Here is a 57,671-nt window from a genome sequence, read left to right as displayed (position 1 = left end):
GCACTGGTACATGTGTATCAGGATGGCTCGATCCAAATGAACCACGGCGGCACCGAAATGGGGCAAGGGTTGTTCCAGAAAGTCGCTCAGGTTGCAGCCCGCAGTTTTGGCGTGCCGCTGGATTTCGTGAAAATCACGGCGACGGATACGGGTAAGGTGCCCAATACCTCGGCCACTGCGGCCTCGTCGGGGTCCGACCTGAACGGGATGGCCGTGCAATCGGCCTGCCTTGCCATACGGGATCGTATGGCCAAACATCTGGCGCAGATCTGGCAATGTACTGCCGCCGAAATCACCTTCGCAGACGGCGAAGTCCACGGCCCAGCGCAAAGCATTCCATTTCAGGAAGCCGCAAAGCTTTCCTACGAAGCACGAGTTAGTCTGTCAGCGACTGGTTTTTACAAAACACCCGAAATCACGTGGGACCGGGTCAAAGGGCAAGGGCGGCCGTTTTTCTATTTCGCCCATGGCGTCGCCCTATCCGAAGTGGTGATCGACACGTTGACGGGCGAGAACCGCGTGTTGCGTGCCGATATCTTGCATGACACAGGCACCAGTCTGAACCCGGCGCTGGATATCGGTCAGGTCGAAGGCGGCTATGTGCAAGGCGTGGGGTGGCTGACGACAGAGGAACTTGTCTGGGATGACAAAGGCGTGCTGCGCACCCATGCACCGTCGACGTATAAGATTCCGGCCTGTTCAGACCGCCCGCGTGTTTTCAACGTGGATCTGTGGGACCAACCCAACCACGAAGAAACGATCTTTCGTTCAAAAGCAGTGGGGGAGCCACCCTTCATGCTTGGCATCTCGGCCTGGTTGGCTTTGGCGGATGCCGTGTCCGCATGCGGCGATGGATTTCACGACATGAACGCGCCAGCAACGGCGGAAGAGGTTCTGGCAGCCGTCGAGAGAGTGCGCGATGGCGATTGATCTGACCTCCCTTCGCTCCGCACTTGCGGATCACCTCGCCGTGGTGCGCGTGGTGGTGGCTGATACTGCCGGATCAACCCCGCGCGAGGTTGGCGCAGCGATGCTGGTTTGGAAGGACGGACAAACTGGCACAATCGGTGGCGGAGAGTTGGAGTTCCGTGCAGCGAAAGCAGCCCGCCAACAATTGGCTGATGGAACGCAGCAGACAATCGAACGTTTGCCCCTTGGCCCAGCTTTGGGTCAGTGCTGCGGCGGTGCGGTCACTATTTTGTCCGAGATCTACAGGGCGGATGACCTAACCAATCTTAAGGACGTGCCCTTGCACGCACGCGCCGTCGGAGGCCAATCCGACATGCCCCTTGCTGTAAAACGTTTGATCGCGGCCGCACGCAATCAAGGCGTAACGCCCACCGCCGAGTTACTGCAAGGCTGGATGGTGGAGCCGATCGCACATCCGACCGAACCCGTTTGGATCTACGGCGCTGGCCATGTGGGACGGGCGCTTGTCGCCACTCTATCCCCATTGCCGGACCTTGCCATCACATGGGTCGATGTGGCGGCAGACCGCTTTCCAGAAACACCGCCCGAAGATGTCACCTGTCTTCCTGCGCCGGACCCCGCCAAAGCGGTTCGCCTTGCGCCTGACAGCGCACATCACCTTGTGCTGACCTATAGCCACGTCATGGATCTTGAGATCTGCCATGCGATTCTATCACGCGACTTTGCCACCGCAGGCTTGATCGGATCGGCAACAAAATGGGCCCGTTTCCGTCGTCGCCTCACCGCGTTGGGACACGGCATAGGTGAAATCGACCGGATTGCCTGCCCAATTGGCGATCCAAGCCTTGGAAAACACCCGCAGGCCATTGCCGTAGGGGTTGCGTCCGCGCTACTTAAGAGCGTGGCATATAACAATAAATCGAACACCACACACCACGACAGGGGGATGTCATTTGACAGGGGATTTGCGCCAAGCTGATGCGCTGATGACGCTGGAGGGTCTGACAAAGGCCTATCCCGGCGTTGTCGCCAACGATCAGGTCTCGTTTTCGCTGCTACCCGGCGAAGTTCACGCCCTTTTGGGTGAAAACGGGGCGGGTAAATCCACCCTCGTTAAAATGATCTACGGTTTGGTGAAACCTGACGCGGGCCAAATGACCCTGAAGGGCGAGACTTTTACCCCTGTGAATCCCGCTGCTGCACGCGCGGCAGGTGTGGCAATGGTGTTCCAGCATTTCAGCCTGTTTGACGCATTGTCTGTCGCCGAAAACATCGCGCTTGGCATGGACAACCCGCCGACGCCGCGCGAACTGTCTGCCCGCATCCGCGAAGTAAGCCAAGCGTATGGGTTGCCATTGGACCCCGAGCGGACCGTGGGCGATCTGTCGGCAGGCGAACGTCAACGGGTCGAGATCATTCGCTGCCTTTTGCAAAACCCCAAGCTTCTGATCATGGACGAACCGACCAGCGTTCTGACCCCGCAAGAGGTTGAAATTCTATTCGAAACCCTGCGCAAGCTGACGGATGAAGGCACCGCGATCCTTTATATCTCGCACAAGTTGGAAGAAATCCGCAGCCTGTGTGAACACGCGACGATCCTGCGCCATGGCGTGGTGGTGGACACCTGCGATCCCCGCGAGAAATCGGCCCGCGAATTGGCCGAGATGATGGTGGGCGATACGCTGCACGTGCCATCACGCGAACACTGGGAACCGGGCGACGAGGCGCTGTCGCTCGAGGGCGTTTCCATGACCTCGCCCAACGAATTTGGCGTGAACCTAAGAAACGTCAGCCTGAGCGTGCGCAAGGGCGAAGTGCTGGGCATTGGCGGTGTGGCAGGCAATGGGCAGGACGAGCTTCTGGCGGTTTTATCTGGCGAAGCCCGGGCCAGCGCAGGGGCAATCAAGCTGTCCGGGGACGAGATTAACACCCTGCCACCCAATGCACGACGCACACGCGGATTGCTAACGGCACCCGAAGAACGGCTGGGCCATTCAGCAGCCCCCGAAATGAGCTTGACTGAAAACGCTCTGCTTACCGGCGCTGTACGCGAGAACCTTGTGGAACGCGGGTTCTTGCGCTGGGGCAAAGCTGAAAGCTTCGCCCGCCGCATCATCGAAGCGTTTGATGTGCGCACGCCAGGCACGGAAAACGCAGCGGGATCGCTGTCTGGTGGCAACCTGCAGAAATTCGTCATTGGCCGTGAAGTGTTGCAAGACCCAGACGTCTTGGTGGTAAACCAGCCCACTTGGGGCGTGGATGCGGCGGCTGCGGCCTCGATCCGGCAATCATTGCTGGATCTCGCCCACAAGGGCGCCGCCGTGATCGTGATCAGCCAGGATCTGGACGAACTGATGGAAATTGCCGACCGCTTCACGGCATTAAACGAAGGGCGCGTGGCCAACCCCGTGCCAACCCAAAACCTGAGCGTCGAGGAGATCGGCCTGATGATGGGTGGTGGAGAAGGTGAGGTGGCCGCATGATCCGTCTTGAGAAACGACCGCAGCCCTCAAAGTTATGGGCAACGATGACTCCGGTTCTGGCGGTGATCGCAACTATGATTGCAGGCGGCATCATGTTCTGGATGCTGGGCAAGGACCCGTTCGAGGCCATTCGCACGATCTTCTGGGACCCATTGTTTCATGAAACTTTTGGACCCTACTCGCGGCCTCAGCTTCTGGTAAAAGCCGCTCCCTTGATCCTGATTGCCATCGGTCTGTCTCTGGGCTTTCGTGCAGGTATCTGGAACATCGGGGCCGAAGGTCAGTACATCATGGGGGCCATCTGTGGCGCCGCTGTTGGGCTGGCCTTCTATCCATCTGAGAGCATTCTTCTATTCCCGGCCATGGTGCTTGCGGGTGCGATTGGTGGCTGGGCTTGGGCAATGATCCCCGGGTTTTTGAAAGTGAAGTTCGGCACCAACGAAATCCTTGTCAGCCTGATGTTGGTTTATGTGGCCGAGAACCTTTTGGCATCGGTCAGTCAGGGGCTCTTGAAAAACCCAGATGGGATGGGCTTTCCCGGATCGCGCAACTTCCGCGACTTCCCGGCCGCTTATAACACCGATATAATCGAGGGCACAGGCATGCACTGGGGTGTGGCGGCAGCGTTCATCGCGGTGATCCTTGCCTATATCCTTCTGACCCGCCACATGCTGGGCTTTCAGGTGCGACTGGCAGGCGAAGCCCCACGCGCAGCACGGTTTGCAGGCGTGAACCCGACGCGGCTGGTGCTGTTTTGTCTGGGCACTTCCGGGGCACTTGCAGGTCTTGCTGGTTTGTTCGAAGTATCGGGTCCGTCCGGTCAGGTCACGATCGACTTCAACTCTGGCTATGGGTTCACCGCGATCATCGTGGCTTTCCTTGGTCGCTTGCATCCGGTCGGCATCTTGCTGGCGGGCCTACTGATGGCGCTGACCTATATTGGCGGTGAGCTGGCGCAACTGATGCTGGGTCTTCCTGGTGCGGCGATCCAGATGTTCCAAGGCATGTTGATGTTCTTCCTTCTGGCGATGGACATGCTGACCCACTACCGGCTGCGGCTTAAACGCCCAGTAGCGGCACAATAGGAGCGACAATCATGGACCTAGGACAAATCAATCCGATCCTGCTTTTGGCCTCTCTCATGGTGGCGGCCACTCCGATCCTATTGGCAGCCATAGGCGAAGCCGTCGTCGAGAAATCCGGCGTCCTGAACCTTGGCGTCGAAGGCATGATGATCACCGGTGCGGTGGTGGGTTTTGCCATTGGAGTAAACACCCAAACCCCGGCCCTTGGCTTTGTTGCAGCAGCGGTGGCAGGCGCGGCCCTGTCGATGCTTTTTGGCCTTCTGGTGCTTTACCTTAAGTCCAACCAAGTGGCGACGGGACTTGGGCTCACACTTTTCGGCCTTGGTCTGTCGGCCCTGATCGGCAAACCCTACGAAGGCATCAAAGCGCCCACCATGGCGAAGTGGGACATCCCGCTTCTTTCCGATATCCCAGTGCTTGGCCCGATCCTCTTCAAACACGATCCTATGGTCTATGTCAGCCTGATCATCGTCGCAGCCACGTGGTATGTGCTGACCAAAACCCGTGCTGGCCTCATCCTGCGCGGCGTCGGTGAAAACCACGACGCGGCCCATGCGCTTGGCTACAAAGTGAACCGTGTGCGCCTGATTGCGATTGCGTTCGGGGGTGCTTGTGCGGGCCTTGGTGGGGCTTACATCAGCCTTGTGCGCGTCCCGCAATGGGTCGAAGGCATGACCGCTGGCGCTGGTTGGATCGCCTTGGCAATCGTTGTCTTTGCAAGCTGGCGGCCATGGCGTGTTTTGCTGGGTGCCTACCTCTTTGGCGGCATCACGGTTTTGCAGCTGAACTTGCAGGCAGCCGGGGTCGCACTTCCCGTCGAGGTCTTGGCAATGAGCCCCTATGTGGTGACAATCCTTGTGCTTGTCGGTATCTCGTTCAAAGGGAACCACGGCGCGCCCGGATCACTGGGTCGCAGTTTCCACGCAACGCATTAAGGGATGTCTATGACAAAAGCCGAGATCCACGACATTCTAGACGGGCACACCCCATTGGGCGGTGTGAATGTCGGGCGTGTGATGGATGTTCTGATCCTTTTGTCGGCGGTCGCAATCGCACTGGAAACCATGCCGGAGCTTCCCGGGCAGGTTCGCAATCTTCTGTTCAAGTTCGAAATTCTGCTTCTCGTCGTTTTTGCGGCCGAGTATGTGCTGCGCCTTGCGACCGCCCCGCGCCCAGCGCGGTATGCGTTCAGCTTTTGGGGCATAGTCGATTTTCTCGCCTTTGCTCCGGCCATCGCCTTCCTGACCCCACAATGGCAGGTGCTACGCGCTTTCCGACTGCTCCGCCTTGTGCGCCTGCTGAAACTGTTTCGGGGCAGCCATGCGATGGAACGGATGGTCGTGGCGTTCCGGCAAGTGCGCGGAGAACTTGCCATTTTCGGCGTGATCTCAGGGCTGATGCTTTATGTGTCCGCCGTTGGCATCTACATTTTCGAACATGACGCCCAGCCCGAGGTCTTCTCCTCGATCCCCAACAGCCTGTGGTGGGCGGTGGCAAGCTTTACCACCGTGGGCTATGGCGACATGTTTCCGATCACGCCCGGCGGGCGGATCTTCACCACCTTTGTCCTGTTCATTGGGCTTGGCGTGATCGCCGTGCCCTCGGCCATCGTGACGACGGCGCTATTGGAAAGCGAAACCAATATTCAACGCCGCATTCGCGAGGCCCGCGAGAACGGGGAAGAGAACAACAACGAAACTGCTCAAGACACCAAGGGAGACTAATATGCGTGTATTGAAAACACTTCTGGCGACTGCTGCTCTGGCCACCGGCCTGGGCACCGCAGCGATCGCAGAAGACAAAACCAAAGTCGGCTTCATCTATGTTGGCCCAGTTGGCGATGGCGGCTGGACCTACGAACACGACCAAGGCCGCAAAGCGGTTGTGGCCGAGTTTGGCGACAAGGTCGAAACCATCTATCAGGAAAGCGTGCCGGAAGGTGCTGACGCAGAACGCGCGATCACGCAGATGGCGCTGGCGGGTGCTGACCTGATCTTCACCACATCGTTTGGCTATATGGACCCAACGATTGCCGTGGCTGAAAAATTCCCGGACGTGAAATTCGAACACGCAACAGGCTACAAGCAAGCCGACAACGTGTCTGTTTACTCGGCCCGTTTCTATGAAGGCCGCGCCGTGCAAGGTCACATTGCAGGCAAAATGACCAAGTCGAACATAGTAGGCTACATCGCGTCTTTCCCGATCCCGGAAGTTATCCGTGGCATCAACTCGGCTTACATCCACGCCAAAAAGGTGAACCCGGACGTTCAGTTCAAAATCATCTGGGCCTATACATGGTTTGATCCGGCCAAGGAAGCTGACGCGGCCAAAGCTTTGATCGAGCAAGGCGCGGACGTTGTGCTGCAGCACACGGACTCGACCGCGCCGCAGGCCGCTGCGAAAGAAGCTGGCAATGTCGTGACCTTTGGTCAGGCGTCGGACATGGGTGACTATGCCCCGTTCCCGCGCGTGTCTTCGATCATCGACGATTGGGGCCCCTACTACGTTGCGCGCACCAAAGCGGTTATGGATGGCACATGGGAAAGCGTCTCGACCTGGGACGGCATCGGCGCTGGCATGGTTGGCATCGGCGAGATTTCGGACGCCGTACCGGCTGACGTGAAAGCCGAAGCTGAAGCCCTGCGTGATGCACTGGCCGACGGAAGCTACCACGCATTCACCGGCCCGCTGAACAAGCAAGACGGCAGCGCATGGCTGGCTGAAGGCGAAACCGCCGATGACGGCACGCTGGCTGGCATGGGCTTCTATGTCGAAGGCATCGAAGGTGAAATTCCGTCGAACTAATCGACTGAAAACCTGATCATGAAAGAGCCCTGCCATTGGTGGGGCTCTTTTTTTGCGCACTTCGCGACGGAAACCCATTCGCATTCCGTTTAATGCATATATTGACAACAAACGGAGCGTTACCATGCGCAAATCTACCCCTATCCTGATCGTCGCAGCACTGGTCGTCGCCCTTCCCGCACTGGCTGGAAATCAGCCCGGCGCGCATTTCCTCGAGATGTGGGACCTGGATGAAAACGGGTCGGTCTCGATCGAAGAAGTACGCGAACGGCGCGGCGATATTTTCACGACCTTTGATGCCGATGATGACGGCATCCTGACCGCCGAAGAATACGTGTTGTTTGACGAAGCCCGCGAGGCTGACATGAAGGAACATGGCATCAGCCAAGGTCAGGGTGGCGGCAAAGGAATGGGCCAAGGCAAGGGCAAAGGTCAGGGTCAGGGTCACGGCAAAGGCCAAGGAAAAGGCATGGGACAAGGCATGGGCGAACACAGCGCAGCCATGGCCATGACCCGCGAAAACGCGGATCAAGATGGAGATGGTCAGGTGACGCGAGAGGAATTCCTTGCAGGTGTCGACATCTGGTTCCCCAAGCAAGATCGCAATGGCGACGGAAAACTGACCTCAGACGATTTCGGACGGATGTAACTGCGTTCCTTCGTTTGCCTTTCGGGTAAACCGTCCGAAGTTCAGGCCCTGCGAAAGCGGGGCCTTTTCCTTTCCGGGTCTGCGTGGCAGGGTCGCGTCATGACCGATTTGATTTCACTTGATGGCACCCTCGCCCCCCGGTTCGCCTTCGGTACCATGCAGTTTGGCGACCAAGCCGACGAAGCCGCCTCCCGTGCGATGTTCGACGCCTGTCTTGACGCGGGCATCACGCATTTCGACACGGCGTATCTTTATACTGGCGGTGTGGCGGAAGAGTTTTTGGGGCGGTTCATAAATGCCCAGCGCGACCGCCTAATAATCGCCACGAAAATCGGTTACGACGCACCAGACAACATCGATACATTGCACAGGCAATTCGGCACGTCGCGCGGCCGGCTAGGGCTGGATTGCGTCGATATCCTTTATCTGCACCGCTTTAATCCCAATTTGGCCTTTGAAGCACAGATCGAGTTCTTGGCGGATTTGCAAGCCAAAGGGCTGACCCGCCATCTGGCCCTGTCCAATTTCGCGGCGTGGCAGGTGATGAAAGCGCAAGCCATTGCCCAATCGATGGGCACCCGGATCGACGTGGTTCAACCGATGTACAGCCTTGTGAAACGACAGGCAGAGGTCGAACTTTTGCCCATGTGCGGCTCGGAATGTATTTTGGCCGCAACCTACTCTCCGCTGGGTGGCGGGTTGTTGACCGGCAAATATGCAAGCGGCGGCAAAGGGCGACTGACGGAAGACCAGCGTTATGGAGCACGCTATGGGTTGGATTGGATGCATAAGGCTGCGGCGGAGCTTCCCAAGATTGCAGCAGATCTGGAGATGCATCCCGCCACGCTTGCCGTGGCTTGGGCCGCTTCTCACCCCGCGCGCCCAGCACCCATTTTGTCAGCGCGATCGCTTAAGCAACTCCAACCCTCGCTGGATGCATTGAGTTACAAGATATCGCCGGAGCTTCGGGATCGCCTAACCGCGTTGACTCCGACACCTGCGCCAGCCACAGACAGGATTGAAGAACATGGATGATTTTCTGATCATTGGGGGCGGCATTGCGGGCACCTCGGCAGGTGCTCGGTTGGCCCAGCTTGGCACAGTGCGGCTGTTGGAAGCCGAAGACGCGCTTGCGTATCACGCATCAGGACGGTCGGCTGCCTTGTTTGAAGAAAGCTATGGAACCCCTGCGGTGGTCGCTCTGAACCATGCCTCGCGCAGCTATCACGAGGTCAACAAGGTTCTGTCCCCGCGTGGTTTCATGGTGGTTGGTGCAACAGGTCAGGACGACGTATTGGCGCAGGATCTGGCGAAAATGAAACTTGAGGCCATCAGCATTCAGGAAGCCTGCATATTAATGCCGATCCTGAAGCCTGATGAGCTATGCGGTGCAGGGTATCACGCCGATGCGTGGGACATCGACACAGACCGATTGGTGCAAGGCTTCGCACGGGATACGCGCCAGAATGGCGAGGTTGTAACGGGGGCTAAGGTCACCGGCATTACACGCCTGAAGGATGGTTGGCAGGTTAAAACCACAAAAGGTGAATTCACAGGTCACAAGCTGGTGAACGCAGCAGGGGCTTGGGTGGATGAGGTCGCCAACATCGCAGGTGTTCGTCCTATCGGCATTCGCCCCTTACGCCGTTCCATGGCGCGCATTCCGGCGCCGGGTGGACTGGATGTGTCCAGTTGGCCAATGGTGCTCAATGCAGGCGAGACTTGGTATGCAAAGCCTGACGCGGGCGCTTTGATCGTGTCGCCCGCTGATGCAGATCCGACAACGCCGCATGACGCATGGGCCGATGACATGGTGCTGGCCGAAGGGCTTGCGCGGTATGAGGAAATGGTGACCGAGCCGGTGACCCGCGTGATTTCGAACTGGGCTGGGTTACGCAGTTTCACGCCTGACGGAAACCTTGCGATCGGTCCCGCATCGGACGATCCCGACTTCATCTGGTTTGCTGGACAGGGCGGATACGGCATGCAGTCCAGCCCCGCCGCGTCGCAGTTGCTGGCGGACATTGTGGGCGGAAGGCCGTCTGAGCTGGACGCCGAGACTGTCAGAAGCCTCAGCGCCGCGCGGTTTGGTTAACCCAGCAAAACATCCAAATGCTTGACCACGGAACGGGCCAGAACGTCTGGCTCGTACCCACCTTCCAACATCGAAACGATCCGACCCTCGGCGAACTCATCTGCCACGGATTTTAGCTCGCGCGTGACCCATTCATAATCAGCATCGGTCAGCTGAACGCTGGACATGTCGTCAGCCACATGGGCGTCAAACCCTGCCGAGATGAAAACGAATTCTGGTTTGAAATCGCGCAGGTGAGGGATCCAGTGACCAGACACAGCCTCGCGAAACTCGGCACTTCCAGCGCCGGCGGACAGCGGAATATCGACCAGATTGTCAGTCTCTTTCTCATGCCCGGTAAAGGGATAGAACGGGTGCTGGAAGCTGGAGCAAAACAGCACACGCGGTTCTGCCTTGAAGATCTCCTCAGTGCCATTGCCGTGATGCACGTCGAAATCGATGATCGCCACGCGGGAAAGCCTGTGGGCTTCTAACGCATGGGCCGCGGCTACGGCGATATTGTTGAACAGACAAAACCCCATCGCCTTGTCGCTTTCCGCGTGGTGGCCGGGTGGGCGAACCATGCAAAAAATCGGGTTGGCCTCTTTCGACATGACAAGATCGACACCCATGCAGCCAGACCCGGCAGACCGCTCGGCAGCTTTCAACGTGCCCGGGCTCATTACTGTATCGCCATCCACTTCGACGCTTTCCATACCCTGCCCCGGCGCCAGTGCATAAACGCGATCAAGGTAGTCGCTGTCATGTACACGCTCCAACTGTTCACGCGTGACCAGCGGCGCATCGTGATGGCGCACCACGTAATCCATGCCCGACATAATAAGCTGGTTGTTGATCGCATCCAGCCGCGCCTTGCTTTCCGGGTGCAATGGCCCCGCGTCATGGTCGCGACATTCATTATGCGAAATGATGGACAGCATATGGTCTCCTCCCCCAATCCCTCGTTTGATATCTTTTCAAAGCCAACGTTCGACGATCACCACGTCGCGGTCATCTGGATCAGGCCGTTGTGTGAAGCCCAGCTCTTTCATCAAGCGCAACATCGGTTCGTTCTTTTTCAGAACGGTGCCTTCGATCACGTCCAGATCATGGTCCTGCGCAGCCCCAAAGAGGCCCTTCATCAGGCGCGTACCAAGCCCTTGGTGCTGAATGCGGTCGGACACCACGATGGCAAACTCGCAGCTCTTTTGATCAGGGTTGATCACGTAGCGCGCCACCCCGACCAGAACGTCTTTCCCGTCAATCTCGGCCATGGCGACCAAGGCCATTTCCCGGCGATAATCGATGGCTGAGAACTGCGCGAGCAATTCGGGGCTGAGTTCATTCACAGACCCCATAAAGCGCATCTGTTTTGCCTCGGGTGATAAGTCCCGCATGAAGGTTTGAAGATACTCTGCATCCTCGGGCCGGATGGGACGGATCACAAGGGGCGTGCCGTCCGACAAATACGTCTCGCGTGCCAGATGGCGCGGATAGGGGTGAATGGCCATGTGGTCATAAGGGCCATCCTTGGCAGGCGCCCGCTTGACGGAAATCCGCGCATCAACCGCCAGCACACCGTCGGGGCTGACAAACAGCGGGTTGATATCCAGTTCGGTGATCTCGGGCAATTCACTCACGATGATCGACACGCGTTTTAGGACGTCAATCAAGGCTTCGCGATCCACCGGAGCGGCATCCCTAAATTCCTCCAACGCGTTGGAGACCCGCGTTTTGTTGATCAGTCGCTCTGACAAAACGGCGTTCAAGGGTGGCAAAGCAACAGCACTGTCTTTCATAACCTCAACCATTGTGCCACCTGCGCCAAACAGAACCGTCGGCCCAAAGACAGGATCGCGGCTGGCGCCAATGACAAGCTCTCGCGGATCTTTCAGGTTCGCCATCGGCTCGACCGTTATGCCGTTGATCTGCGCATCAGGCCGGGCAGATTTGGCCGAGTTCACAAGTTCATGAAACACGCGCGTGACCGATGTTGCATGCGCGACGTTGACCCGCACACCCCCCACATTTGTTTTGTGGGTTATGTCGGGTGATGAGATCTTCATCGCCACCGGGTATCCAACGGTTTCTGCGGCAACCAATGCTTGTGATGGGGTTTGTGCCTCGATCGTCATGTTAACGGGGATGTTGAAAGCCCTTAAAAGCGCCTTGCTTTCAGTGTCCGACAACATGCTACGCCCGTCCGACAAAGCCGAAGCGATGATCAACCGTGCGCCGTCCAGATCAAGACCTTTCTCGAATGCCCGTGCGCGTGGCACTTCTAATGCCAGTTTCCGGTTGCGTCGGTGCTGCACCAAATAGCTGAACCCTTCGACCGCGCGTTCGGGTGTTTCGAAATCAGGCACACCAGCCTTTGAAAGGATTGCGCGACCAGCTTCAACCGATGGTTCCCCCATCCAGCACGCCAAAACAGGTTTGCGACGCCGCTTGGGCAACGCGTCCACTACGGCTTGAGCCGTAGCCACCGCATCGGTCATGGCTTGCGGGGTCAACATCACCAAAACCCCGTCATTGTTATCGTCTGCAAGCGCAGCTTTAACTGCCGCAGCATAGGCTTTTGGATCTGCATCCCCTAGAATATCGACGGGGTTGGCATGGCTCCAATACGCAGGAAGGGCTTTGTCCAACACGGCTTTTATCGCGTCAGAAAGTGGTGGCAACGGTAAGCCAAGATCACCGGCCCGATCCGCCGCAAGCACCCCGGCGCCGCCACCATTTGTGATGATGCACAGACGTTCGCCATATACTTTGCGCGTGTTTGCCAGAACCTCGGCCGCTGCGAAAAGTTGACCAAGCGTGCCAACCCGTACTGCACCTGCACGTTCCAGTGCTGCATCAAAAACCTCGTCCGATCCGATAAGCGCGCCTGTGTGGGTATGCGCCGCTTTCGAGCTGCTGGCATGGCGTCCAGACTTCAGCACGATCACCGGCTTCAGCCGCGATGCACGGCGCAGTGCTGACATGAAGTTCTGCGCATCCTTGATACCTTCGATATACAAAAGGATCGCATCAGTGCGCTGGTCCATTGCCAGAAAATCCAGCACATCCCCGAAATCGATATTGGTCGAATTGCCCAGGCTGACCATGGCCGAGAAGCCTGAGTGATGCGGCCCGGCCCAATCTGCAATCGCAGACACCAAAGCGCCGGATTGTGATACAAATGCCAAGCGCCCTTTGGGTGGGTCCGAACGCAGAAAAGTAGCATCAAGGCCCAGCCACGGGCGCACCAGACCTACGCAGTTCGGCCCCATGAAGCGAATACTGCCTTTGCGCGCCGCGGCTTTGACTTGCTCTTCCAAATCCTTGCCGCGCCCATCGCCCTCGCCGAACCCGGCGGAAAGGATGATCGCGGATTTCACCCCTGCATCCGAGCAATCGCGCATGATGCGCGGCACGGTACGGGCGGGGGTGGCGATGACCGCTAAGTCTACTTCCTCAGGCAGGTCCGATATCCGGGAAAAACACTCGTCTTCTTCGATCGCTTTATGCTTGGGATTGATCGGGAAAAGCGTTCCCTTAAAGCCACCTGCTTTCAAATTGCGCCATGCCATCGCCCCAACAGATGTGCCAGTCGGGCTGGCACCAAACACGGCAACAGATGTCGGGTCAAAAAGCGGTGTTAAAGGACTTTTGTCCATCGGAAGCTTCCTTAGAAAATTGCTTTCAAGGCAGTATAGTAGCGTACCTTTGGGTAAACGCGACAATGCCCTGTCAGTCTTTGATGTGCCTCAACCTTCTGACAGAGAAGTTGTTTCTATTCCCTTCAGGATCGGACAATCCGGGCGATCATCCCCCGCGCATTCACGCACAAGATGGGAAAGCGTATCGCGCATGGCGTTTAGGTCGGTGATTTTCGCCTCGATCTCATCCAGATGGGCGCGCGCGATGAGTTTCACGTCAGAACTGGCACGGGACTGATCCTCGTAAAGGGCCAGAAGGGCACGGCAATCTTCGATGGAAAACCCCAACGCGCGGGAACGCGCAAGGAAGGTCAATTTATGCAGGTCAGTCTCGCCAAACACACGGTAGCCATTTGTGTCGCGCAGGGGGGTTACCAACCCGATATCTTCGTAGTAACGGATGGTTTTGGCGGGCAGGCCCGTTTGTTTGGCGGCGTCAGAAATGTTCATGTGGCCTCCTTAAGGGCGGGTTTTATGAAGCGCAGCCTTAGCGCATTGCTTAGAACCAACACCGAGGACGCGGCCATGGCCCCTGCCCCCAGCATTGGTGACAAAAGCAGCCCCCATACAGGGTAAAGGACACCTGCTGCCACCGGCACCAAAGCGACGTTGTAGCCAAATGCCCAAAAGAGGTTTTGCCGGATGTTGGTCATGGTGCGGCGGCTGATTTCAAACGCGTTCACCACCCCGGACAAAGCGCCCGAGGAAAGGACAACATCCGCCGCCTCGATCGCTACATCCGTGCCGGTGCCGATGGCAATGCCCACATCCGCTTGCGCAAGTGCGGGGGCGTCGTTGATACCGTCGCCAACGAAGGCGACTTTCTGACCCCCGGCTTGTAATTGGGCAACCATCTTAGCCTTGCCTTCTGGAAGGGCTTCAACACAAGTCGTCGCAATCCCAAGTTGTGATGCCACTGCCCCAGCCGTGGTGGCGTCATCACCTGTGACAATCGCGACCTCGAGCCCATCATTTTCAAGTCGCTGCACAATCTGCTTCGCCTCTTTCTTAATGGGATCCATTACCCCAATGTTCGCGACCAACCGCTTTCCAAGCGCAGCAAAGAAAACTGTATGTCCGCTCTTTCGAAGCGCATATGTCCTTTCGCCAATCTTTGACATCGAGATGCCTTGATCATGCATGAAATGATAACTGCCGACTGCAAGCTGCCCGTACTCTGTCTCGGCCACCACGCCTTTACCGACAAACACTTTGGGGTTTTCGAGCTTCGCTGGTGTCGCTCCACGTTTCTCTGCACCACGCAAAACCGCTTGAGCCAAGGGGTGTTCGCTAAGCAGTTCGGCACCTGCGACTAGCCCCAGAAGCTCGTCTTCGGGCATGTTGTTGAGCACATCGAAAGCGACCAACTCGGGCCTTCCCTCAGTCAAAGTCCCGGTTTTATCAAACGCCACCACATCCACCGCTTGCAGTGTTTGCAGGGCGTCGCCGCGCCGGAAGAGCACCCCCAACTGCGCCGCACGCCCAGTCCCCACCATAATCGAGGTTGGCGTGGCCAGACCCATCGCACAGGGGCAGGCGATGATGAGGACTGATACACCTGCGACCAGCGCCAAGCCCAACGCAGGATCCGGACCGAACAGTATCCAGACAGCAACGGTCAACAGGGCCACGGCAATGACCACAGGCACGAAAACCGAGGTGATCCGGTCAACCAGCGCCTGAATTGGCAGGCGCGCACCTTGGGCGTCTTCGACCATGCGTACGATCTGGGCCAGCATCGTATCAGGGCCAATGGCGGTCACGCGGGCTTTCAGCGCGCCCGTTCCATTGACGGTGCCCGCAGTGATCGTGTCGCCCTGTGCTTTGGCTACCGGCACGGGTTCGCCAGTGATCATGCTTTCATCCACAAGACTATTGCCGTGCAGCACCTCGGCGTCCAATGGCACACGTTCGCCGGGGCGGATCACGATGACCTCGTCGGTGATGACCTGTGCGACGGGACGCGTGATCATGCGCCCTTCGACCTCAACCGTGGCTTCATCTGGGGCAAGCTCAACCAACGCACGGATGGCTTCCCCCGTGCGACCTTTGGCGCGGGTTTCCATCCAACGGCCAACAAGGATCAAGGTCACGATGACCGCCGCGGCTTCGAAATAGACATTGGCCGTACCCGGAGGCAGCACGTCCGGGGCGAAAACTGAGATGAGCGAATAGAGATACGCCGCCGACGCCCCCAGCGCGACAAGCGCGTTCATCTCGGGCGCGCCACGCAACAGCGCGGGAATGCCTTTGGCGAAGAACAGTCGCCCCGGACCAAACAGAACAATCGTTGTCAGGATCATCTGGAACCAATGCGAATTGGTCTGCCCGATATTGCGCGCAACCCAATGATGGAACGGGGGATAGAGATGTCCGCCCATCTCGATCAAAAAGACGGGAAGGGTCAGGGCGGCGGCCAGTAGGGCCTTGTGCTTAAGGGCGCGCGCCTCGCCCTCTTTGTCGCGTGGCCCGGTCGTTGCGCTGTCTTCGCGCAGCGTTGATGGGAACCCTGCTTTGGTTATCTTTGCAGCCAACGCATCCGCTGTGGTCGATCCAGACAGATAGGTCACAAATGCCCGTTCCGAGGCAAGGTTCACACGCGCCTCCAACACTCCGTAGGTGGCTTTCAGCAGGCGTTCCACGCGCCCGACACAGGCCGCGCATGACATCGACTGAACATCCAAAACCACTGTGTCACGCTGGGCCGGATAGCCTGCCCGGTCCAATGCGTTCGCCAAGTCCCCCGTCGTTGCAGGAGCGGACAGGGAAACCCGCGCCGTTTCGGTCGCAAGGTTCACGGGCGCCTCCGCCACGCCATCAACACTTTCAAGCGCGCGTTGCGCCCGCCCGACGCAAGACGCGCAGGACAGATTTTGCAGCTCAAGTGTCAGAGTGTTCGGGGTAGCCATGGTGATCTCCGCTGTATCACCCCTTACATAGGGCTTCCAGTCACTGGAAGGTCAAGAGGAGTCCAGAAGATTTGACGCATTGACCCGACAAATCTGCACTGTATTCAGAAAACACCCTATGAAAGGACAGCAGATGACCACATTCCTAGTTCCCGACATGAGCTGCGGCCATTGCAAAGCCGCCATCACGGAAGCGTTGGAAGGGTTGGGCAGCGTTCACCTGAGTTTCGATATGGAGGCGCGCGAGGTTCAGGTGCAGGGGCTAGCACCAGCCAAGGTCATCGCGACATTGGAAGATATCGGCTTTCCGAGCACTAAAAAGTAAAACCCCGGCGCAAGGGCCGGGGATTTCGTTAGCGTTTGTGGCAGGCGACCAGCTGTTGGTTGCCAAGATCCTTAAGCGGCGGCTTGCTTTGCGCGCATTCTGGCCCGGCAATTAGGCAACGTGTGCGGAACACACAGCCTGATGGCGGGTTCAAAGGCGACGGCAAATCCGCATCCAAAATCATTACCTCTTTCGAGGCCTCCGCTTCAGGATCCGGGATCGGCACTGCCGAAATCAAAGCTTCCGTATATGGATGGCCTGGCGCGCGATAAAGTTGCTCGGCCTCGCTGATTTCAACCACATTACCCAGATAAAGCACCATCACGCGGGTCGAGATGTGTTTCACCACAGATAGGTCATGCGCAATAAAGATCAGGCTCAGCCCCATCTCTTCCTGAATGTCCATCAAGAGGTTGATCACCTGCGCCTGAATGGACACGTCCAGCGCGGACACAGGCTCGTCACAAATGATCAGCTGCGGCTTCACGATCAACGCACGGGCAATCCCGATCCGCTGACATTGCCCGCCCGAAAACTCGTGCGGGTAGCGGTTGATCATGTTGGGCAGGATGCCCACACGCTGTAACACTTCGCGTACTCGCTCCTTAACCTCGGACGCAGGGATGTCCGGGAAATGGGTTTTCAAAGGCTCAGCCACGATCTGGCCGATGGTCATGCGCGGGTTCAGAGATGCCAGTGGATCCTGAAAGATCATCTGCATCTCTTTGCGGTGCTCGCGCATGTCCTGCTTGTTCAGCTCAAGCAGGCTATCACCCAGCCACATGACCGTTCCGGCCTCGGCGGGGACCATACGCATGATGGCGCGGGCGAGTGTAGACTTGCCACAGCCACTTTCACCCACGATCCCAAGCGTTTCGCCCGGCATTAGATCAAAATCGACCCCATCCACAGCTTTCAGCTTTTGTGACGGCGTCCATGGCAGCGCGCCTTTCGCACGAATGTCAAACCAGACCTTCAGATCGCGCACGGACAAAAGTGGGGATTGCACGTTCATGACAGCTCCTCCAAGGATTTCAGGCACGCCCGACGACGCACCGCACGACCAACAACACCGTCCAATGTCGGACGCTCCACAGCACAGCGATCATCCGCAAACGCGCAACGCGGCGAGAAGGGGCAGCCCTTGGGCATGTTCATCATGTTGGGCGGGCTGCCCGGAATGGTTTCCAAGCGCTCGCTTTCAATGTCCAGACGTGGAACGGCTTGCAACAAACCCATCGTGTAGGGGTGTGTCGGCATTTCGAACAGGCCCTTTGTGGTGCCGTATTCCATCTGCTGCCCGCCATACATAACCAGCGTTTCCTTACATGATCCCGCCACAACACCAAGGTCGTGCGTGATAAGGATAATGGCCATGTTGAACTCTTTCTGGAGATCCTCCAGAAGCTTCATGATCTGCGCCTGAACAGTCACGTCCAGCGCTGTTGTCGGCTCGTCTGCCACCAGTATATCTGGCTTACACAGAAGCGACATTGCGATCATCACGCGCTGGCGCATCCCTCCCGAGAACTCATGTGGGTACATGTTCACGCGCTTCTTGGCTTCGGGAATGCGTACCGCGTCCAAAAGCTCAACGGACTGTTTCACCGCTTCGCCCTTTGAAATGCCCTTATGGTGGGTCAACACTTCGGCCATCTGATCAGAGACCCGCAAGAACGGGTTCAGACAGGTCATCGGATCCTGAAAGATCATCGCAATGCGTTCAGCGCGGATCTTGTTCAGCTGTGCCAGCGGCATGTTGAGGATTTCATTCCCCTCAAGCTTCACCGACCCGGTCGCTTGGCCGTTCGCGGCCAACAGACCCATAATGGCGAACACAGTCTGGCTCTTGCCCGACCCGCTTTCCCCAACCACACCAAGGGTTTCCCCGGCATCAAGATCAAAGCTGATCTTGTCAACGGCGGTCACGGTGCCATCCGGCGTATCGAACTTGACGCTCAGGTCACGGACTTCAAGTAGTGCCATAACTCACGCCTCCCTTAGCGGTCTTTGGGGTCAAGCGCATCACGCAGACCATCACCCAGAAAGAAAAATGCAAACAGCGAAATAAGGAAGAAGAAGAGCGGGAATCCCAGCATCCACAGTGTTCCATATCGCATCTGTCCTGCGCCCTCGTTGATCAATGCACCCCAGCTTGTCAGCGGCTCCTGAACCCCAAGGCCAAGGAACGAGATGAAGCTTTCGAACATGATCATTTGCGGCACCAGAAGTGTCGCATAGACGATAACCACACCCAAAAGGTTCGGCACGATGTGGCGCAAAATGATCGCAGGAGTCGAGACACCTGTGGCCACTGCGGCCTCAACGAACTCTTTGTTCTTGATCGACAGGGTCTGACCACGCGCGATCCGCGCCATATCCAACCAGGAAATCATCCCGATCCCGACAAAAAGCATGAAGATCGAACGCCCGAAAACCACCAGAAGCAAAATCAGGACGAACATGTAAGGGATAGCCATCAAGATATCGACGATCCGCATCATGATGTTGTCAATGCGTCCACCGACAAATCCTGCTGTGGCCCCATAGAGTGTTCCCACGATCACCGAGATCAGCGCTCCGACAACCCCAATCATCAGCGAAATCTGCGTCCCCTGCACGACACGGGCAAAGAGATCACGTCCAAGCGGATCAAGGCCAAAATAGTGGCCCGTTTCGATAGACGGACCGCCCAAAGTCTGCACGTCCCCCATCAGGTTCCAATCGATCTCTTCGTTGGACCAAGGAGTTACATAGCTTCCAAAGATTGCGAACAGTGAGATCAGGATCAAGATGATCAGAGATGCGACTGCCGCCTTGTTTCGGAAGAACCTTGCGCGTGCATCACCCCAGAGCGATCGCCCTTTCAGGAACTCTGCACTTTCCATATTTGTATCTAAATTCATTGTTCCCCCCTTAGTACCGAATACGTGGATCGATCCACGCGTAAAGTACGTCTACGATCAGGTTGAACAGGATTGTCAGCATCCCAACCAGAATGGTGATGCCCATGATAACCGAATAGTCGCGGTTCAGCGCTGCTTGGACGAAGTCTTTGCCAATGCCACCGGTGGACAAGAACATATCCACAACAACTGATCCGGTGATCATTCCAACAAATGCCGGCCCAAGATAAGAGATCACTGGGATCAACGCAGGCTTCAGCGTATGGCGGAAAATGATGACCCGGTTAGGTAGGCCTTTCGCCCTTGCGGTGCGAATGAAGTTGGAGTGCAACACCTCGAGCATCGATGATCGCGTCAGACGCGCAATCGACGCGAGGTAAGAGGTCGACAGCGCAATCACTGGCATGACCAAGTAAGCTGAGTATGTGTTTGGGTCTCCTGGGCCGGTGTACCACCCCCCTCCGGGCAGCCAGCCAAGGCCGAGCGTGAAAATCAAAACAAGGATCGGAGCCATGATGAAGTTCGGCATCGCCTGCGCGCCGATCGAAAACCCGACGGCAAGGTAGTCTAGCCATGTATTTTGCTTGAGAGCCGCAAGGATACCAAGGCCTCCTCCGATCACCACCGCCAGAACAAAGGACCAAAATCCGTAGGTCAGCGTTACCGGGAACCCTTCCGCGATGATCTGGTTTACTGTCCGATCTTGATAAACAAAGCTTGGACCGAAATCGAAATGAAACACGATGTTTTTCAGGTAGGTGCCAATTTGTACAAGGAACGGGTCATCCAGCCCGTATTTGGCGTTGATGTTTTCAAGCACGACCGGTGGAAGTGCACGTTCTTTTGTGAAGGGGCCGCCAGGGGCGGCGCGCATCAGCACAAAGGAAAACACGATCAAGATTAGGATAACAGGTATTGCCATCGCTATGCGACGAAGTACAAACCCAAGCATTTTGGAAACCCCGCAGATATGCGGGCGCGTGCGGTTTCCCGCACGCGCCCTAGTTGATTAAAACAACACGATTTTATTCGGCAACGCGGTACATCCGGCGCGAATAGATGTTGTTCATCAGGTCATTGAAAGGATAGCCCTTCATGTCCGGTTTCACCATGATCACCTGAGTATACTGGTAAACAGGAGCGATAGGCATATCGTCGGCCAGAAGCTGTTCCATCTGCTTGTAGTCTTCGGCAGGGTTGTCCGAAGTTTTCGCAGCTTTCGCCAGCTCGTCAAATTTGGGGTTCGAATACTTGCCGTTGTTGTGGCCCGACGTCGACGTGAACAGGTCGGTATAGGTCGACGGTTCGTTGTAGTCACCACACCAAGCATAACGGGCCATACCGAAGTCGCCATTACGCAGTTTGTCCAGGTGAACTTTCCACTCGAAGTTTGCCAGTTCAACTTCCACACCCAGCGTCTGCTTCCACATTTGCGATGCTGCGATCGCGATCTTCTTGTGAGCTTCCGAGGTGTTGTAGTTCAGGGTCAGCTTAAGCGGCTTGCCACCTTCGCCGTAACCAGCTTCTGCCAGCAGTTCCTTGGCTTTGGCATCACGCTCTGCCTGGGTCCATTTCGAATACTCGATGTCGGGCATTTCGAAACCAGCAGTCTTCTGGTGGGTCCAGTTGTACGACGGATACTGACCACCCTTCAGGATGCTGCCAACAATCACGTCACGGTTCAGAGCGTATGACATCGCCTTACGAACACGAACGTCTTTCAGCTCTTCAGGGCCGTTTTCACCCAGATTGAACATGTAGATGTAGGAGCACGAGCGCGGGGTCGAATAGGTCTCGTCCGGCAGTTTTGCCTTCAGGGCCGGGAACTGGCCAGCTGGCACTTCGGTTTTGTCAACTTCACCAGCGTCGTAACGGGTCAGTGCGATGTTTTCATCGTTGATGACCAAGGCGACAACCTTCTCGATGATGGTATTGTCGTTGTCCCAATACATCGGGTTACGCTCACGTGTAACCTGTACGCCCGAGGTGTAGTCGGTCAGAACATAAGCACCGTTGCCAACCAAGTTGCCCGGCTTGGTCCAATCGGCACCATGTGCTTCCAGAACCTTCTGGTTCACAGGGAACGTCGATGCGTGGGTCAGCATGCCTGGGAAGTAGGGGCGCGGAGCGTCGATTTTTACGACCAGAGTTTTGTCATCAGCAGCGGTTACACCCATGGTGTCTGGGGCCATTTCGCCTGCGACAACTTTAGCGCCGTTCTCAACGCCCATCAGTTCCATGTACCAAGCATATTCCGAAGCGGTAGCCGGATCTGCCAAGCGGCGCCAAGCATAAACAAAATCACCAGCGGTGACAGGGTCGCCGTTGGACCATTTGGCATCGCGGATTTTGAAGGTGTAAGTCAGGCCGTCTTCCGAGACTTCCCAGCTTTCAGCCGCACCCGGAACTGCGTTACCATCTGCATCCGAGTTCACCAAACCTTCGAACAGGTCGCGCAGAACGTGCGAGCCTTCGACGTCGGTGTTGATCTGCGGGTCAAACGACTTGATGTCGTCCAGCATACGATAAGTATAAGTCTGGTTGTCAGATAGCTGCTCTCCGGTCGCCGGGTGGGTGCCAGCGGCAAGTGCCGGGCTCGCCAGGGCGAAGGCCGAAGTCAGCAGTGCTGCTTTGATTGATATGTTCATGAAGGATCTCCCAATTATTTTTTTAGACAAATGCGCCAAGGTTTAACACACGTGTACAGCGAAAGACTCACTGCCCCCGGCCTTTGTCAGTGAGGCATCCTAAGCTCATCGCTTTAAAAGAGACAACACTTAACCGCTTGACCAAACATCCTCTAACTATCATCGTCATTTCGTCGGAGAACGTCCGCCTCTTCGTCGTTATCACGATGTATTTGGTCGTTTTGAGGGCATTTTGAATGCACTATGCCACCTAATTGAACATCATTACCCCTTACATCGAGGCGCTTGAAACCAAGTGGATTCGGTTAAAACCCAGTCTCAATCTCGAACTGGTTCGACATTCCAGTCAGCGTTCTCCGAACTCATCGAACGTCCAGGCCGCGATCCAGCAGCTCGTTAAAATTGAGTGGCTTCAGATTGAAGCCTGATATTCCCACTTTGCGTTTTATAAGTTTTACAAACTGGTAAAATCATTGCCAAAGCCCGCCTGCCGTGCGAGTTTTGTAGGCTTAAGAGATTCAGAGGAAATCCCTTGCAGACAGAAACATCGAAAACAGGACAGACTTCTGCTGTCTCTTCTCAGCTTCCGCAGGTCACTGTACCGCGAAATCCTGGGATGCCGCTTGATATGAATTGGGTACGCTCTGCGCAGGCCAACACGTCGGCAATCGAACGCCGGGCCGCAACCCTTGGCGCGCGCCGCAGCGTCAAGAAAACCCATCAGGCTGCATGGCTTCTTAAGGCGATCACAATGATCGACTTGACCACCCTTTCGGGCGACGACACCGAAGGCCGTGTGCGCCGCTTGTGCGCAAAGGCCGCCAACCCTGTCCGCCCCGAGATCATGACCGCCCTTGGTATGGATCCTGTCACCACCGGGGCTGTCTGTGTCTATCACGAAATGATCGAGACTGCCGTTGCGACCCTGAAAGGTCTGGACGTCCACATGCCAGTTGCCGCTGTGTCCACCGGCTTTCCGGCGGGCCTTAGCCCTTATCATTTGCGCGTAGAAGAGATCCGCGAAAGCGTGCGCGCTGGCGCTGAAGAGATCGATATCGTCATCTCACGCCGTCACGTGCTGACCGGAAACTGGCAGGCCCTGTATGACGAGATGCGCGACTTCCGCGAAGCCTGCGGTGATGCCCATGTAAAAGCCATTCTTGCGACCGGAGAGCTGGGCAGCCTGCGCAATGTCGCGCGCGCCTCGCTTGTCTGCATGATGGCAGGCGCTGACTTCATCAAAACCTCAACCGGCAAGGAAAGTGTAAACGCGACCTTGCCCGTGAGCCTGGTGATGATCCGCGCCATCCGCGATTATTTCGACGCCACCGGATACAAGGTCGGCTATAAGCCCGCCGGCGGCATCTCGAAAGCCAAGGACGCGTTGGTTTACCTGTCGCTGATCAAAGAAGAGCTGGGCAACGACTGGCTCAATCCACATCTCTTCCGCTTCGGTGCAAGTTCGCTTCTGGGCGACATAGAACGCCAGTTGGAACACCATGTGACCGGCCACTACTCGGCCACTTACCGCCATCCGATGGGTTAAGGATACGAATATGACCGTGAAAGAAATCTTCGAAAGCATGGATTACGGCCTTGCCCCGGAAAATGCCAAGGAAGCGGAAAACTGGATCGCCGAACGCAACGGCAACTTCGGGCTCTATGTAAACGGTAAGATGACCGCTGCCGGTGATCCGTTTGAAAGCCGGAATCCCGCCACAGGCGAAGTTCTGGCACAAGTGACCCAAGCCACGTCAGACGATGTAGACGCAGCCGTGACGGCCGCGCGCAAAGCGCAAAAAAGCTGGGCTGCCTTGCCGGGTCATACCCGCGCCAAATACCTGTATGCCTTGGCGCGATTGGTGCAAAAACACGCGCGCCTGTTTGCCGTTTTGGAAACCATGGACAACGGCAAGCCCATTCGCGAAAGCCGCGATATCGACATTCCATTGGTTGCTCGCCATTTCTATTATCACGCGGGCATGGCGCAGCTTCAGGACGCTGAATTGCCAGATCGCGAGGCGCTGGGAGTCTGCGGCCAGATCATCCCATGGAACTTTCCGCTTTTAATGCTGGCGTGGAAAATCGCGCCCGCGATTGCAATGGGTAACACGGTGGTGCTGAAGCCTGCTGAATATACGTCCCTAACCGCGCTTTTGTTTGCGCAAATCTGTGACGAGGCCGGACTACCCGAAGGTGTCGTCAACATCGTGACCGGCGATGGGCGCGTGGGCGAAGCCATCGTGACCCATGAAGATATCGACAAGATCGCCTTCACTGGCTCAACAGCCGTGGGGCGTCATATTCGTCGTCAGACCGCCGGGTCAGGCAAGTCTCTGACGCTCGAGCTTGGTGGCAAGTCACCTTATATTGTCTTTGACGATGCGGACCTGGATTCAGCGGTCGAAGGGCTGGTCGATGCAATCTGGTTCAATCAGGGTCAGGTCTGCTGTGCTGGCTCGCGCTTGATTGTGCAGGAAGGTATCGCGGATCGCTTCTATGCCAAGCTCAAGGCCCGTATGGACAAGCTGCGCATCGGTGACCCGCTGGACAAATCCATCGACGTTGGTGCTGTGGTGGACCCCGTACAACACCAGCGCATTGCAGAAATGGTCAAGCTTGGCGCGCCCGAGGGCGAGCTTTACCAAGCCTCCTGCCCGCTGCCTGATCAGGGATGCTTTTACCCGCCCACGCTGATCACTGGGCTGTCGACCGCCTCGACATTGATGCAAGAGGAAATATTCGGGCCCGTGCTGGCCGCCACGACATTCCGCACTCCGTCCGAAGCCGTCGAGATTGCCAACAACACACGTTACGGATTGGCGGCAACTGTCTGGTCTGAGAACGTTAACCTTGCTCTGGATGTCGCGCCGAAACTAGTGGCCGGAGTCGTGTGGGTGAATGGCACCAACATGTTCGACGCGGCCGCAGGTTTTGGCGGCGTACGCGAAAGCGGCTTTGGGCGCGAAGGCGGATGGGAAGGGCTTTTGGCCTATACCAAGCCAAGCGGCAAATCCGTGGCTTTGAAACCCATCGCCCCCATGCCCGCCCCGAAAGACGCCAAGGTTGATGCTTTGGACCGCACGGCTAAGTTCTATATTGGTGGCAAACAGGCCCGTCCGGATGGCGGCTATAGCCAAGCCGTTTGGTCCAAGCAAGGCGCGCTTCTTGGGCATGTCGGATTGGCCAACCGCAAAGACATCCGCAACGCGGTCGAGGCTGCAGCAGCCGTCAAAGGTTGGGCGAAGACCACAGGCCACACCCGCGCACAGATCCTGTACTATATCGGAGAAAACCTCTCGGCCCGCGCGGATGAGTTCGCTGCACGGATAGATGCCATGATGGGTGGCAAACAAGGCGTGAAGGAGGTCGAAACTTCAATCTCGCGCCTCTTCACCTATGCCGCTTGGGCAGACAAGTTCGACGGGGCTGCCAAGCCCGTGCCCATGCGCGGCGTGGCGCTTGCCATGAACGAACCCGTTGGCGTGATTGGCGGTTTCTGCCCGGATAATGTCCCCCTGCTTGGCCTTGTATCGCTGATGGCCCCGGCCATTGCCATGGGCAACCGGGTGGTGCTGGCCGCAAGCGAGCCTTTCCCGATGGCCGCCACCGATTTCTATCAAGTTCTCGAGACCTCGGACGTGCCGGGGGGCGTTGTTAACATCGTCACCGGCAGTCACGCAGAGCTAGCCGCCCCCCTCGCCGGCCATCTGGGTGTAGACGCAGTTTGGTCCCATTCAGGCGCGGATATTTCAGCCATTGCCGAAGTTGAAAGCGCTGGCAACCTGAAACGCAGCTGGGTCAACAATGCGCTGGCACGTAATTGGATGGGAGCTGATGGTGAAGGGCGTGAGTTCCTGACCCACGCGACCGAGGTTAAGACCGTCTGGGTGCCTTACGGCGAATAACCCAAGTGAAGTTACCGCTTAAGGTGAAATTTGCCCGAAGTGTGACCGCATTTCGGGCGAAAATACATTGAGAATCGATAATTTTGCTGAACTCAGCTTCTTTTTTGCAGGAATTCCTAAAAAATTCCTTTATTATCCTGCAAAAGTGACCAGATAAGTCGCCATTGAGGCAAACACATACAGTTACGCAGGGAAGGCAATGCCGACCACATTTAATGTGATCTCATTGGGCAACCACGCCCTAATTGACCCAACTGAAGGCAACGATGTTATTGAAAATGCATCGGCGCTGGTCGGGCTGACTGTTGGCAGTTTGGGCGACCCGCTTCTTGATGGGTTTTCTTCCTTCTCTTCAGCGGGCAGTGGTTTCGGTGGCGGCAATTCTACCGCCTATGACAACAACAACAGCAACTCGAACGACCAGTTTTCTATCGATGGCGGTGCTGCTCAGACCTTCGATGCGGTAGCCCCCTACAATGCGACGATCACTTTCATTGACGGCTCGACCGCGACTGTGACAGCGGTTGTCTTTCAGGATACCGCCGGCAACACTTATCTTGCACCGGAGTTTTCTTCGAACGCTGATCAGGCGCTGTACGAGTCTGGTGCAATGCGGTCCATCACTTTGGACAGCCTTATCGGCGGGACCTATTCGGGCCTGACCGGCACACGTGAAACGTGGAACTACGTAACTTGCTTCCGCAATGGCACCATGATCCGAACCCCGGCGGGTGTGGTTCCGGTCGAACAACTTACCCCTGGCGATACGGTCTGCACGCTGAACAGCGGCGATCAGGTTGTGCGGTGGGTCGGCGTGCGTGAAGTACCCGTGACAGGCAGACTTGTTCCGATCCGCATCAAAGCCGGAGCCTTGGGGCAAGGCCTTCCCGAGCGTGATCTGTGGGTATCACGTCAGCACCGCATGCTTTGCCGATCGCGCGTTGCAGCACGAATGTTTGATACGCCAGATGTCCTAATAGCAGCCAACAAACTGACCGTGCTTTCAGGCGTACGCGAAGATGACAGCTTGGACAAGATCACCTACTGCCACATCCTGTGTGATAATCACGAGGTCGTCTTTGCCAACGGAACACCATCCGAAACGCTGTATCTGGGCAAACACAGCAAAGCCGCGATGAGTCCAGAGGCGCTGGATGAGATCCGCGCGATCTTCCCAGAACTGGTCGACGGTTCAGAACCACCTCATCCCGCGCATCCGATCCCGGACAACGCGCCCCAGCGCAATCTGGTACGCCGCCTGCGCAAGAACAACCACGCCTTCATCGAGGCGCTCTGACCTACTTGCTGCGCCAGCTGTCCCGCCAGCGTGAAAAGCGGCCTTTCGCTTCGTCGGCACGCGCGTCCACGGCGTCCCAAGCTTCGCCCGCATCTTGCAATGCTGGATCAATCGAGCGTTCGCGGAACTGACGCCACAACGCACGGACAAATCCGATTGCAACGGCCAGAACCAAAAAGAACATGATGTTGAACCACGGGATGATGGTGACATCTGGCCCAGCCACCGGGCGGATCGCGACCGCGTTCGGGAAAGCCGAGATCAGCTCATTGCGCCACCCATAATGCGTGACCACCGCCCATTTTGGGCTTTCGGGGGTCGAGCGTAGATCGTCAACCTCGGTCTGAAGGCTGGCTGTATCGAACTTAAAATAGAACGGCCACGACCATCCGGTGTCCTCGTTCCGGTACACCATCACCTCTTCCGCATCAGAGCGAATGAAGCCCAGCAGATAGGTTTTCTTTTTCACGGTTTGGACGAACTGAACATCCCGGTTGATCAGCCCGCTGGCCTGATCATCTGGCTTCGACCAGAATATCCGCGTCCAGTCGCCAAGGTCCTGACGTTCCTGATAGGTGTTCACAACGCGCACGACGTCATGCTGCGGCAGTGTGTAATGCAGCACGCTGAAAAGGATCAGCGCGATCAGGGTTCGAATGATGATACGGAAACGGCGCATGATGAACCTCAGTTTATTAGAATGATAGACAGCAAAACAAGCAGCGCAGGCACGACATAGACCAGCAGGATCAGCTTGGGCCGGAAGCTTTTTTGATACGCCTCCATCCCTTCACGCAACCACGCCTCGCGATCACTTTCATTGCCATTGGGATGCTCTTCGGCCCATTTCTCTTCCAGCTTTTCCAACCGGACCGAGCGGGAATACAGGCTGACCAGGACATAGACAATACTTAGCCCGATAAATCCAAATACGATCAGTCGTAGTGCAGCAACCATCAATCCCTCCCCTTAATAGCGCCCCATGGGCCAACCATTTCGATCACTTGCTCGCGCGTACGTTTGCGCGTCGTTCGCGGAGCCTTGAAGCTTTCCTTGCGCCCGCCAAACAGCTTATCACGAGCGCCGGCCTTATTTGCCATATAGTCACGATGCAGGAATTCTGCCACAAATTCGCGCTTTTCGTCAGGCCACGTGGCATAGGAAGCATAGAAAAGCTCTTTATGGCAGATGAACAGCTGGCGGAAATCCATCGGAGCCAACTCAGACAACAGCCGGTTGATCAGGTCGCGATCCGGATGATCGGGCCGCGCGCGGAGGGTATAGAAATAGGCCGGATGACGGCTGTCGATCCGGGGCCACTGCCCGCCCGCCTCGGCCCAGCGCACAAGTGCTGCCAACCCGTGAAACGCGGCAGGCAGGCTTGAACCCAATCGCTGCGCAACATGACGCAGTGTGCGCGAGGACATGTCGCCAATATCCAGACCCGCACTTGTTGCCACATCGACCAGTATGAACTCCATCTTCTGTCGCAAAATCCGCGCGCCAACTTCCCCACGGGCCTTGACCAAAGGTTCAACCAAATCGTTTTTCCGCAGGAAACTGGCAATCCGGTTTGGTTCGGACGTGTCGATGAAAGGCAGGCGAGGGAACCGCTCCATCCGGTCCTTGTCACCAGACACAATGACCACGGGGGCCTCGACATCGCGAAAGACGTAAAGCCCGCCGAAATGCGCGGTCCAGAAATTGCCCTGCTCGAACTCCTGAACACCCAGATCGACCGGAACACGAGTCACGTCCCCGGTTTCGCGGGCCAGATCAATCATCTCGGCGATCAGATCGTCGTCATACCATGCGTTCGGCGCGGTCTGAAAATGGTCGATCTTCTCGGCCAGTTCACGGGCGTTCTTGACGTGGCTTTGGGTCGTGTCGGCCTCGATCACGATCTTGCGGATGTCGAAGAGACGCGCAGGGTCCGAGATGTCGTAGACCGAGTTCATCAGCTCGCCCGCCACCGCGTCATGGGCGGTCAGCGCGAAAAGCTTCGCCTCGTTGTCCGCAATGAACTGCCGCAGGATGCCGCGCGAGGTCGAGAACATGGCATTCAGCAGCGGCGCCTTCTTCTGGTCCACCGTCAGAATGATGAACTGCCGGTTGCAGCCATTGGGGTTGAGATAGAGCGGATCTTTGAACTCGTCGCCGATCTCGGGCGAGAAACCGGAAATATCGATGTGGAATTCGGTCAGCTTCGTCTGCTTGCCCGCCAGCCCCTTGAGCGCACGGTTATAGCGTTCGATCAGCGCGGGGCTATCGACCCGGATCAGATTGCCAAACATGAGGCCGCGTTGGATGAGGCGTTTCATTGAAGAACCTTAGTCAAAATACTGGCAGTTTTTGTAGACAGGGCCTTGATCCCATTTGTAGGGCTGCTCCCGTTCGTCAAGTTCATTGCAATCCACCAAACCTTTGCCATCTTTGTTGGTCACGACCTTACTTGCATAGTAACTCCAAAGAGAACCAAACTCAGGGTGCCCGACAAATTTGCTGGTATTTACGAGGCCGCACGCACCCGATGGCTCACTTTTCACGACCCAAGTTTTCGGGGAAACTCGCACGAAATTTTGCGTGTACTTGTTCACAAGTGGCTTGCAAACAACATCCTTGCTTTGGTTGGATACTTCGATAAACCGAGCAGCGGCTTTGTCTGTGGGAGTTTCACACAAGTCAGAAAGTGCCTTAAGTGAAGCAAGCCCGAATGGCGCACTTCTCACAGAAGTGAGTATAGCCTCAATCTCTTCATCACTTTTTTCTGGCCAAATTGACCGGTCTGCTTTGCCATCGAGAATAGCCTTAACTCTTTTAAAATCGCCGCAGACCTCCTCAGTACTCTCGGTATTCATGTCGGCGAGAATTTGGTCAACGGCCTCTTTCGAGACATGCTCAGGCGTATCTTTCGACATGAGAATTTGAACAAACTCACACTCTATTGTGTCAGCAGAAAGTTCGCGACACTCATAGTTAAGCGTGTCCCCATCCCTTTCACCGATCAGGGTCCCATACGTCGGCTGTGCGGCAAGTGGCATCGACAGCAGAATGAACACACAGCTTTGCAGTAGTATTCTCATCTATTTCCCCTCCAAATACCGCTTCTTCGCCTCTTCCTGACGGCCAAAGTCGCGCACCATCGCCTCGATGGCGACCTCGTCCGACTTATCGGCATAGCGGAACTCTGAATCGGCGTAGCGGTTGACCTCTTGGATCACCATTTCGGTGGTGATGGGCACGCGCAGTTCAGAAATCATGTCTTTCTTGGTGTCATAGTCTTTGACCAGGAACAGCTCGGGGTTTTCCATCCATTCGTCGGGCAGTTCAAAGTCCATCGCGCGGACTTTCACCGCGTCGGTAATGTTCTTGATCGAGCGGCCCGTGAAGCGTTCGTCGGCTTCCTGAATGCCTTTCAGATAGGTGCCGATCTTGGCGATATCGTCCAGTTCTCCGATCTGGTCATAGACCTTGTCAAAGACGTTCATCAGCCCAGCCTCTTGGGGCTTGTTATGCGCCTCGAAGCTACGGGCGACAGCGGATTTGATTTCCTGCGCGCCGTAAAGGTCATGCTTGCCCAGCGGGATGTTATGGTTCTTGCCCATAAGCAGATGCAGGATGTCGATATAGTCCTCGCGCGTTTGGGGTCCGTCCACCAAGAAGCGCGCGCCGGCGCGTTGTCGCAGGGCGTCGTCCACATTCTCGGGATAGTTCGAGAACATGCCGAAGGTGCAGTTGCCGCGCACCACGGTGTTGGCGCCCGCGAAGCTTTCCATCAGGACCGCCGTGACCTCTTGCTGGCCCGCGCTGGACTGACGATCCCCGCGTTTGCCCGCGATCTGGTCGATATCATCCACGGTGCCGAAGCCGATCACGTTCGGGTCGAGCACATTGTTGATGAAGGCCTTCGCGTTCTGGCCCGATTTACCCTGATAGCTGTCGATATTGTCGATGCCGAAGTTCTGATAGCGGAACGGATAGCCCGCCACCGCGCAGTAGTCGTTGATCAACCCGGCCATCATCTGGATCAGTGTGGTTTTCCCGGTGCCCGGCTTGCCGTCGCCCATGAAGGTGAAAATGAAGCCGCCCAGTTCCGCGAACGGGTTCAGTTTGCGGTCGAAGTCATAGGCCATCAGCATTTTGCTGAGCTTCATCGCTTGGTATTTGGCGATGTGGTTGCCGACAACTTCATTGGGTTTCTTGAACGTCATCGTGATTTTTGACCCACGATGCGCGCGCGACGGCGTGAAGCCAGAGATAGTCAGGTCATCCGCTTCAACCCGGTAGTTGGCCGAGGTGAACGGGCCAAGGTGGCTGGCGGTCTGGGCGCGCAGCACAACCTTCTCCATCAGTTGTTCGACATAAGCCAGCACCGTGGGAACCAGCTTGTCTTCGGACGTCACAAAAGTCGCCAGTTCCTGATCCAGCTCCCACAGGGCGCCGTTCAGCGCCAGGGGCGCGTTGTCTGTCAAGATTTCCTCGACCGCGCCAACCTCGATCGGGGTTTCGCTGGCGTGGTCAGCCAACAGATAGGATGTTGCGTTTCCGAAGACGTACAGGACGATCAGCGCCTCGGCGGTCAGAAGTTCCGAGAACGCGGTGGATTTGTCCGCACCCAGACGCCCCTCAAGGTTCGCGCGACGGAGAGCTGCCAATTCGGTCTGCTCTGCGAACCCCTCGCCCACGGCAAGCGCAATCGCGATGGCGCGGCGCAACGTGTGCAGAACCGTCGCCTGCATCGGAGAAACAAGCGGGTCGTCCCCGTCCGAGCCCTCGATCCGTTCGACCAGATGCACGCCTTCTGGCCGCGCAGTTGAACGGGTGACCAGACCCGGCGTGGTGGACCGGAACCGCCGCGCGCGCCCGATGCCGGGGCTGCGTTCCGCCTTGGGTGCTTCCTTCGGCTTGGCAATCCGGGGCGTGTGATCAAACCCATCCAAATGCCCCGCAGCCGCGCTATAATGCGCACGGATTTCCTCTTCGCGAAGTTCCATCAGATCAGCGGGTAAAGACATCGAATACTCCTAAAATCAACGGTAGGACAGAACCCGGCCACCCGGGCTGACAACAAATTTGCGCACGTCGTTGAACCCGGCTGGGTTCTTCTCGGCGAGCACCTGAAAGGGGCGCTCGGGCATGATGATGGCGCGTTCCATGCTGGTCGCACCAATCCCGGACCCAGACCCGGCAAACGGGTCGAGTGCAAAAATCTCGCGCTCTACCTTGCCGAACCAACCGGACTTTTCTTCCTTCACCGACGCGCTTTTCAATTCTTCCACAGTCCAGGCCAGCGCCCAGTCCTCGCCGGGCGGGCTTTTCGCCTGCTCCAACACCTCGCGCAGCGGGCCGGTTTGGCGCGTGAAGGTATGGCTGTACATCGGTCCCACGTGGAAACGACGCAGACGTTTAGGGTGCAGGTCGTCAAAATCCTTGTCGAACCCGGTCGCAATGGTAACCAACTGCAACCCGGCCATCGACTGCGCCATTAGATGCGACTGCATTTGCGGCCAGCGACGTTCGTCCTTGGGCAATGCCGTGCGGCCCGTATCCTCAAGTTCCATCAGATAGATGGTAGGCAGGTTGACTTCGCTGTCATAAACCGCCCAATGGGCCAGATAGGCGCGACGGGTGTCGCGCCCTTCACCCTTGTTGTGGCGCCAGGCCACATCCGGGTGCATCTGGGGCCAGAACAGATCGCCGCGCTGAAGTTCTTCGTAATAGAGCCGCTGCGAAAGAGCATATTGCAGCTTTTTCGGCACGGTCAGATCGCCAACGATCTGGCTGACCATCTGGCTTTTCAGGTCCCCCGCCGACGCCATACCCTTCAAATGCGTATCCGCTTGCGCGGCATCCGAGGCCATCTGCAACAGCTCCGCATGGATCGGAAACCCACTATCGCGCCGATCAAAGGTCAGCGTTTTGCCACCCAACCCATAGGCCGTTTCGGACATATGATACTTGTTGGCCAGCGCCTTGAAACTGATGCCAAGCTTGATCAGATAGCGGGCGAGAACTTCGACCTCGTCGCGCGCAAGCTTGCCCTCGACTTCCATCTGTCCGGCCACACGGGCAAGATGCGCGGTGATCTTCTCGAACTTCGAGAAATAGCGCCGCGTGATCTGCGTGTCCGTCAGCTCGGCATGGTCGCGGGGGGCGAAGCCAGCCGAGGCGCGTTCGGAGGTTTTGATGTTATCGCTCATCGGATTCCTTTTTGGGCACAAACCAAGACCAAACCCATTTCACAAAATCCCAAAATAGCTGCAGGTAGCAAAGAACCTCACCAATCAACAAATATGCAATCCAAAATCCCCGCAAGACCGTCCAGAAGCTGTCAATCTGGATCGCTCCATAAAGCAGCCATTCCAAAGCAAACGACACGGCAACCAGGACTGTGATCAAGATCGGAAAGCTCACAAAAAGCCACGCAAATGCGCGATCAAAGGTTTTGATGTCAGACATGGGTTTTCTTTTCTCGATCCAGTTTCCGTCCTCGGTACAAAACACCAAAGAAAGAAATCACGAAGTACAAAGCGAGCGGCCAAATATCGCTCGCGCCGAATTCCTCAGTCATAACGAAGAACAGGGCGGCAAGCGCAAAGGGAATGTGAATCACACACCAAGCCCATATTTTATCCGCACCCCCGAACTGAGCTGCGAAATACACGGCAAAGAAGCTTTTGAGCGCACGCCAGACCACGAGGGGCATCACCCCCCATACAGGTTCTTGTCGTGCTTCTCGACGATCTCGGCGAAGCGGCGGGCGAAGCGTTCGTCGGCTTTGGCCTTCTGCTCCAGCACGTCGCGGGCAAAGACCATCTGGTCTTCGTGGGCTTCCATCATGTCGGCCATGCGCTGGTTCGTTGCCGTGCCAATCGCAGCCATCGCGGCTTGGGCTTCCTTGTCAGTCTCGACGCCAATCTCGTTGATCCGGTGCGCCACATCCTGTTGCTGCGCGGTCTTCAACGACTTGGTCAGCGCATCATACAGAACCACACGTTGCTTGGTGTCGGTCTGCAGTTTGTTGATCAGCACCATCTGTGTCGCGGCTTGGTTCTGCAGCGAGTCGACCCAGGTCTTACCTTTCTCGATATAGCGTTCCAACGTCTGCGACTTGGCGAGCTTTACTTGCTCTTCCTGCACCATCTCGTTGTACTGAGTGTTCAGATCGGCCAGTTCGGTCTCAAGCTGAGTGCGCTTGGCCGCATCTTGTTCGTTGGCAATCTTGCCCTCAAGCTCGATGATTTTGGGGTCCATGCCAAGGATCTCGGCGCGCAGGCTCTCCAGCTCGCCCACAGTCATTTCGCGCTCGTCCAGTGTGGTGGACAGGTTCGCACCCACCTTTTCCTTCTGCTCGTTTAGCATGGCCAGCTGACCCTCCAGAAGGTTCACAATCGAATCCGATTGCGCGATCAGTTCTTGCAGCTTGTCGTCGATCGAAGCCGTGCGCATCCGTTCCTGACGCATGCTTTCGGATTTCCCCTTCGAGAAGATGCCAACAAAGGTCTCCCAACCGGTTTTCGACCGCATCTGATCGAAGTCCGATGAAAAACCCGAGGTCACATCATCCAGACCCATGATCAGCTCGGCGATATTGGCATTCATCGCTTCGGTGTGGGCATGCACGTCGTCCAGCGTTGCGTTTTCGATGTCGATTGAAATGTCTTCTCCGGTCGCGGCCTTGGCGCGCGCGGTCTCAATCCGTGTGGTCAGTTCGGAAATTTTGGCCTGTGCTTCTTGCACTTGCTCTTGGCTTTCACGAATCTGCTTATCAAAACTGGACATATGCCCTCCTTTTATTTCCACCAAATAGCCTGATCAGGTCTTGACGCCTGTGCAGGAAAGTTAATCACTGTTACATTGTCATTTAGGTTGAGTTTAGCGCGATTTAAAGACCCACAACAGCGTTTTCGCTCGCCAGAGGCGTGAAATCGGTGCTTGCGCATTCTAATATTGTGTGGCGCCAGTTTGGCCCCTAGGTTTCTGTCATGACTGACGATATTGCCCCCCTCTTGGAAGAAATCGCGCGCAGGCGTGATGACCTTATTGCGCTGACGCAGGATCTGATCCGCATTCCGACATTGAACCCGCCGGGGCGTGAGTATCGCAGGATTTGCTCCTACATCGCTGAACGCATGGGCGCGCAAGGCTGGCAGGTCGAGCTGATCCGGGCGGAAGGCACGCCGGGTGACAGCGCAGAATATCCCCGGTGGAATGTGATTTGCCGCCATGAAGGGGCTGCTCCCGGCGATTGCGTGCATTTCAACAGCCACCATGACGTAGTCGAGGTTGGGCATGGCTGGACCAAAGATCCGTTCGGGGGAGAACTGGTGGACGGGCGCATCTATGGGCGCGGCGCATGTGACATGAAAGGCGGGTTGGCGGCATCGATCATTGCGGCCGAAGCCTTTGTCGCGCTCTACCCAGATCATAAGGGGGCGGTGGAAATCAGCGCCACAGCAGACGAAGAAAGCGGCGGCTATGGCGGCGTCGCTTATCTAGCAGAGAAAGGCTGCTTCGATCCGGATCGGGTGCAACATGTGATCATCCCTGAGCCTTTAAACAAAGACCGCATCTGCCTTGGACATCGCGGTGTATGGTGGGCCGAAATTGAGACCAAGGGACGGATCGCCCATGGCTCCATGCCGTTTCTGGGTGATTCAGCGATCCGCCATATGGGGGCTGTTCTGGAAGAGATGGAGCGCCATCTTTTCCCACTTCTTGCCACCAAAAGGACCGAAATGCCGGTGGTGCCCGAAGGCGCAAAGCAGTCGACATTGAACATCAATTCAATCCATGGCGGGGAGCCAGAGCAAGATCCCGATTTCACCGGTTTGCCAGCCCCTTGCGTTGCTGATCGCTGCCGCATCGTCATCGATCGCCGGTTCTTGATGGAAGAGGACATCACCGAGGTGAAAGCCGAAGTCACACGTATGCTGGAAGCCATTCGCGCCGACCGGCCTGATTTCGAATATGAAATCCGCAACATGCACGAAGTCATCCCGACCATGACCGACAAGGATGCACCGGTGGTCACGACAACCGCAGCCGCCATCGAAAAGGTGTTGGGGGCTCAGCCATCTTATGTGGTAAGCCCCGGCACCTATGATCAGAAGCACATCGACAGAATTGGCAAGCTAAAGAATTGCATCGCCTATGGGCCAGGCATTCTGGACTTGGCGCACCAGCCCGATGAATGGGTCGGCGTGCAAGATATGGAAGACAGCGCGGGAGTCATGGCGCTGGTGCTGGAAGAGCTTTTGATCGGTGTAAGCTAGACGTTATTCCCGAGCCCGCAACACTCGCGCGGGTTTGGTCGAGAGCGGTCGGAATGCGAAAAGCATCCCGGCGATCACTGTGGCAAAGACCCCACCCATCACGATGGCAAGCGCATTTGGCAGGTCAAAGACGAAACTCTCTTCCATGATGTAGTGGGTGACGGCCCAACCGGCGACGCCTCCTGCGGCCACCGCCACGACACCCGCCGCAGCCCCCAACACGGCCGAGCGGATTGCGAAGTTCAGCAAGATGCCAGCACGTGTCGCGCCAAGGGTTTTCAAAATAGCTGCCTCGTAAGTGCGTGCCCGTTCACCTGCGGCGGCGGCCCCCATCAGCACAACAAACCCAGTGACCAAAGTTGCCAATGCACCATAGGTGATCGCCGCCGCCACTTGTCCCATCAGCCCGGTGATCTGGGTGATTGCATCGCGAACTGAGATTAGCGTGATGTTTGGATGGGCATTGCCAAGATCGCGCAAGATCGCGGCTTCGCCTTCCTTCTCGGAGTAAATCGTCGCGATATAGCTATGCGGTGCCCCTGCCAGTGCGGAGGGGTTCATGGTCAGCACAAACCCCATACCTGCTTGGCTAAAGTCGACTTCACGCAGTGAAGTAATATCGCCCGTGATATCCCGACCGAGAATGTTGATGGTCAGCTTATCCCCGATGCCAATCCCCATCTCGCGTGCTTCTTCTGCAGCGAAACTAATTTGCGGCGGGCCTTGATAATCCTCAGGCCACCATTCCCCGTCGACCACGGTGGTGCGCGTGGGTTGCGCCGAATAAGTCAGGCCCCGGTCACCCTGAACAACCCAATGCCCTCCTGCCACCTCGCGTGCGGGGCGATCGTTGATCTTGGTGATGATGCCGCGCAGCATGGGGGCCGTATCGATACGGCTGACGAAGGGGTCGCTTTCTAAACGATCTTTCACGGCATCAATCTGATCAGGCTGAATATCCACCACGAAGAAACTTGGCGCCACATCGGGAAGGTCGCGCGAAATCGAACCGCGTAAATTGTTGTCGATCTGCCCCACCGCAGCCAGCACCGCCAACCCAAGGCCAAGTGACAGAACAACCGCCCCGGCTTCGCCCCCGGGGCCACCAACCGCGGTGAATGCCATGCGCATTGTGGGAACACGACGCAGGAGTTTGCGGTGCCCCAGCCAGCGCGCCGCGAACCGTACAGCAATGCCGGTCAGGACCAGCGTGGCAAAGGCGCCACCCAATCCAATGAAGCTCCACATCGCGAGCGCTTCCATGCCCGAGAGTTTCGCTGCAACCCAAACCAAAAGGGCCAGAATGCCGACGCATAAGCCAATGAACAGCGGGCGTGGAAGCCGATTTGACCCCAATGCCGCATCGCGAAACAGATCAGCGGCCTTCACCTCTTCTGTTCTGGCAAGAGGCCACAACGTGAACAGCAAAGCGGCCAAAACGCCGTAGAGCGTGGCTTCCGCCAAGGGGCCGGGATACAGTGTTAGCTCGGCTGAAATCGGAAGCGATTGCGCAATCATGGGCACCATCACAACAGGGATCAAAGCACCAAGAGCAACACCCAGCGCCAATCCCACCAGCGTTAGAATGCCGATCTGCAGAAAGTAAGTCAGGAAGATCACGCGCCGCTCTGCCCCCAAAGCGCGCAGGATCGCGATCGTTCCGGTTTTCTCATCAAGATAAGATCGGATGGCCGCCGAAATCCCGACGCCGCCAACAGCAAGTCCTGCCAGCCCAACCAAGACCAAGAAAGCCCCCAATCGATCGATCAAACGCCGCATTCCCGGTGCCCCGTTGCGGGCATCTTGCCAACGTGCTCCGTTCGCTTCCAGTTTCGGCATAAGCTCCGCAAAGGCTTGATCGATACCACCTGTGGTCAAACGCATGCGATAATGGCTGTCAAACAGTGTACCTTCGGACAGAAGGCTGGAGCCTTCAAGCGCCGAGCGTCGCAGGATAGACCGCGGACCCAGCCCAAAACCTGCTGTGGCATTGTCTGGCTCGCTGACCAGTTCGGCCATCAGAACAAAAGGCACCTCACCCACTGTCAGGGTGTCTCCAATCTGCAAACCAAGACGATCAATCAATAGATCATCAAGCACAATGCCCGGCTGCCCGTTTGAACCATCCAGCGCCGTGGCCAATGGCATTGGTGGGTCTAGCTCCGCGCGACCATAAAGCGGATAGGCATCATCCACCGCCTTCACCTGCGTCAATGCACGCTCGTCCCCAACCACAATCATCGACCGGAAATCTGCGATTGCAGATAGCACCTCGGCAGTGTCGGTTAAAAGCTCCAGTTCGCTGTCTTCAGCGAAGCGATATGTGAACGAGACCGACGCATCGCCCCCCAGCAAAACCGCCCCTTGGCTGGACAATCCAGCGCGCAAAGCCTCGCGCACTGATCCGACAGCAGCAATCGCAGCGACCCCAAGGATTAAACACGCAAGGAAGATGCGAAATCCTTTGATACCGCCGCGCAATTCCCGACGGGTCAGTCGCCATGCCATCGCAACGCTATGGGTCATGCAAGCTGCCCATCTTGAATATGGACGATGCGGTCGCAGCGCTCGGCAAGTTCCGGGGCGTGGGTCACAAGGATCAATGTCGATCCGTGCCGATCCCGAAGACCAAAGAGCAGATCCATGATCGCAGCCCCCGTGGTGCCATCCAGGTTGCCGGTGGGTTCATCTGCCAGAAGAATTTCAGGACGCGGCGCAGCGGCCCGCGCTAAGGCAACGCGTTGTTGCTCCCCCCCAGACATCTGACTGGGGTAGTGATGAAGGCGATGCGCCAAACCAACGGCTTCCAGCTCCTGCGTGGCCAGCTCAAATGCGTCGGAATTTCCGGCGAGTTCCAAGGGCGTTGCCACGTTTTCCAACGCAGTCATGGTCGGGATCAGGTGGAAGGACTGGAACACAACCCCCATATGATCGCGGCGGAACCGGGCCAGCTGGTCTTCGTTCATGGACCCAAGATCTTCACCCAAAGCCTTAACCGAACCGCCAGTCGCCCGATCCAACCCACCCATCAACATCAAAAGCGATGACTTGCCCGAACCAGAAGGTCCTGTTAGCCCCAATGTCTCACCCGCGGTCACATTTAGGTCAATGCCCTTGAGGATCTCGGTCCGGCCTGCATTATTGCCGAGCGTCAGGCGCACATCGCGCAGTGAAAGAACCGGGGTCGTCATAAGCGGACCTTCTTTAGGAGAATAGCATGGTATCGAGTGCATATGGGGTTTTGCTGCGCGGTCTCAAGGGGTTAGTTCTATCCGTTTTCATGATGGGTACCGCTCAGGCCGAAACTACGACAATTTTGGCCTTAGGGGACAGCCTGACCGCAGGATACGGACTTCCGTTGGGGGACGGTTTTGTACCGCAACTTCAAGCTGCGCTAACCAAACAAGGGTTGGATGTTCAGGTGATCAATGCGGGCGTGTCTGGTGACACCTCGGCCGGTGGTGCTGCGCGACTTGGATGGATCCTGACAGATGAGGTAGATTTTGCTCTGGTCGCTTTGGGCGGTAATGACATGCTGCGCGGCATCTCTCCTGATGAAACGCGGCGCAACCTTTCTGCGATCCTGACCGAACTTGAGGCAAAGGGCATTCGCACCCTGTTGATTGGCGTTCTGGCATCCTCAAACTTCGGCGATGGATACCGTACAGATTTTGAAAATGTATATCAGGATCTAGCTCAAGAATTCAGCGTGGATCTGTTTCCGAATTTCCTAGAGGGAATTACCGCAGCCGGATCGTTTGCAGATGCTCGACGCCTTTATCTTCAAGCGGATGGGCTGCACCCCAACAAGCAGGGAGTCGCGAGAATAGTGGACAAAATGGCCCCTTCCGTGGTATCCTTAATGCCGTAAATCTCAGATCCCGCAATGAGTGGTTGAACGTGTCATCGAGTAGTCTCTGACGGTTGGCCAAGATTAACAAAACCTATCCCTTGAGACACCTATGCGGGGTTTTCTGACTGTGCCAATCTGACGACCCGTTGTAGCAGCTTGGGCCTAGGCCCGATGCGAAGGTGCGGAGCGCCATTTTGAAGATAATGATCGCCTCAGACGATCCTGCGCTACAGCGCAAGGCTCTTACGGCTGCAGACATATGTGGCATGCCAGCCCCAGCTGGGTTTGACACTATGCAAAAAGCTTTGGCCGCGCTTGAGAACCCTCCGGAATACAACTGCGTCATCATCGACTTCCGCCTAGCGGACCTTGGCGGTCTGAAAACGGTCGAGAAGCTTTGCCGCCGCAAAAAGAAATTGGCGGTTGTGCTGCTTTTACCCAAACAAGACGTGGACCTCGCTCGTCATGCGCTGCGAACTGGTATCTGTGCCGGAGCGCCAGTCGAGCTTTCCGACAAAGCGCTCGCTAGCATTTTGACCCTGATTGACGAAGACCTTGGGATGATGGTCTATCCTAAACAAGCCAAGCCAGATCTAAAACAAGATACAACCGGGCTTTCGCGCCGCGAACTTCAAATTCTGACCTCTTTGTGCGAGGGGCAGCAAAACAAAGAGATCGCACATATGTTTGGCATTCAGGAAGTCACGGTGAAGATGCATATGCGCGCCATCATCAATAAACTGGGTGCAAAGAACCGCACGCACGCCGCCATGATTGCATTGCGCAACGACTTGGTTTGACCCGGCTCAACCCTCAGGCGGTTCGTCGTCCCACCGATCACTGAGAATGCGCTGACCATCCCCGTCTGGATCGTCGTATTGTTCCGTCTTTAAAGTCCAGAAGAACGCAGCCAGACCCAGCCCGCCCAAAAGCAGAGATATAGGGATCAGGTATACAAGGACGTTCATCAGCCTAGCCTTTCTTCAAACGCAGCGCGTTCAATGACACTGTCACTGATGAGGTCGACATGGCAAGGGCTGCAGCCAAAGGCGTGGCGAATCCCATCAAGGCAATCGGGATAGCGATGGCATTATAGCCGGCAGCAATCGCAAAGTTTTCTTTGATACGGCGGGTGGCCGATTTTGACATATCGATTGCACCAGCCAGCGGCTCCATTGATTTGCCCAGAAGCACGATGTCCGACACCACGCGAGCGGCCTCGAGCGCGGACGCGGGCGAGATCGAGACATGCGCCGCAGCCAAGGCAGCGGTGTCATTCAGACCGTCGCCAACCATCAGAACCTTGCGACCAGATTTGCCTAGACGAGCCACGAACTCGGCCTTGTCTTCTGGCAGAGTGTCAGCCTTCCAGTCTTCGACACCCACGCGGCCAGCAATATCAGCCACAGCGGCTGGCACATCACCTGAAATCAGCGTGACGCCCATTCCCTTGGCCTTCAGGGCGGTGACAGCTTCTTCAACCCCTGGACGCAGCGCGTCAGTGAACGTGAAGGCCACTGGCTTGGCACCCGAAATCGACAGATATGTGGCCGTCTGCCCAACAGCGTTTGCCCCCAGCCACTCGGCACGGCCTAGGCGGACGGTTTTTCCGTTCCACTGCCCTTCGATGCCCTTACCCGGCACTTCGGTGACTTGCGCCACTTCGGCTGGCTGTATCCCAGCGGTACGGGCGGCTTGGGTTAGGGACTGCGCCAGCGGGTGGCTGGAGCCTTCGGCCAGCGCCAGAGCGATTTCAAGATCGCGCGGTTTATGACGGCTCTGCGCATCCAGCGCGGGTTTGCCTTCTGTCAGAGTGCCGGTTTTATCGAACACGACATGATCAACCTCGGCCAGACGCTCCATTGCCGTGGCTGATTTCAACAACATGCCCTGTTTAAACAAGCGACCCGACGCCGCTGTGGTCACGGCCGGAACAGCAAGGCCCAGCGCACAAGGACAGGTAATAATCAGAGTGGCCACCGCGATATTCATCGACATGCGCCAGTCGCCGGAATACCAGAACCAAAACAAGAAGGCCGCGAAGGACAGCAGATGCACGACCGGCGCATAGACAGCAGCGGCTTTGTCAGCCAGCGACGTGTAACGATTGCGCGCGGTTTCGGCGATGGCAACCAGATCCGCCATCCGGTGCAGCGAGCTGTCACGCCCGGCGGCGGTCACGCGCACTGTCAGGGGGCCGGTCAGGTTGACTTCACCCGCCGAGACAATGCTGTCGGGTGACGCGGCCACAGGTAGGCTTTCACCGGTCAGAAGAGAGCGGTCCAGCTCGCTTTCGCCGCCAGTCACGATGCCGTCTACAGGCACACGGGATCCGGGAACGACGCGCACGATCTGCCCCGGCTCCAACTCGGATACGGGAACCTGTTCATCGGCTTGGCCATCAATGACGCGCAGAGCTCGCGGGACTTCCAACGCGGCCAGCTCCTCAGCGGCAGACCGGGCAACAGCGCGGGTGCGGTAGTCCAGGTAACGGCCCGCCAGAAGGAAGAAAGTTAGCGACAGGGCCGCGTCAAAATACGCATGCTCACCTGAGTTCATCGTCTCGTAAATCGACATGCCCAGCGCCAGAAGGATAGCGAGTGAAATCGGCACATCCATGTTCAGGCGGCGCACTTTCAAGGCCGACCAAGCCGACCGGAAGAACACTTGGCTTGAAAACCCAACTGTCGGTATGGCAATGCCCGCACTGATCCAGTGGAACAGATCCCGCGTTGCGTCTGTGGCACCGGACCAGACCGCAACACTCAGCAGCATCACGTTCATCATGGCAAAGCCAGATACGCCCAAACGCATCAAAAGATCTTTGCCGTGTTTATCAGTGGCAGTCGCGGTCAACTGCCCCGGATCAAGCTCGTATGCTTCAAACCCAACTCCGGTCAGATAGTCAGCCAAGTCCTGGGCTTCGACATTTGGATCCACATCCACAACAGCACGTTTCAAGGTCAGGTTCACGCGCGCCGCGCGCACACCGTCCTGCTTAGCCAAACCACGCTCAACACCCGCGATACAGGCCGCACAATAGATCTGGGGCAGCGACAGCATGATCCGCTTCGCTTCCATGCCATTGCCGCGATAGCCCTTGCCCGCTTGCTCTTCCGCAAGAGGGGCAGCGTCACACGCCGGACAGGCAGAGATCGGAGCAGCCATAATGTGTTCCTTGTTCGCGCGTTAGGTGAAGGCCTAATTGGCCTTCAGATAGATCGGGATGCGTTGTTGGAATGTGGTGCCATCTTCCGCCACCGCATTCATGCGCAGGTTCCAATTGCCTTCCCCCAGCTTGCCGACTTGGGCGACATAGGCACCTGTCGAGCTTTGGCTGAAGTCTGGCTCTTGGTCTTCATTCACATGGGTCGCCCGCCCCAAAAGGCCGTAAAGCGACGAGACAGCAACGGGATCGCCGTTCGCATCTTTGATGTCCAGAAACAGCGTCTCGCCCTCGATCCGGGCTGAGACGTCCCAAGCCAGCGCCTCTTGCGCTGCGCGTTGGGCGTCAAATTTCTGGCTGGCGACATATGAGTTCTTGGTCTCGAGCCCAGGGAAGGTTCCCACGGCCGAATAAGCCATGAAAATATTCACACCGATAATGATCGAAAACGCCGTGACCACGATGGCCAAAACATGTTTGCCCGTCAGTTCGAACTCTTTCTTCTGAGACTGATCAACCATACTTAACGCCCTCTTCCATTGAAGATCGTATCAAGGTGGGCACGATCCCCGGTGACGCCATCCACAACCCACAGACGCAAATCCGTACGGTCCAGTTTGGCAGGTTCCGAACCCGGAGGCGCAATTACGTAGACACGTTGTTTGGCCTCAGTGTCAGGCGGAGCTACTAGCACAAGTTTGTCGCTGCCTTCCAGTTCTACCGTCAGCGGGCTGCCATCGGTCAGCGTGAAGTAATAGGGCCATTCTTCGCCGTGCCGGTTGCGCACACCCACGTCATAGGTGTTGCGGATTGAGCCATCGGCCAGCGTCACATAAGTTGGGTTACGTACGGGGCGAATTGTGACGTCCACCTTGGGACGGGCGAACAAGGCCACGGTCAGAGCCACCCCGACAAGCGCCCAAAGCGAAGTATACAGAATGGTGCGCGGACGCATCAGGTGCTTCATCACAGGGATTTTTGTGTTCCCGGCACGTTCATATGCTTCGTCTTTCAGCGCCAGATAATCGATCAGGCCGCGTTCTTTTCCGACCTTGTCCATCATCTCGTCGCAGGCATCGATACACAGTGCACAGGTGATGCATTCCAGCTGTTGACCGTCTCGAATGTCGATCCCCATCGGGCAGACGTTCACACATGCATTACAGTCAATGCAATCGCCCAGATCATCGCGGTTCTTGCCTTTGCCGCGCGGCTCTCCGCGCCACTCACGATAGGCAATTGTGATGGTGTCTTCATCCATCATCGCGGCCTGAATACGGGGCCACGGACAGGCATAAATACAGATCTGTTCCCGTGCGATACCGCCGAAGAAGAACGTCGTCAGCGCCAAAACCAAGATCGTTGAATAAGCCAAGGGGTGCGCTTGACCGGTTACCAAATCCATCAAAAGCGTCGGAGCATCGGCAAAATAGAACACCCATGCACCACCAGTGGCGACTGCGATCAGCATCCACGCCGTGAATTTGATGATACGTTTGCGGATCTTCTCGGCATCCCATTTCTGTCGATGCAGACGGATCCGTGCGTTCCGGTCGCCTTCAATCCAGCGTTCCACAAGGATCATCAGGTCGGTCCACACGGTCTGCGGACAGGCATATCCGCACCATACCCGGCCTGCAGCCGACGTGAAAAGGAACAACCCAAGCCCTGCCATGATGAGCAGACCCGCAATGAAGTAGAATTCATGCGGCCAAATCTCGATCCAGAAAAAGAAGAAACGACGGCTTGCCATATCCACCAAGATCGCCTGATCCGGCAAATTTGGCCCGCGATCCCAGCGGATCCAAGGGGCGAGATAGTAGATCCCAAGCGTAATCCCCATAATCCACCATTTAAGGCTACGGAATGTGCCCTTTACCCGTTTGGGGAAAATTGGCTCGCGCGGGGCGTATAGCTGTTCGGGGGCGTCAGTCATGACTGTTTCTCGGATCCTGTGTTTCGCTAGGTTATTCAAGTAAGAATAATTCCAGATCATAGCCTTGATGTGGATCAAAAGACATTTTGGCAGATCTGCATTGCTTGAGTATCTAAACCCTTGTGCAACGACGAGTTTGCACAGTGTCGCAGTGCCAACTGGTCGCAGGTGGCGTTATAGCGCACCTTTCACCAGAACCAGTGAGTCGCACTGGCCATCAGGTCTCAACAAAAAACCCGGGCGCAACGCACCCGGGTTTCTAATTTGTCGGCACCGACCTCGGAGAAACGCGCGAACAGGATCAGAGGTCGGTGCCTTTGACCGGGGAGTGAGGCCCCGGATCTTGGGCTGCCCCAGCGCGGATGCGCGTGGGCAAAGTTCTTTGGCCAGAGCCGGTGGCTTATTCGCCGCCGCCCAGCTGGTGGATATAGGCCGACACAGCATTGATTTGGCTGTCAGTCAGCTTGCCTTTCCAGGCCGGCATGACGCCATAGGGGCCTTCTGACACGATCGAGGTGATTGTGTCTTTGTCCTCGCCGAACAGCCAGATGGCGTCGGTCAGGTTCGGCGCGCCTTGCGCACGGTCGCCCGTTCCGTCTTCCATGTGGCAGGACGAGCAATTGTCTTCGAAAACAACTGCGCCAGCCTTGACCAATGTCATGTCAGCCGCATCCTTGGTCACCGGCGACAGTGACATGGCATAGGCCACAACCTGTGCGATTTCTTCATCGCTTAGATAGTCGTCACCGAATGCGGGCATTTCCGAATACCGCGTGTCTTCGTCATCTTCAGACCGAATGCCGTGGGCGATCGTCATCTGGATGTCTTCCAGCGAACCGCCCCAAAGCCAGTCATTGTCCAAGAGATTGGGGTAGCCAACGTTGCCAGCTGCACCCGAACCGTGACACTGCGAACACCAAGTCGCGAAGGTCGCACGACCCGACTGAATGGCGTAGTTGTGCAGGTCAGACCCTTGGGTCAGCGCGGTCAGATCAGCGGACGCCAACTGCGCCTCAAGTTCGCTGTTCATGCCTTTGAAGCGGTCAATTTCTTCCGCAACTTCGGCACGGGTCGAGAAACCAAGGTAGCCAGCGGTGGCCCCTTTGATCAGCGGCCATGCGGGATAGGCGATGGTGTACCAAACACCCCAGATAATGGTCAGGTAGAACACCCAGACCCACCAACGAGGCAGCGGATTGTTAAACTCCTGAATGCCGTCCCATTCGTGGCCCGTCGTTTCAGGCTCTTTCTTTTCAACAGGTTTTTTACTCATTGCCGCAACTCCTTTTGAGCTGAGCGCCCGAGGACATCAGTCCCGGTCACCGGCAGGTTTGTCTTCATGGCGGAAGGGGATGTTCGCAATGTCCTTGTGGACCTTGTTCGATCCCGGGCGGAACGCAAACAGTGCTGCCCCTACGAAAAAGGCGAACATTGCAATCAGGAACCAGCTGTCTGCGAAGGCTCGCATAATGCCATAGGTGTCCATCATCCCTACTCCTTACCGGCTTGCGTCAGGTGTGAAGGTCGAGAAGTCGACCAGAGTACCCAACATCTGCATATAGGCGACCAAAGCATCCATCTCGGACACACCCGGCTTGCCATCGAAGTTGCGTGCTTGCGCCTTCGGATAACGTGCCAGAAGCGCATCGACGTCCGAATTGTCGCCATCGGGATCAGCTTGGCTAAGCCAGTCTGCTTCCGCATTTGCGATCTGCTCGTCGGTGTAAGGTACACCTACGATCCGGTTCGTCTTCATCACATCCTGGATGTATTTCGGCTCGATCAACTTATCCAAAAGGAAAGCGTATTTCGGCATCACCGATTCCGGCACAACCGACTGCGGATCCACCAAGTGGTCCACATGCCATTCGTCCGAGTAGCGGCCACCGACGCGGGCAAGGTCCGGACCTGTCCGCTTGGAGCCCCACTGGAACGGGTGGTCGTACTGGCTTTCAGCCGCAAGGCTGTAGTGGCCGTAACGCTCAACTTCGTCGCGCATCGGGCGGATCATCTGCGAGTGACAGACATAGCAGCCCTCGCGGATATAGATGTTCCGACCCTCAAGCTCGAGCGGCGAGTAGGGGCGCACACCTTCCACATCCTCGATCGTGTTTTCGAGGTAGAAGAGCGGTGCGATCTCTACGATGCCACCCACGGTGACAACCAAAAGGCTACCGACCAGAAGAAGCGTTGCGTTCTTTTCAAGAACGACGTGTTTGTCGAGAATTCCCATCAGTCATTCCCTCCTTATTCTGCCGGTGCCGCAGTTGCGTCGCCTGCTGCTTCAGCAGCCGGTGCACGCTTCACGGTCATCCAGAGGTTGTAGCACATGATCACTGCACCGCCGAGGAACAGAACCCCACCCAGGCCGCGAACCACATACATCGGGAACTTGGCAGCAACGGTGTCAGCGAACGAGTTCACAAGGAAACCTTGCGCATCGACTTCACGCCACATCAGGCCTTCCATAATACCGGTTACCCACATCGAAGCGGCGTAGAGCACGATACCGATGGTGGCGAGCCAGAAGTGCCAGCTTACCAGTTTCTGGCTGTACAGGCCTGCGCGGTTCCACAGTTTGGGGACCAGGAAGTACAGCATCCCGAAGGTGATCATACCGTTCCAGCCAAGAGCACCAGAGTGTACGTGGCCAATGGTCCAGTCAGTGTAGTGCGACAGCGAGTTTACGGCGCGGATCGACATCATCGGTCCCTCAAAAGTCGACATGCCGTAGAAGCCGATGGACACAACCATCATACGGATAACCGGGTCGGTGCGCAGTTTGTCCCACGCGCCAGACAGGGTCATCAGACCGTTGATCATACCACCCCAGCTGGGCATCCACAGTACGATCGAGAACACCATGCCAAGGGTCGATGCCCAATCCGGCAGAGCGGTGTAGTGAAGGTGGTGCGGACCAGCCCAGATGTACAGGAAGATCAGAGCCCAGAAGTGGATGATCGACAGCTTGTACGAGAAGACCGGGCGTTCAGCCTGCTTCGGTACGAAGTAGTACATCATGCCCAGGAAACCAGCGGTCAGGAAGAAGCCAACTGCGTTGTGGCCATACCACCACTGCGTCATCGCGTCTTGCACACCGGCGAAAAGCTGAACTGATTTCGAACCGAAGATCGAGACCGGAATGCTCAGGTTGTTCACAACGTGCAACATCGCGATGGTGACGATGAAGGACAGGTAAAACCAGTTAGCCACATAGATGTGCGGCTCTTTCCGCTTCATCAGAGTGCCCATGAACACCAGAAGGTAAGCAACCCAGACAATTGTCAGCCACAGGTCAGTGTACCATTCGGGTTCAGCGTATTCTTTCGACTGTGTTGCACCCAGCAAATAGCCGGTCGCAGCCAGCAGGATTACAATCTGATATCCCCAGAAAACGAACCAAGCCAGATTGCCGCCCCAAAGGCGCGCTCCTGATGTGCGCTGCACAACATAAAACGAGCTGGAGATCAGAGCCGTACCACCAAATGCAAAAATCACTGCAGAGGTGTGCAGTGGGCGCAGGCGGCCAAAGTTCAGATAGCCATCAGCCCAGGCAAAGTTCAGGTCCGGAAAGGCCAGCTGGAACGCAATAAACGTCCCGACCAAGAAGCCCACCACGCCCCAGAAGGCGGTCAAGGCGACGCCCACGCGAACAGGCCCATCCATATATCCGGTTTCAACGACCTTTTCGTCCCCCACGCCGCGAAGCGTGTAAACGAACAGGCCTGCCGCGATCAAAACCACCAAAACTGCGTGTACTTGGTAGGCTACGTCGCGGGCATAGCTTGCGGCGATTGCGGCCAGCACTGCAAGCAGGCCGTAGATCGCCAATTTGAGGTAATCCCACATTTTGCGTCCCTTCGTCATTGTCATATGCCCACTCGACCCAAAATAGACTCGGGGCATCTTTCGACTTGTGTCGGTTTGGACTTAACCCCCACGCTTCGCTTTGATCCATGTCAAAACTTGCCGCACCCGGGCAGAATTCATCAATTGACCCATGTCAAAGCGTCGCAGGCAAAGCCTTGGCACCCTCAGATAACACCGTCTGGAGGCCTGATATGAACTACAAGACCATTATGACGATCATCTCGGAAAACGCACCCTACCGTCCTGCACTGGACACAGCGCGCTGTTTATCCGAGCGATTTGACGCCCATCTTGAAGCAGTTTGCTTGGGCATCGACCCTTCTCAGCAAGGGTTTTACTATGCTGGAGCATCCGCAATGATGATTCAGGACAATCTGGCGCAAGTCCGCGAAAACACCGAAGCCCTTGAGGCTGAAGTCAGGCAAATTCTCGCGTCAAACGTCCTTCCGTGGTCATCAACCGCTGTGGCGACGCAATCTGTCACTCTGAACCACGTTGTCGCGCATCGTAGCAGATTCGCTGATCTGGTCGTCTTACCGCGACCCTATGGCGAAGGGCGCGGCCACGAATCCGAGGCCGTCATCGAAAGCGCAATGTTCGATGGTGGCGTTCCTGTGTTGGTATTGCCGGATGAGGTTTCCCTCGAGCAATGCCCATCGAACGTGGTCATCGCATGGAATGAAAGCTCTGAGTCGTTGCGCGCAATCCGTGCAGCCATGCCATTTCTGCAAGCTGCTGATACGGTTTCCATTGCGATCATTGATCCACCAGAACACGGACCGGAGCGATCCGACCCCGGGGGTGCTCTCAGCCAGATGTTGGCGCGTCACGGCGTTCGGGCCGAGGTATCAGTCCTTGCAAAAACCATGCCTCGCGTGGCGGATATCCTGAACCGACATGCAAGCGATAAGAACGCTGATCTGATTGTCATGGGCGCCTATGGTCATTCGCGATTCCGCGAATCCATTTTGGGCGGAGCCACCCGGCATATGCTTGAAATTGCTGCGGTTCCTGTCCTTATGGCGCACTAAGCCATACGACGCATTCGGCGTTAAAAGATTGGACCGCCATCCAAATCATCCCCGGTCTCAGACACGAGTCTTTGCAGATCGGGGATGTGTACCTGGCGCTTACCCTGCAGCTGAATAACACCTGACTTCTTCAAGGCCGATATCTGACGGCTTACCGTTTCCAGCGTCAGTCCCAAATAGTCCGCCATGGCTTCACGGGTCAAAGGAAGATCAAACGCCATTCCATCCGCGGGCAAACGTTTGTAAAGCGCTGCATCCCGGCGCGCGATGATCAAAAGAAGGCTGGCAATCTTCTCACGCGCAGTTTTGCGGCCCAGTACAAGCATCCATTCCCGCGCACTGTCCAGTTCGTCCAATGTCATCTGTAACAAACGCGTGCCGATTGACGGAGTGGACCCCATCAGATCTTCGAACGGTTTTTTGCGGAAACAGCACAGGGTCAGATCCGTGACGGCCACCACATCAAACGGGGCGATTTCCCGACCCGGACGACCGATAAAGTCGGAAGGCAAAAGCAACCCAACCATCTGTGTCCGGCCGTCTTCCATGGTTTGGCTCAGCGTGGCGATGCCTGTCACCACACTAGCAACGAATTCCATCGGATCGCCGGCCCAAATGACTGGCTGACCCGCTTCGTAGGTGCGGTAATACTTAATTTCATCCAGATGCTCCAACTCATCCGGCTCACACCGTGAACAGACGGCCCGATGGCGAATCGGACACGTTCCGCAATCTCTGGAGTTGAAACTTGAATGGTTCATGGCTTCCTAAACAAGATAAGTATCCTGCTTTGATCCTGATCAAAGTATGTTGCGCATTTGGTGTTACAGCGTATTCGAATGCATACACTTACGCAACTCAAACGCCTTGGTCTTTTTGACGCGCGCGTGCCCCGTTACACAAGTTATCCGACCGCGCCACATTTCAAGGCTGGTTTCGGATCCGAGACACTTGCAAACTGGATCAGTGCGATCCCAGCAGGCAACAAGGTTTCGCTTTACGTCCACATTCCGTTCTGCCGACGCTTATGCTGGTTTTGTGCCTGCCGGACACAAGGCACATCAACTGCCGAGCCTGTAGCTGCGTATGTCGAAAGCTTGAAACAAGAGCTTGCAACCATCAAAGCCCTTTTGGCCCAGGGGATCGAGATCGAACATCTGCACTGGGGTGGCGGCACGCCGACGCTATTGCAACCCGAGATGATCACCGATCTGACCAAGGCTATTTTGGACACAATGCCTCTTGCCGATGGCGCACAATTTTCAGTCGAGATCGACCCCTCTGAAGTTGACGGGGTCCGTTTGGATGCGTTGGCAAAGGCGGGGATGAACCGGGCGTCAATTGGCGTGCAGGATTTCGACCCCATGATCCAAGAGGTGATCGGACGCCCTCAAAGCTACGAAATCACAAAAGAAGCTGTTGATGGACTGCGGACCCGCGGCATCGAGAGTCTGAACATGGACATCCTTTATGGGCTTCCCCACCAGAATGCAGCGCGGATAACGGATTCTGTTGAGAAACTGATCAGCCTTGGTCCGGACCGCGTGGCACTGTTTGGATACGCACATGTGCCTTGGATGGCGCGCCGTCAGACGCTGATCCCGACCGAAGCGCTTCCGTCTGCAGAAGAACGGTTGGAGCTTTACAACACCGCTCGCGATCTGTTTGTCGCCAACGGATATGACGAGATCGGCATTGATCACTTCGCCCTTCCGTCCGACGGCTTGGCCAAGGCGCATAACGCGGGCACCATGAAACGAAACTTCCAAGGGTATACTGAAGATGTGTCCGAAGTGCTGATGGGCATTGGCGCCAGTTCGATTGCACGCTACCCGCAAGGATATGTTCAGAACGAACCCGCCACCGCGAAGTATCAAGCCGCAGCGCGTGACGGAAAACTGGCTGCCGCGAAAGGTCACGCCTTTACGGGCGATGACATCTCCCGCGGGCGCGTGATTGAAGAGCTGCTTTGCTATTTCCGCGCGGACTTTGATGCTTTGTCAGCCGAGCTTGATTTGCCAATTGAAACCTTCCACGGCTGGGTGGATGGGCTTGAAAACGTCCTGCCGGGCACAACCAAGCTGGATGGTAATACATTGTCCATTGAAGATCATGCACGGCCCTTGGCGCGGATGATTGCAAGGCATTTCGATGCGTATGAAGTGAACGAAAGCGGTCACAGTCAGGCAGTCTGATCAATCAAGCTCGATTTGGTTTTTGGTCGCCCTGAGCTGCCTACGCGACGCTTCAGTTCTTTTTGCGATAGCCCGCTTCGACAGCGATGCGATCAAGCACCTGTGCCAAAGTTAACCCATGCTCAAACGCGCCTTCGCGTAGGAAGTTTTCGACCTGTGCGATCACCAGCGGGTTCACCATCATGAACGTATGGGTCACAGGCAAAGTGATATGGTCATCCATGCCTTTAATGCGCGTGCTCTCGACCGAGACTTTCCCGTCATCAGCCCCTTCGATGATCGCTGAATAGATGGGGTTCAGCGATCGGTTTCCTGCAATCACACCAAGCTCAAACCGTGGAAATCCAACCTGATTGGGAACCGAGTCTTTATCGGTGCCCAATTGCAATCCGGCAGGTCCGTTAAGCCATTCGAACGGTTCAAGCCCTGCGAACTCATCCACCAATTCCGACCCCTGATTAGGAGGCGCCAGCATCACAACGCGACCCATTTTGGCGGGACGGTTTGTTTCAAGCCACACGCGCGCCAAAATGCCTCCCATCGAGTGGGTAACAAAATGAATCTTGTCGTCTCCACAGGCCTGGATCGCAGGCGGAATAGCCTCATTCACCAGAACTGAGATTTCGGCAGAGGTTGAAGGATAGCCAAGGTTCACAACTTGATAGCCTTCTGCTTCAAGCGTCTCTTCCATCACCCAAAGCGAAGATGGAGATCGTGCAAGGCCATGCAGCATCACCACGCAGTCTGCACGGGCAGGCAACATGCTGCTAAGCAAAGCAAGAATTGAGAAGCCGAATATCAATCTCATGCGGTTTAGATAGTCACAACAACGCGGAGTTTCGAGTGACATGACGCCACGCCCCAGTGACTGGCAATTCTTAGCGCACGTGGAAACTTCAGGAGCAGTAACAACAAACGCCCCCTGCTTTTGGCAGAGGGCGTTGTGTTCTTTTTGATTGGCTTACCGGATCTCGGTATGGAACCCCGGTGCAAACCACCGGATGATCAAGGCACCTGCTCCAGCAATCGCAACAGCCAATACAGCCAACCATCCGATCACAGGGATCATTGCCATAATTGTGATTGCAACGGCTCCTATCAGTGCTGCAATCGCACGCTCGCCCAGCGTTTCAGGAAGCGGCCGGCTCATCACACCCAGCACTCCGACACCAAGGATATAGGTGCCGATCACGTAGCCCGCGATGCCCAAGAGCAGCGCCAGGATTATCGAAGCCGGGATAAGCAAAATGCCGTATCCGGTCAGGGCAAACAGAAACAGCGAACCCGCCACAGCCGAGATAGACAGGAACCCCATCCACAGCGCGCGCATCGGTGTCTCAAGCGTCCGCTCGCGCAGGTTCATCAGGAACGCTGGCGCCATCGCAGCAATCAAGGTTGCCAAAGCCGTCAGGATCAAGATCGAACTGACCTTACCTCCAAACCACGACGCCCAGCCGCCAGATTCTGGCTGAACTGTAGCGCCCCCTTCTGGGTCCGCTGTTGGGTCAAAATCATCCGCATCATGACGTTCAATCCGCTCGGGCGGAGCGACATGCGCCGGAATAACGATATCGTCTGCGTCTTCAGCGTAGATGTAAAGCGTGCCTTCAATGCGCGCGTTTTCACCAAAGCTCACGGATTTGGTCGAGATGCTCGCATCACCGGCAATCGCTTCTGTCAGCAAGATATGCTCAGCCGCAATCAAAGCGCTTTCCCCAATGGGGGCCGTGATTTCGGCGCGTTGCGCTGCAATACGCAGATCGCCTGAAACAGGAGCCGTGACCAGCACCGTATCCCCCAACATCTGCGCATCACCACCAACTGGCGCGGATACGCTGACATTCATACCTGCCGCATAAAGGCTTTGCCCAACCGGACCAGAGATCGACACCGACCGCCCGCCAGCATGTGCGCTGCCTTCAACCGGCGCGGAAATGACGACGGTGTTGCCCGCAACGAAAGCGTCATCCACCGCGTTGCCAGACAAAGTTACATTGTCCCCGGCGATATAAGCGTCATCGGCGAAGCGGTATTCCTCTTGCGCGTGCGCTGGCAGCGTTAGAAGAGAGGCTAATATTAGAAATATGGATCGAAGCATGGCTGTCCCCCGCCATTGAATTAATGTTACTACCCTTAACATAAGAGCTGTCGATCTAATTGTAAGGGAGATAATCAAGATTTCTATGCGCAATGCACTTTGAGGTTGTTTGCGGCGGATATTGGAGAGCGCGAGCTGCGATGGTCATCAAGTTTTTACATTGACGCTCTAACTGGAGTCGCAACGCCTGAACGCAACAAAGGCCCCCAGATGGAGGCCTTTGCACTACCAGACTTGGTAGAATTTTCTCTGCAGTAGGCTTTCGGTGATTTCTCGGGTGAGAATTCACCTGACGCAGCCGAATTCCTGACGGAATTCAGTTTACATCATGCCGCCCATGCCGCCCATGCCGCCCATGTCGGGCATGCCGCCAGCAGCTGCGCCTTCTTTAGCCGGCTTGTCAGCAACCATGGCTTCCGTGGTGATCAGAAGGCCTGCAACCGAAGCTGCATCTTCCAGAGCGGTACGGGCCACTTTGGCTGGGTCAATCACGCCGAACGAGAACATATCGCCATATTCTTCGGTCTGAGCGTTGAAACCGAACGACGTGTCGTCGCTCTCGCGGACTTTGCCCGCAACAACCGCACCGTCTACACCAGCGTTCTCAGCGATCTGACGCAGAGGCGCTTCGATGGCTTTCTGTACGATGACAATACCAGCGTTCTGGTCAGAGTTTGCACCTTCCAAACCTTCCAGCGCTTTGCCAGCCTGAACCAGAGCAACACCACCACCAACGATAACGCCTTCTTGCACAGCAGCGCGGGTCGCGTTCAGAGCATCGTCCACACGGTCTTTACGCTCTTTCACTTCAACTTCGGTCATGCCGCCAACACGGATCACAGCAACACCGCCTGCCAGTTTGGCAACACGCTCTTGCAGCTTCTCACGGTCGTAATCCGAGGTGGTTTCTTCAGCTTGGGCGCGAATCTGAGTAACGCGTGCTTCGATTTCGGCTTTCTCGCCAGCACCGTCGACGATGGTGGTTTCGTCTTTGGTGATTTCGATTTTCTTAGCCGAACCCAGCATGTCCATGGTGACCGATTCAAGCTTCATGCCCAGATCTTCCGAGATCACTTGACCGCCGGTCAGGATCGCGATGTCTTGCAGCATGGCTTTACGACGATCGCCGAAACCCGGAGCCTTAACAGCAGCGATTTTCAGGCCGCCGCGCAGTTTGTTAACAACCAGAGTCGCCAGCGCTTCGCCTTCAACATCTTCTGCGATGATCAGAAGCGGTTTTTGCGACTGGATCACTTGCTCCAACAGCGGAACCATCGGCTGCAGCGACGAAAGTTTCTTCTCGTGCAGCAGAACCAGACAGTCGTCCAGATCAGCTATCATCTTGTCAGGGTTGGTCACGAAGTAAGGCGACAGGTAGCCGCGGTCGAACTGCATGCCTTCAACTACAGTGGTCTCGGTTTCCAGACCCTTGTTTTCTTCAACAGTGATAACACCTTCGTTGCCAACTTTTTGCATCGCGTCTGCGATCTGTTGGCCGATTTCAGCTTCGCCGTTGGCCGAGATGGTACCAACCTGCGCAACTTCGTCGCTGTCCGCAACGGGACGCGCCGAGGCTTTGATGCCTTCAACAACCTTGGCAGTTGCCAGGTCGATGCCGCGCTTCAGGTCCATCGGGTTCAGGCCAGCTGCGACCTGCTTCAGACCTTCGCGAACAATCGCTTGGGCCAGAACAGTAGCAGTGGTGGTGCCGTCGCCAGCTTCGTCATTGGTGCGCGAAGCCACTTCTTTGACCATCTGCGCGCCCATGTTTTCGAACTTGTCTTCCAGCTCGATCTCTTTGGCAACCGATACACCGTCTTTGGTGATGCGGGGTGCGCCGAACGACTTGTCCAGAACCACGTTGCGGCCTTTCGGGCCCAAGGTCACTTTGACAGCGTCAGCAAGGATATTAACGCCACGCAGCATTGCATTGCGGGCATCGGTGTCGAACTTTACGTCCTTAGCAGCCATTTAGCTTACTCCAGTAAAATCGTGTAATTCAGTCAGACGATCAGGCAAGAATGCCCATGATGTCGGATTCTTTCATGATCAGCAGCTCTTCACCGTCGATGGTGATTTCAGTGCCCGACCATTTGCCGAAAAGGATCTTGTCGCCTTCTTTGACGTCCATAGCGATACGATCGCCATCGTCGTCCTTAGCGCCAGCGCCTACGGCCACAACCAGACCTTCTGCGGGTTTTTCCTTGGCACTGTCCGGAATGATCAGACCGCCAGCGGTTTTTTCGTCGCTCTCAACGCGGCGAACAAGCACGCGGTCATGTAGCGGGGTAAAAGCCATATTCTAAGCTCCCTAAGCTCAGTTAACGTTCCTTTAGCACTCACCTAATGCGAGTGCTAACGGCGCATAGTTAGGGGTGCGAAAAGGGGGAGTCAACAAAGTGGGGTGGAAATTCGTTGCCGCAATGCAGCAAACCCTTCACTCCTCAAGCAAATGTTCATACCGCTGATCGGTAAGCGTCTTCATAAACGCAACCAAAGCATCAATACGTCTATCATCCAGCGCCGG

Annotated in this window: 53 protein-coding genes (2 of these 53 cut by a window edge); 19 read left to right on the top strand and 34 right to left on the bottom strand. The window is 56.5% G+C overall.

Annotated elements, in window-relative coordinates:
- The 10 genes from xdhB to MWU55_RS05280 all read left to right on the top strand — a co-directional run.
- Positions 1–930 carry the final stretch of a xanthine dehydrogenase molybdopterin binding subunit gene (gene xdhB, locus MWU55_RS05325; RefSeq protein ID WP_246934720.1) on the top strand. The gene continues 1,347 nt to the left of window position 1, outside the view, so 930 of the gene's 2,277 nt are visible here — the last part of the coding sequence; its start codon lies beyond the left edge, outside the window; its stop codon occupies positions 928–930.
- On the top strand, positions 920–1,909 hold the full coding sequence (xdhC, locus tag MWU55_RS05320) for a xanthine dehydrogenase accessory protein XdhC (protein WP_246934719.1): 990 nt from the start codon (positions 920–922) through the stop codon (positions 1,907–1,909). Before xdhB ends, xdhC begins: the two co-directional genes overlap by 11 nt.
- A gap of 7 nt (positions 1,910–1,916) precedes the next feature.
- On the top strand, positions 1,917–3,413 hold the full coding sequence (locus MWU55_RS05315) for an ABC transporter ATP-binding protein (RefSeq protein ID WP_246934795.1): 1,497 nt from the start codon (positions 1,917–1,919) through the stop codon (positions 3,411–3,413).
- On the top strand, positions 3,410–4,498 hold the full coding sequence (locus MWU55_RS05310) for an ABC transporter permease (RefSeq protein ID WP_246934718.1): 1,089 nt from the start codon (positions 3,410–3,412) through the stop codon (positions 4,496–4,498). The genes MWU55_RS05315 and MWU55_RS05310 overlap by 4 nt, the downstream gene beginning before the upstream one ends.
- Before the next feature lie 11 nt (positions 4,499–4,509).
- A complete protein-coding gene (locus tag MWU55_RS05305) occupies positions 4,510–5,433 on the top strand; it encodes an ABC transporter permease (protein WP_246934717.1) in 924 nt (307 codons plus the stop codon).
- Positions 5,434–5,442: 9 nt separating this feature from the next.
- Positions 5,443–6,222 (top strand): ion transporter, encoded by a 780-nt coding sequence (locus tag MWU55_RS05300; protein ID WP_246934716.1) that lies wholly within the window; start codon positions 5,443–5,445, stop codon positions 6,220–6,222.
- A gap of 1 nt (position 6,223) precedes the next feature.
- Positions 6,224–7,303 carry a BMP family ABC transporter substrate-binding protein gene (locus tag MWU55_RS05295; protein ID WP_246934715.1) on the top strand — a complete coding sequence of 360 codons (1,080 nt, stop codon included), beginning with the start codon at positions 6,224–6,226 and terminating at the stop codon, positions 7,301–7,303.
- 124 nt (positions 7,304–7,427) lie between these two features.
- A complete protein-coding gene (locus MWU55_RS05290; RefSeq protein ID WP_246934714.1) occupies positions 7,428–7,952 on the top strand; it encodes an EF-hand domain-containing protein in 525 nt (174 codons plus the stop codon).
- A gap of 99 nt (positions 7,953–8,051) precedes the next feature.
- Positions 8,052–8,987 (top strand): aldo/keto reductase, encoded by a 936-nt coding sequence (locus MWU55_RS05285; RefSeq protein WP_246934713.1) that lies wholly within the window; start codon positions 8,052–8,054, stop codon positions 8,985–8,987.
- Complete coding sequence (locus MWU55_RS05280; protein WP_246934712.1) at positions 8,980–10,047, top strand: FAD-binding oxidoreductase; 1,068 nt, start codon at positions 8,980–8,982, stop codon at positions 10,045–10,047. The genes MWU55_RS05285 and MWU55_RS05280 overlap by 8 nt, the downstream gene beginning before the upstream one ends.
- Here MWU55_RS05280 and MWU55_RS05275 read toward each other — a convergent pair.
- From MWU55_RS05275 to MWU55_RS05260, 4 genes are all read right to left on the bottom strand, one after another.
- Complete coding sequence (locus tag MWU55_RS05275) at positions 10,044–10,967, bottom strand: histone deacetylase family protein (protein WP_246934711.1); 924 nt, start codon at positions 10,965–10,967, stop codon at positions 10,044–10,046. The two genes, MWU55_RS05280 and MWU55_RS05275, sit on opposite strands and share 4 nt — an antisense overlap.
- A gap of 36 nt (positions 10,968–11,003) precedes the next feature.
- Positions 11,004–13,685 (bottom strand): bifunctional acetate--CoA ligase family protein/GNAT family N-acetyltransferase, encoded by a 2,682-nt coding sequence (locus tag MWU55_RS05270; RefSeq protein ID WP_246934710.1) that lies wholly within the window; start codon positions 13,683–13,685, stop codon positions 11,004–11,006.
- A 90-nt stretch (positions 13,686–13,775) separates the two neighbouring features.
- On the bottom strand, positions 13,776–14,177 hold the full coding sequence (cueR, locus tag MWU55_RS05265) for a Cu(I)-responsive transcriptional regulator (protein WP_246934709.1): 402 nt from the start codon (positions 14,175–14,177) through the stop codon (positions 13,776–13,778).
- Entirely contained in the window at positions 14,174–16,636 is a 2,463-nt protein-coding gene (locus tag MWU55_RS05260) for a heavy metal translocating P-type ATPase (RefSeq protein WP_246934708.1), read from the bottom strand. The genes cueR and MWU55_RS05260 overlap by 4 nt, the downstream gene beginning before the upstream one ends.
- A gap of 133 nt (positions 16,637–16,769) precedes the next feature.
- Between MWU55_RS05260 and MWU55_RS05255 the strand changes: the two genes are divergently transcribed.
- A complete protein-coding gene (locus MWU55_RS05255) occupies positions 16,770–16,961 on the top strand; it encodes a heavy-metal-associated domain-containing protein (RefSeq protein ID WP_246934707.1) in 192 nt (63 codons plus the stop codon).
- Between the two features lie 28 nt (positions 16,962–16,989).
- Here the strand turns inward: MWU55_RS05255 and oppF are convergent, their stop codons facing one another.
- The 5 genes from oppF to MWU55_RS05230 form a co-directional block, all read right to left on the bottom strand.
- Positions 16,990–17,976: a murein tripeptide/oligopeptide ABC transporter ATP binding protein OppF gene (oppF, locus tag MWU55_RS05250; RefSeq protein ID WP_246934706.1), complete on the bottom strand. Its 987-nt coding sequence runs from the start codon at positions 17,974–17,976 to the stop codon at positions 16,990–16,992.
- On the bottom strand, positions 17,973–18,947 hold the full coding sequence (locus MWU55_RS05245; protein WP_246934705.1) for an oligopeptide/dipeptide ABC transporter ATP-binding protein: 975 nt from the start codon (positions 18,945–18,947) through the stop codon (positions 17,973–17,975). The genes oppF and MWU55_RS05245 overlap by 4 nt, the downstream gene beginning before the upstream one ends.
- A 14-nt stretch (positions 18,948–18,961) precedes the next feature.
- A complete protein-coding gene (locus tag MWU55_RS05240) occupies positions 18,962–19,867 on the bottom strand; it encodes an ABC transporter permease subunit (RefSeq protein ID WP_246934704.1) in 906 nt (301 codons plus the stop codon).
- Positions 19,868–19,877: 10 nt separating this feature from the next.
- On the bottom strand, positions 19,878–20,819 hold the full coding sequence (gene oppB / locus MWU55_RS05235; protein WP_246934703.1) for an oligopeptide ABC transporter permease OppB: 942 nt from the start codon (positions 20,817–20,819) through the stop codon (positions 19,878–19,880).
- Between the two features lie 73 nt (positions 20,820–20,892).
- Positions 20,893–22,515, bottom strand: coding sequence for a peptide ABC transporter substrate-binding protein (locus tag MWU55_RS05230; RefSeq protein ID WP_246934702.1), 1,623 nt, complete (start codon positions 22,513–22,515; stop codon positions 20,893–20,895).
- Between the two features lie 532 nt (positions 22,516–23,047).
- Here MWU55_RS05230 and deoC point away from each other — a divergent pair.
- The 3 genes from deoC to MWU55_RS05215 all read left to right on the top strand — a co-directional run bounded on the left by deoC (position 23,048) and on the right by MWU55_RS05215 (position 27,720).
- On the top strand, positions 23,048–24,061 hold the full coding sequence (deoC, locus tag MWU55_RS05225) for a deoxyribose-phosphate aldolase (RefSeq protein WP_246934701.1): 1,014 nt from the start codon (positions 23,048–23,050) through the stop codon (positions 24,059–24,061).
- A 10-nt stretch (positions 24,062–24,071) separates the two neighbouring features.
- Positions 24,072–26,423, top strand: coding sequence for an aldehyde dehydrogenase family protein (locus tag MWU55_RS05220; RefSeq protein ID WP_246934700.1), 2,352 nt, complete (start codon positions 24,072–24,074; stop codon positions 26,421–26,423).
- 199 nt (positions 26,424–26,622) lie between these two features.
- Positions 26,623–27,720: a Hint domain-containing protein gene (locus tag MWU55_RS05215; protein WP_246934699.1), complete on the top strand. Its 1,098-nt coding sequence runs from the start codon at positions 26,623–26,625 to the stop codon at positions 27,718–27,720.
- 1 nt (position 27,721) lies between these two features.
- Here MWU55_RS05215 and MWU55_RS05210 read toward each other — a convergent pair whose 3' ends face one another.
- The 9 genes from MWU55_RS05210 to MWU55_RS05170 are packed head-to-tail and all read right to left on the bottom strand — an operon-like array spanning position 27,722 to position 35,502.
- Positions 27,722–28,399 carry a DUF1523 family protein gene (locus tag MWU55_RS05210; RefSeq protein WP_246934698.1) on the bottom strand — a complete coding sequence of 226 codons (678 nt, stop codon included), beginning with the start codon at positions 28,397–28,399 and terminating at the stop codon, positions 27,722–27,724.
- Between the two features lie 8 nt (positions 28,400–28,407).
- Entirely contained in the window at positions 28,408–28,677 is a 270-nt protein-coding gene (locus MWU55_RS05205; protein WP_246934697.1) for a hypothetical protein, read from the bottom strand.
- Positions 28,677–30,041, bottom strand: a complete 1,365-nt coding sequence (locus MWU55_RS05200; RefSeq protein WP_246934696.1) for a DUF6638 family protein — start codon at positions 30,039–30,041, stop codon at positions 28,677–28,679. The genes MWU55_RS05205 and MWU55_RS05200 overlap by 1 nt, the downstream gene beginning before the upstream one ends.
- A 9-nt stretch (positions 30,042–30,050) precedes the next feature.
- Positions 30,051–30,803: a hypothetical protein gene (locus MWU55_RS05195; RefSeq protein WP_246934695.1), complete on the bottom strand. Its 753-nt coding sequence runs from the start codon at positions 30,801–30,803 to the stop codon at positions 30,051–30,053.
- Positions 30,804–32,735: an ATP-binding protein gene (locus tag MWU55_RS05190; protein WP_246934694.1), complete on the bottom strand. Its 1,932-nt coding sequence runs from the start codon at positions 32,733–32,735 to the stop codon at positions 30,804–30,806.
- 15 nt (positions 32,736–32,750) lie between these two features.
- Positions 32,751–33,920: a hypothetical protein gene (locus tag MWU55_RS05185; RefSeq protein WP_246934693.1), complete on the bottom strand. Its 1,170-nt coding sequence runs from the start codon at positions 33,918–33,920 to the stop codon at positions 32,751–32,753.
- Positions 33,910–34,179, bottom strand: a complete 270-nt coding sequence (locus MWU55_RS05180) for a hypothetical protein (protein WP_246934692.1) — start codon at positions 34,177–34,179, stop codon at positions 33,910–33,912. The genes MWU55_RS05185 and MWU55_RS05180 overlap by 11 nt, the downstream gene beginning before the upstream one ends.
- On the bottom strand, positions 34,172–34,417 hold the full coding sequence (locus MWU55_RS05175; RefSeq protein WP_246934691.1) for a hypothetical protein: 246 nt from the start codon (positions 34,415–34,417) through the stop codon (positions 34,172–34,174). Before MWU55_RS05175 ends, MWU55_RS05180 begins: the two co-directional genes overlap by 8 nt.
- An 8-nt stretch (positions 34,418–34,425) precedes the next feature.
- A complete protein-coding gene (locus MWU55_RS05170; RefSeq protein ID WP_246934690.1) occupies positions 34,426–35,502 on the bottom strand; it encodes a hypothetical protein in 1,077 nt (358 codons plus the stop codon).
- A gap of 203 nt (positions 35,503–35,705) precedes the next feature.
- Here MWU55_RS05170 and MWU55_RS05165 point away from each other — a divergent pair, with 203 nt between their 5' ends.
- Positions 35,706–36,995, top strand: a complete 1,290-nt coding sequence (locus tag MWU55_RS05165) for an acetylornithine deacetylase/succinyl-diaminopimelate desuccinylase family protein (RefSeq protein ID WP_246934689.1) — start codon at positions 35,706–35,708, stop codon at positions 36,993–36,995.
- Positions 36,996–36,998: 3 nt separating this feature from the next.
- Here the strand turns inward: MWU55_RS05165 and MWU55_RS05160 are convergent, their stop codons facing one another.
- Positions 36,999–39,521 carry an FtsX-like permease family protein gene (locus MWU55_RS05160; protein WP_246934688.1) on the bottom strand — a complete coding sequence of 841 codons (2,523 nt, stop codon included), beginning with the start codon at positions 39,519–39,521 and terminating at the stop codon, positions 36,999–37,001.
- Positions 39,518–40,186, bottom strand: coding sequence for an ATP-binding cassette domain-containing protein (locus MWU55_RS05155; RefSeq protein WP_246934687.1), 669 nt, complete (start codon positions 40,184–40,186; stop codon positions 39,518–39,520). Before MWU55_RS05155 ends, MWU55_RS05160 begins: the two co-directional genes overlap by 4 nt.
- A 26-nt stretch (positions 40,187–40,212) precedes the next feature.
- Between MWU55_RS05155 and MWU55_RS05150 the strand changes: the two genes are divergently transcribed.
- Positions 40,213–40,866, top strand: coding sequence for an arylesterase (locus MWU55_RS05150; protein ID WP_246934686.1), 654 nt, complete (start codon positions 40,213–40,215; stop codon positions 40,864–40,866).
- Between the two features lie 185 nt (positions 40,867–41,051).
- Positions 41,052–41,648, top strand: coding sequence for a response regulator transcription factor (locus MWU55_RS05145; RefSeq protein WP_246934685.1), 597 nt, complete (start codon positions 41,052–41,054; stop codon positions 41,646–41,648).
- Positions 41,649–41,654: 6 nt separating this feature from the next.
- Here MWU55_RS05145 and ccoS read toward each other — a convergent pair whose 3' ends face one another.
- The 8 genes from ccoS to ccoN all read right to left on the bottom strand — a co-directional run bounded on the left by ccoS (position 41,655) and on the right by ccoN (position 49,799).
- Entirely contained in the window at positions 41,655–41,816 is a 162-nt protein-coding gene (gene ccoS, locus MWU55_RS05140; protein WP_246934684.1) for a cbb3-type cytochrome oxidase assembly protein CcoS, read from the bottom strand.
- Between the two features lie 4 nt (positions 41,817–41,820).
- Positions 41,821–44,016, bottom strand: a complete 2,196-nt coding sequence (locus MWU55_RS05135) for a heavy metal translocating P-type ATPase (protein ID WP_246934683.1) — start codon at positions 44,014–44,016, stop codon at positions 41,821–41,823.
- Positions 44,017–44,049: 33 nt separating this feature from the next.
- Complete coding sequence (locus MWU55_RS05130) at positions 44,050–44,535, bottom strand: FixH family protein (RefSeq protein WP_246934682.1); 486 nt, start codon at positions 44,533–44,535, stop codon at positions 44,050–44,052.
- Positions 44,536–44,537: 2 nt separating this feature from the next.
- The gene (gene ccoG / locus MWU55_RS05125; RefSeq protein WP_246934681.1) at positions 44,538–45,950 is read right to left on the bottom strand and encodes a cytochrome c oxidase accessory protein CcoG; all 1,413 of its coding nucleotides are present in this window, start codon (positions 45,948–45,950) and stop codon (positions 44,538–44,540) included.
- A gap of 400 nt (positions 45,951–46,350) precedes the next feature.
- Positions 46,351–47,223, bottom strand: coding sequence for a cytochrome-c oxidase, cbb3-type subunit III (gene ccoP / locus MWU55_RS05120; protein ID WP_246934680.1), 873 nt, complete (start codon positions 47,221–47,223; stop codon positions 46,351–46,353).
- A 36-nt stretch (positions 47,224–47,259) separates the two neighbouring features.
- Entirely contained in the window at positions 47,260–47,436 is a 177-nt protein-coding gene (locus MWU55_RS05115) for a cbb3-type cytochrome c oxidase subunit 3 (protein ID WP_108857374.1), read from the bottom strand.
- 12 nt (positions 47,437–47,448) lie between these two features.
- On the bottom strand, positions 47,449–48,183 hold the full coding sequence (ccoO, locus tag MWU55_RS05110; RefSeq protein ID WP_246934679.1) for a cytochrome-c oxidase, cbb3-type subunit II: 735 nt from the start codon (positions 48,181–48,183) through the stop codon (positions 47,449–47,451).
- Positions 48,184–48,197: 14 nt separating this feature from the next.
- Entirely contained in the window at positions 48,198–49,799 is a 1,602-nt protein-coding gene (gene ccoN, locus MWU55_RS05105; protein ID WP_246934678.1) for a cytochrome-c oxidase, cbb3-type subunit I, read from the bottom strand.
- A 212-nt stretch (positions 49,800–50,011) separates the two neighbouring features.
- Here ccoN and MWU55_RS05100 point away from each other — a divergent pair, with 212 nt between their 5' ends.
- Entirely contained in the window at positions 50,012–50,851 is an 840-nt protein-coding gene (locus MWU55_RS05100) for a universal stress protein (RefSeq protein ID WP_246934677.1), read from the top strand.
- Positions 50,852–50,871: 20 nt separating this feature from the next.
- On the opposite strand, the gene MWU55_RS05095 is transcribed toward MWU55_RS05100, so the two are convergent.
- The gene (locus MWU55_RS05095; RefSeq protein ID WP_246934676.1) at positions 50,872–51,612 is read right to left on the bottom strand and encodes a transcriptional regulator FnrL; all 741 of its coding nucleotides are present in this window, start codon (positions 51,610–51,612) and stop codon (positions 50,872–50,874) included.
- A gap of 78 nt (positions 51,613–51,690) precedes the next feature.
- Between MWU55_RS05095 and hemN the strand changes: the two genes are divergently transcribed.
- Positions 51,691–53,046: an oxygen-independent coproporphyrinogen III oxidase gene (gene hemN / locus MWU55_RS05090; protein ID WP_246934675.1), complete on the top strand. Its 1,356-nt coding sequence runs from the start codon at positions 51,691–51,693 to the stop codon at positions 53,044–53,046.
- A 52-nt stretch (positions 53,047–53,098) separates the two neighbouring features.
- Here the strand turns inward: hemN and MWU55_RS05085 are convergent, their stop codons facing one another.
- From MWU55_RS05085 to MWU55_RS05065, 5 genes are all read right to left on the bottom strand, one after another.
- Positions 53,099–53,854, bottom strand: a complete 756-nt coding sequence (locus MWU55_RS05085) for an alpha/beta fold hydrolase (RefSeq protein ID WP_246934674.1) — start codon at positions 53,852–53,854, stop codon at positions 53,099–53,101.
- Positions 53,855–54,007: 153 nt separating this feature from the next.
- Positions 54,008–55,144 (bottom strand): hypothetical protein, encoded by a 1,137-nt coding sequence (locus tag MWU55_RS05080; RefSeq protein WP_246934673.1) that lies wholly within the window; start codon positions 55,142–55,144, stop codon positions 54,008–54,010.
- Positions 55,145–55,465: 321 nt separating this feature from the next.
- Complete coding sequence (gene groL, locus MWU55_RS05075) at positions 55,466–57,115, bottom strand: chaperonin GroEL (protein ID WP_246934672.1); 1,650 nt, start codon at positions 57,113–57,115, stop codon at positions 55,466–55,468.
- 40 nt (positions 57,116–57,155) lie between these two features.
- A complete protein-coding gene (locus MWU55_RS05070; protein ID WP_246934671.1) occupies positions 57,156–57,443 on the bottom strand; it encodes a co-chaperone GroES in 288 nt (95 codons plus the stop codon).
- Positions 57,444–57,581: 138 nt separating this feature from the next.
- Positions 57,582–57,671, bottom strand: the end of a protein-coding gene (locus MWU55_RS05065) for a cytochrome c peroxidase (protein WP_246934670.1). Its footprint extends 984 nt past the window's final position; only the last 90 of its 1,074 coding nucleotides appear in the window; the start codon falls outside the window, past its right edge — the gene reads right to left on this strand; the stop codon is at positions 57,582–57,584.

Source organism: Aliiroseovarius sp. F20344, from assembly GCF_023016155.1.
Classification (GTDB): domain Bacteria; phylum Pseudomonadota; class Alphaproteobacteria; order Rhodobacterales; family Rhodobacteraceae; genus Aliiroseovarius.
The sequence above is the reverse complement of the archived record's forward strand: the minus strand, read 5'-3'. Positions and strand labels throughout refer to the sequence as shown.

Coding starts and splice junctions, on each gene's coding strand:
- MWU55_RS05080 (WP_246934673.1), bottom strand. CDS start 55,144: ATGCTTCGATCCATATTTCTAATATTAGCCTCTCTTCTAACGCTGCCA.
- MWU55_RS05200 (WP_246934696.1), bottom strand. CDS start 30,041: ATGAAACGCCTCATCCAACGCGGCCTCATGTTTGGCAATCTGATCCGG.
- oppF (WP_246934706.1), bottom strand. CDS start 17,976: ATGAACGTGCAATCCCCACTTTTGTCCGTGCGCGATCTGAAGGTCTGG.
- MWU55_RS05280 (WP_246934712.1), top strand. CDS start 8,980: ATGGATGATTTTCTGATCATTGGGGGCGGCATTGCGGGCACCTCGGCA.
- MWU55_RS05220 (WP_246934700.1), top strand. CDS start 24,072: ATGACCGTGAAAGAAATCTTCGAAAGCATGGATTACGGCCTTGCCCCG.
- MWU55_RS05260 (WP_246934708.1), bottom strand. CDS start 16,636: ATGGCTACCCCGAACACTCTGACACTTGAGCTGCAAAATCTGTCCTGC.
- MWU55_RS05315 (WP_246934795.1), top strand. CDS start 1,917: ATGACGCTGGAGGGTCTGACAAAGGCCTATCCCGGCGTTGTCGCCAAC.
- hemN (WP_246934675.1), top strand. CDS start 51,691: ATGCATACACTTACGCAACTCAAACGCCTTGGTCTTTTTGACGCGCGC.
- MWU55_RS05145 (WP_246934685.1), top strand. CDS start 41,052: ATGATCGCCTCAGACGATCCTGCGCTACAGCGCAAGGCTCTTACGGCT.
- MWU55_RS05245 (WP_246934705.1), bottom strand. CDS start 18,947: ATGGCACTACTTGAAGTCCGTGACCTGAGCGTCAAGTTCGATACGCCG.
- MWU55_RS05185 (WP_246934693.1), bottom strand. CDS start 33,920: ATGAGCGATAACATCAAAACCTCCGAACGCGCCTCGGCTGGCTTCGCC.
- MWU55_RS05070 (WP_246934671.1), bottom strand. CDS start 57,443: ATGGCTTTTACCCCGCTACATGACCGCGTGCTTGTTCGCCGCGTTGAG.
- MWU55_RS05255 (WP_246934707.1), top strand. CDS start 16,770: ATGACCACATTCCTAGTTCCCGACATGAGCTGCGGCCATTGCAAAGCC.
- MWU55_RS05285 (WP_246934713.1), top strand. CDS start 8,052: ATGACCGATTTGATTTCACTTGATGGCACCCTCGCCCCCCGGTTCGCC.
- ccoG (WP_246934681.1), bottom strand. CDS start 45,950: ATGACTGACGCCCCCGAACAGCTATACGCCCCGCGCGAGCCAATTTTC.
- MWU55_RS05195 (WP_246934695.1), bottom strand. CDS start 30,803: ATGAGAATACTACTGCAAAGCTGTGTGTTCATTCTGCTGTCGATGCCA.
- MWU55_RS05205 (WP_246934697.1), bottom strand. CDS start 28,677: ATGGTTGCTGCACTACGACTGATCGTATTTGGATTTATCGGGCTAAGT.
- MWU55_RS05100 (WP_246934677.1), top strand. CDS start 50,012: ATGAACTACAAGACCATTATGACGATCATCTCGGAAAACGCACCCTAC.
- MWU55_RS05295 (WP_246934715.1), top strand. CDS start 6,224: ATGCGTGTATTGAAAACACTTCTGGCGACTGCTGCTCTGGCCACCGGC.
- MWU55_RS05275 (WP_246934711.1), bottom strand. CDS start 10,967: ATGCTGTCCATCATTTCGCATAATGAATGTCGCGACCATGACGCGGGG.
- MWU55_RS05160 (WP_246934688.1), bottom strand. CDS start 39,521: ATGACCCATAGCGTTGCGATGGCATGGCGACTGACCCGTCGGGAATTG.
- MWU55_RS05230 (WP_246934702.1), bottom strand. CDS start 22,515: ATGAACATATCAATCAAAGCAGCACTGCTGACTTCGGCCTTCGCCCTG.
- MWU55_RS05165 (WP_246934689.1), top strand. CDS start 35,706: ATGACTGACGATATTGCCCCCCTCTTGGAAGAAATCGCGCGCAGGCGT.
- ccoS (WP_246934684.1), bottom strand. CDS start 41,816: ATGAACGTCCTTGTATACCTGATCCCTATATCTCTGCTTTTGGGCGGG.
- MWU55_RS05240 (WP_246934704.1), bottom strand. CDS start 19,867: ATGAATTTAGATACAAATATGGAAAGTGCAGAGTTCCTGAAAGGGCGA.
- ccoP (WP_246934680.1), bottom strand. CDS start 47,223: ATGAGTAAAAAACCTGTTGAAAAGAAAGAGCCTGAAACGACGGGCCAC.
- MWU55_RS05270 (WP_246934710.1), bottom strand. CDS start 13,685: ATGGACAAAAGTCCTTTAACACCGCTTTTTGACCCGACATCTGTTGCC.
- MWU55_RS05085 (WP_246934674.1), bottom strand. CDS start 53,854: ATGAGATTGATATTCGGCTTCTCAATTCTTGCTTTGCTTAGCAGCATG.
- oppB (WP_246934703.1), bottom strand. CDS start 20,819: ATGCTTGGGTTTGTACTTCGTCGCATAGCGATGGCAATACCTGTTATC.
- cueR (WP_246934709.1), bottom strand. CDS start 14,177: ATGAACATTTCTGACGCCGCCAAACAAACGGGCCTGCCCGCCAAAACC.
- xdhC (WP_246934719.1), top strand. CDS start 920: ATGGCGATTGATCTGACCTCCCTTCGCTCCGCACTTGCGGATCACCTC.
- MWU55_RS05300 (WP_246934716.1), top strand. CDS start 5,443: ATGACAAAAGCCGAGATCCACGACATTCTAGACGGGCACACCCCATTG.
- MWU55_RS05115 (WP_108857374.1), bottom strand. CDS start 47,436: ATGGACACCTATGGCATTATGCGAGCCTTCGCAGACAGCTGGTTCCTG.
- MWU55_RS05215 (WP_246934699.1), top strand. CDS start 26,623: ATGCCGACCACATTTAATGTGATCTCATTGGGCAACCACGCCCTAATT.
- MWU55_RS05155 (WP_246934687.1), bottom strand. CDS start 40,186: ATGACGACCCCGGTTCTTTCACTGCGCGATGTGCGCCTGACGCTCGGC.
- MWU55_RS05170 (WP_246934690.1), bottom strand. CDS start 35,502: ATGTCCAGTTTTGATAAGCAGATTCGTGAAAGCCAAGAGCAAGTGCAA.
- MWU55_RS05150 (WP_246934686.1), top strand. CDS start 40,213: ATGGTATCGAGTGCATATGGGGTTTTGCTGCGCGGTCTCAAGGGGTTA.
- MWU55_RS05130 (WP_246934682.1), bottom strand. CDS start 44,535: ATGGTTGATCAGTCTCAGAAGAAAGAGTTCGAACTGACGGGCAAACAT.
- MWU55_RS05190 (WP_246934694.1), bottom strand. CDS start 32,735: ATGTCTTTACCCGCTGATCTGATGGAACTTCGCGAAGAGGAAATCCGT.
- MWU55_RS05095 (WP_246934676.1), bottom strand. CDS start 51,612: ATGAACCATTCAAGTTTCAACTCCAGAGATTGCGGAACGTGTCCGATT.
- MWU55_RS05310 (WP_246934718.1), top strand. CDS start 3,410: ATGATCCGTCTTGAGAAACGACCGCAGCCCTCAAAGTTATGGGCAACG.
- MWU55_RS05180 (WP_246934692.1), bottom strand. CDS start 34,179: ATGTCTGACATCAAAACCTTTGATCGCGCATTTGCGTGGCTTTTTGTG.
- MWU55_RS05210 (WP_246934698.1), bottom strand. CDS start 28,399: ATGCGCCGTTTCCGTATCATCATTCGAACCCTGATCGCGCTGATCCTT.
- MWU55_RS05290 (WP_246934714.1), top strand. CDS start 7,428: ATGCGCAAATCTACCCCTATCCTGATCGTCGCAGCACTGGTCGTCGCC.
- MWU55_RS05135 (WP_246934683.1), bottom strand. CDS start 44,016: ATGGCTGCTCCGATCTCTGCCTGTCCGGCGTGTGACGCTGCCCCTCTT.
- MWU55_RS05305 (WP_246934717.1), top strand. CDS start 4,510: ATGGACCTAGGACAAATCAATCCGATCCTGCTTTTGGCCTCTCTCATG.
- ccoO (WP_246934679.1), bottom strand. CDS start 48,183: ATGGGAATTCTCGACAAACACGTCGTTCTTGAAAAGAACGCAACGCTT.
- ccoN (WP_246934678.1), bottom strand. CDS start 49,799: ATGTGGGATTACCTCAAATTGGCGATCTACGGCCTGCTTGCAGTGCTG.
- groL (WP_246934672.1), bottom strand. CDS start 57,115: ATGGCTGCTAAGGACGTAAAGTTCGACACCGATGCCCGCAATGCAATG.